At 72.8% G+C, this 57,671-nt stretch carries 47 protein-coding genes and 2 pseudogenes (2 of these 49 running past the window's edge); 20 read left to right on the top strand and 29 right to left on the bottom strand.

Features of this window, described 5'->3' with window-relative positions; genetic code table 11:
* A protein-coding gene (locus IR158_RS10370; RefSeq protein WP_291812656.1) for an HD domain-containing protein crosses the window boundary here: on the bottom strand, positions 1-192 show its start. It extends 399 nt beyond the left edge of the window; 192 of the gene's 591 nt are visible here — the first part of the coding sequence; it begins with the start codon at positions 190-192; its stop codon lies off the left edge, out of view.
* A gap of 50 nt (positions 193-242) precedes the next feature.
* On the opposite strand from IR158_RS10370, the gene IR158_RS10365 reads away from it, so the two are divergent.
* Positions 243-608 carry a GNAT family N-acetyltransferase gene (locus IR158_RS10365; protein WP_291812654.1) on the top strand — a complete coding sequence of 122 codons (366 nt, stop codon included), beginning with the start codon at positions 243-245 and terminating at the stop codon, positions 606-608.
* Between the two features lie 34 nt (positions 609-642).
* Here IR158_RS10365 and IR158_RS10360 read toward each other — a convergent pair whose 3' ends face one another.
* A complete protein-coding gene (locus IR158_RS10360) occupies positions 643-1,308 on the bottom strand; it encodes a TetR family transcriptional regulator (RefSeq protein WP_291812652.1) in 666 nt (221 codons plus the stop codon).
* A gap of 98 nt (positions 1,309-1,406) precedes the next feature.
* On the opposite strand from IR158_RS10360, the gene IR158_RS10355 reads away from it, so the two are divergent.
* Positions 1,407-2,306 (top strand): SDR family NAD(P)-dependent oxidoreductase, encoded by a 900-nt coding sequence (locus tag IR158_RS10355; protein WP_291812650.1) that lies wholly within the window; start codon positions 1,407-1,409, stop codon positions 2,304-2,306.
* A gap of 249 nt (positions 2,307-2,555) precedes the next feature.
* Here the strand turns inward: IR158_RS10355 and IR158_RS10350 are convergent, their stop codons facing one another.
* Positions 2,556-3,101, bottom strand: a complete 546-nt coding sequence (locus IR158_RS10350; RefSeq protein ID WP_291812648.1) for a hypothetical protein — start codon at positions 3,099-3,101, stop codon at positions 2,556-2,558.
* Between the two features lie 311 nt (positions 3,102-3,412).
* Between IR158_RS10350 and IR158_RS10345 the strand changes: the two genes are divergently transcribed.
* Positions 3,413-3,616, top strand: a complete 204-nt coding sequence (locus IR158_RS10345; RefSeq protein WP_291812646.1) for a hypothetical protein — start codon at positions 3,413-3,415, stop codon at positions 3,614-3,616.
* A 341-nt stretch (positions 3,617-3,957) separates the two neighbouring features.
* Complete coding sequence (locus IR158_RS10340) at positions 3,958-4,344, top strand: hypothetical protein (RefSeq protein WP_291812644.1); 387 nt, start codon at positions 3,958-3,960, stop codon at positions 4,342-4,344.
* Positions 4,345-4,982: 638 nt separating this feature from the next.
* On the opposite strand, the gene IR158_RS10335 is transcribed toward IR158_RS10340, so the two are convergent.
* The 4 genes from IR158_RS10335 to IR158_RS10320 are packed head-to-tail and all read right to left on the bottom strand — an operon-like array spanning position 4,983 to position 9,821.
* The gene (locus tag IR158_RS10335; protein WP_291812642.1) at positions 4,983-6,188 is read right to left on the bottom strand and encodes a lanthionine synthetase LanC family protein; all 1,206 of its coding nucleotides are present in this window, start codon (positions 6,186-6,188) and stop codon (positions 4,983-4,985) included.
* Positions 6,185-7,126, bottom strand: coding sequence for a T3SS effector HopA1 family protein (locus tag IR158_RS10330; protein WP_291812640.1), 942 nt, complete (start codon positions 7,124-7,126; stop codon positions 6,185-6,187). The genes IR158_RS10335 and IR158_RS10330 overlap by 4 nt, the downstream gene beginning before the upstream one ends.
* On the bottom strand, positions 7,111-8,076 hold the full coding sequence (locus IR158_RS10325; protein ID WP_291812638.1) for a phosphotransferase: 966 nt from the start codon (positions 8,074-8,076) through the stop codon (positions 7,111-7,113). Before IR158_RS10325 ends, IR158_RS10330 begins: the two co-directional genes overlap by 16 nt.
* Complete coding sequence (locus tag IR158_RS10320; RefSeq protein ID WP_291812636.1) at positions 8,073-9,821, bottom strand: S8 family serine peptidase; 1,749 nt, start codon at positions 9,819-9,821, stop codon at positions 8,073-8,075. The genes IR158_RS10325 and IR158_RS10320 overlap by 4 nt, the downstream gene beginning before the upstream one ends.
* Before the next feature lie 211 nt (positions 9,822-10,032).
* Between IR158_RS10320 and IR158_RS10315 the strand changes: the two genes are divergently transcribed.
* Entirely contained in the window at positions 10,033-12,957 is a 2,925-nt protein-coding gene (locus IR158_RS10315; RefSeq protein WP_291812634.1) for a LuxR family transcriptional regulator, read from the top strand.
* Positions 12,958-13,006: 49 nt separating this feature from the next.
* Here the strand turns inward: IR158_RS10315 and IR158_RS10310 are convergent.
* A pseudogene (locus IR158_RS10310) lies at positions 13,007-13,099 on the bottom strand (oxidoreductase); the annotation flags it as partial.
* 1,535 nt (positions 13,100-14,634) lie between these two features.
* Entirely contained in the window at positions 14,635-20,238 is a 5,604-nt protein-coding gene (locus tag IR158_RS10305) for an RHS repeat-associated core domain-containing protein (RefSeq protein ID WP_291812632.1), read from the bottom strand.
* Positions 20,239-20,692: 454 nt separating this feature from the next.
* Here IR158_RS10305 and IR158_RS10300 point away from each other — a divergent pair, with 454 nt between their 5' ends.
* From IR158_RS10300 to IR158_RS10290, 3 genes are read left to right on the top strand one after another with little or no spacing between them, the layout of a single operon-like run.
* A complete protein-coding gene (locus IR158_RS10300) occupies positions 20,693-20,836 on the top strand; it encodes a hypothetical protein (protein ID WP_291812630.1) in 144 nt (47 codons plus the stop codon).
* Positions 20,833-21,111, top strand: coding sequence for a hypothetical protein (locus IR158_RS10295; RefSeq protein ID WP_291812628.1), 279 nt, complete (start codon positions 20,833-20,835; stop codon positions 21,109-21,111). The genes IR158_RS10300 and IR158_RS10295 overlap by 4 nt, the downstream gene beginning before the upstream one ends.
* Positions 21,090-21,515: a hypothetical protein gene (locus tag IR158_RS10290; protein WP_291812627.1), complete on the top strand. Its 426-nt coding sequence runs from the start codon at positions 21,090-21,092 to the stop codon at positions 21,513-21,515. The genes IR158_RS10295 and IR158_RS10290 overlap by 22 nt, the downstream gene beginning before the upstream one ends.
* Positions 21,516-21,690: 175 nt before the next feature.
* Here the strand turns inward: IR158_RS10290 and IR158_RS10285 are convergent, their stop codons facing one another.
* A complete protein-coding gene (locus tag IR158_RS10285) occupies positions 21,691-25,308 on the bottom strand; it encodes a replicative DNA helicase (RefSeq protein ID WP_291812625.1) in 3,618 nt (1,205 codons plus the stop codon).
* A 377-nt stretch (positions 25,309-25,685) separates the two neighbouring features.
* On the opposite strand from IR158_RS10285, the gene IR158_RS10280 reads away from it, so the two are divergent.
* A complete protein-coding gene (locus IR158_RS10280) occupies positions 25,686-27,047 on the top strand; it encodes an MATE family efflux transporter (RefSeq protein WP_291812624.1) in 1,362 nt (453 codons plus the stop codon).
* 21 nt (positions 27,048-27,068) lie between these two features.
* Here IR158_RS10280 and IR158_RS10275 read toward each other — a convergent pair whose 3' ends face one another.
* The 8 genes from IR158_RS10275 to IR158_RS10240 form a co-directional block, all read right to left on the bottom strand.
* Positions 27,069-27,356: a hypothetical protein gene (locus tag IR158_RS10275; RefSeq protein WP_291812622.1), complete on the bottom strand. Its 288-nt coding sequence runs from the start codon at positions 27,354-27,356 to the stop codon at positions 27,069-27,071.
* A gap of 83 nt (positions 27,357-27,439) precedes the next feature.
* Positions 27,440-27,766 (bottom strand): hypothetical protein, encoded by a 327-nt coding sequence (locus IR158_RS10270; protein WP_291812620.1) that lies wholly within the window; start codon positions 27,764-27,766, stop codon positions 27,440-27,442.
* A gap of 78 nt (positions 27,767-27,844) precedes the next feature.
* Positions 27,845-28,099: a hypothetical protein gene (locus tag IR158_RS10265; protein ID WP_291812618.1), complete on the bottom strand. Its 255-nt coding sequence runs from the start codon at positions 28,097-28,099 to the stop codon at positions 27,845-27,847.
* 197 nt (positions 28,100-28,296) lie between these two features.
* Positions 28,297-28,746, bottom strand: a complete 450-nt coding sequence (gene rplI, locus IR158_RS10260) for a 50S ribosomal protein L9 (RefSeq protein ID WP_291812616.1) — start codon at positions 28,744-28,746, stop codon at positions 28,297-28,299.
* Between the two features lie 14 nt (positions 28,747-28,760).
* The gene (rpsR, locus tag IR158_RS10255; RefSeq protein WP_227576906.1) at positions 28,761-28,997 is read right to left on the bottom strand and encodes a 30S ribosomal protein S18; all 237 of its coding nucleotides are present in this window, start codon (positions 28,995-28,997) and stop codon (positions 28,761-28,763) included.
* A 77-nt stretch (positions 28,998-29,074) separates the two neighbouring features.
* Entirely contained in the window at positions 29,075-29,605 is a 531-nt protein-coding gene (locus IR158_RS10250; RefSeq protein WP_291812615.1) for a single-stranded DNA-binding protein, read from the bottom strand.
* A 94-nt stretch (positions 29,606-29,699) separates the two neighbouring features.
* The gene (rpsF, locus tag IR158_RS10245) at positions 29,700-29,993 is read right to left on the bottom strand and encodes a 30S ribosomal protein S6 (protein WP_227576908.1); all 294 of its coding nucleotides are present in this window, start codon (positions 29,991-29,993) and stop codon (positions 29,700-29,702) included.
* A 171-nt stretch (positions 29,994-30,164) separates the two neighbouring features.
* Positions 30,165-32,585 (bottom strand): penicillin-binding protein, encoded by a 2,421-nt coding sequence (locus IR158_RS10240; RefSeq protein ID WP_291812612.1) that lies wholly within the window; start codon positions 32,583-32,585, stop codon positions 30,165-30,167.
* A gap of 350 nt (positions 32,586-32,935) precedes the next feature.
* On the opposite strand from IR158_RS10240, the gene IR158_RS10235 reads away from it, so the two are divergent.
* The 3 genes from IR158_RS10235 (at position 32,936) to IR158_RS10225 (ending at position 35,897) form a co-directional block, all read left to right on the top strand.
* Positions 32,936-33,574 carry a PadR family transcriptional regulator gene (locus IR158_RS10235; RefSeq protein WP_291812611.1) on the top strand — a complete coding sequence of 213 codons (639 nt, stop codon included), beginning with the start codon at positions 32,936-32,938 and terminating at the stop codon, positions 33,572-33,574.
* A complete protein-coding gene (locus tag IR158_RS10230) occupies positions 33,571-34,665 on the top strand; it encodes an inositol-3-phosphate synthase (protein ID WP_291812610.1) in 1,095 nt (364 codons plus the stop codon). The genes IR158_RS10235 and IR158_RS10230 overlap by 4 nt, the downstream gene beginning before the upstream one ends.
* A gap of 314 nt (positions 34,666-34,979) precedes the next feature.
* Positions 34,980-35,897 carry a type IV toxin-antitoxin system AbiEi family antitoxin domain-containing protein gene (locus IR158_RS10225; RefSeq protein WP_291812608.1) on the top strand — a complete coding sequence of 306 codons (918 nt, stop codon included), beginning with the start codon at positions 34,980-34,982 and terminating at the stop codon, positions 35,895-35,897.
* Between the two features lie 66 nt (positions 35,898-35,963).
* Here the strand turns inward: IR158_RS10225 and IR158_RS10220 are convergent, their stop codons facing one another.
* The 6 genes and pseudogenes from IR158_RS10220 to IR158_RS10195 form a co-directional block, all read right to left on the bottom strand.
* Positions 35,964-37,361: a hypothetical protein gene (locus tag IR158_RS10220; protein WP_291812606.1), complete on the bottom strand. Its 1,398-nt coding sequence runs from the start codon at positions 37,359-37,361 to the stop codon at positions 35,964-35,966.
* Positions 37,358-37,927 (bottom strand): sigma-70 family RNA polymerase sigma factor, encoded by a 570-nt coding sequence (locus tag IR158_RS10215; RefSeq protein WP_291812604.1) that lies wholly within the window; start codon positions 37,925-37,927, stop codon positions 37,358-37,360. The genes IR158_RS10220 and IR158_RS10215 overlap by 4 nt, the downstream gene beginning before the upstream one ends.
* 75 nt (positions 37,928-38,002) lie before the next feature.
* On the bottom strand, positions 38,003-39,445 hold the full coding sequence (locus tag IR158_RS10210; protein WP_291812603.1) for a hypothetical protein: 1,443 nt from the start codon (positions 39,443-39,445) through the stop codon (positions 38,003-38,005).
* The gene (locus IR158_RS10205) at positions 39,435-39,992 is read right to left on the bottom strand and encodes a sigma-70 family RNA polymerase sigma factor (protein ID WP_291812601.1); all 558 of its coding nucleotides are present in this window, start codon (positions 39,990-39,992) and stop codon (positions 39,435-39,437) included. The genes IR158_RS10210 and IR158_RS10205 overlap by 11 nt, the downstream gene beginning before the upstream one ends.
* Positions 39,993-40,097: 105 nt before the next feature.
* Positions 40,098-40,289, bottom strand: coding sequence for a hypothetical protein (locus IR158_RS10200; protein ID WP_291813359.1), 192 nt, complete (start codon positions 40,287-40,289; stop codon positions 40,098-40,100).
* Between the two features lie 215 nt (positions 40,290-40,504).
* Positions 40,505-40,594: pseudogene (locus tag IR158_RS10195) on the bottom strand (RNA polymerase subunit sigma-24); the annotation flags it as partial.
* Positions 40,595-40,779: 185 nt separating this feature from the next.
* Here IR158_RS10195 and IR158_RS10190 point away from each other — a divergent pair.
* Both IR158_RS10190 and IR158_RS10185 read left to right on the top strand, forming a co-directional pair.
* Positions 40,780-42,090 carry an MFS transporter gene (locus IR158_RS10190; RefSeq protein ID WP_291812598.1) on the top strand — a complete coding sequence of 437 codons (1,311 nt, stop codon included), beginning with the start codon at positions 40,780-40,782 and terminating at the stop codon, positions 42,088-42,090.
* On the top strand, positions 42,087-43,823 hold the full coding sequence (locus tag IR158_RS10185) for a SpoIIE family protein phosphatase (protein WP_291812596.1): 1,737 nt from the start codon (positions 42,087-42,089) through the stop codon (positions 43,821-43,823). The genes IR158_RS10190 and IR158_RS10185 overlap by 4 nt, the downstream gene beginning before the upstream one ends.
* Positions 43,824-43,826: 3 nt before the next feature.
* Here IR158_RS10185 and IR158_RS10180 read toward each other — a convergent pair whose 3' ends face one another.
* The 3 genes from IR158_RS10180 to IR158_RS10170 all read right to left on the bottom strand — a co-directional run bounded on the left by IR158_RS10180 (position 43,827) and on the right by IR158_RS10170 (position 47,124).
* A complete protein-coding gene (locus tag IR158_RS10180; RefSeq protein ID WP_291812595.1) occupies positions 43,827-45,023 on the bottom strand; it encodes a hypothetical protein in 1,197 nt (398 codons plus the stop codon).
* Positions 45,016-45,570, bottom strand: coding sequence for a sigma-70 family RNA polymerase sigma factor (locus IR158_RS10175; RefSeq protein ID WP_291812594.1), 555 nt, complete (start codon positions 45,568-45,570; stop codon positions 45,016-45,018). Before IR158_RS10175 ends, IR158_RS10180 begins: the two co-directional genes overlap by 8 nt.
* 96 nt (positions 45,571-45,666) lie before the next feature.
* A complete protein-coding gene (locus tag IR158_RS10170) occupies positions 45,667-47,124 on the bottom strand; it encodes a CCA tRNA nucleotidyltransferase (protein WP_291813349.1) in 1,458 nt (485 codons plus the stop codon).
* A gap of 211 nt (positions 47,125-47,335) precedes the next feature.
* Here IR158_RS10170 and IR158_RS10165 point away from each other — a divergent pair, with 211 nt between their 5' ends.
* The 6 genes from IR158_RS10165 (at position 47,336) to trxA (ending at position 55,188) form a co-directional block, all read left to right on the top strand.
* Positions 47,336-47,884 (top strand): NUDIX hydrolase, encoded by a 549-nt coding sequence (locus IR158_RS10165; RefSeq protein WP_291812593.1) that lies wholly within the window; start codon positions 47,336-47,338, stop codon positions 47,882-47,884.
* Positions 47,884-50,088 (top strand): DUF6049 family protein, encoded by a 2,205-nt coding sequence (locus IR158_RS10160; protein ID WP_291812592.1) that lies wholly within the window; start codon positions 47,884-47,886, stop codon positions 50,086-50,088. The genes IR158_RS10165 and IR158_RS10160 overlap by 1 nt, the downstream gene beginning before the upstream one ends.
* Complete coding sequence (gene murJ, locus IR158_RS10155) at positions 50,085-51,818, top strand: murein biosynthesis integral membrane protein MurJ (protein WP_291812591.1); 1,734 nt, start codon at positions 50,085-50,087, stop codon at positions 51,816-51,818. The genes IR158_RS10160 and murJ overlap by 4 nt, the downstream gene beginning before the upstream one ends.
* Positions 51,819-51,894: 76 nt before the next feature.
* Positions 51,895-53,694 carry a hypothetical protein gene (locus IR158_RS10150; protein ID WP_291812590.1) on the top strand — a complete coding sequence of 600 codons (1,800 nt, stop codon included), beginning with the start codon at positions 51,895-51,897 and terminating at the stop codon, positions 53,692-53,694.
* Between the two features lie 136 nt (positions 53,695-53,830).
* The gene (gene trxB / locus IR158_RS10145; protein ID WP_291812589.1) at positions 53,831-54,856 is read left to right on the top strand and encodes a thioredoxin-disulfide reductase; all 1,026 of its coding nucleotides are present in this window, start codon (positions 53,831-53,833) and stop codon (positions 54,854-54,856) included.
* On the top strand, positions 54,853-55,188 hold the full coding sequence (trxA, locus tag IR158_RS10140; RefSeq protein ID WP_291812588.1) for a thioredoxin: 336 nt from the start codon (positions 54,853-54,855) through the stop codon (positions 55,186-55,188). The genes trxB and trxA overlap by 4 nt, the downstream gene beginning before the upstream one ends.
* A gap of 338 nt (positions 55,189-55,526) precedes the next feature.
* Here the strand turns inward: trxA and IR158_RS10135 are convergent, their stop codons facing one another.
* The gene (locus IR158_RS10135; RefSeq protein WP_291812587.1) at positions 55,527-56,765 is read right to left on the bottom strand and encodes a ParB/RepB/Spo0J family partition protein; all 1,239 of its coding nucleotides are present in this window, start codon (positions 56,763-56,765) and stop codon (positions 55,527-55,529) included.
* Positions 56,762-57,671: the 3' portion of a ParA family protein gene (locus tag IR158_RS10130; protein ID WP_291812586.1), read on the bottom strand. The gene runs 107 nt beyond the window's last position; only the last 910 of its 1,017 coding nucleotides appear in the window; its start codon lies beyond the right edge, outside the window; it ends in the stop codon at positions 56,762-56,764. The genes IR158_RS10135 and IR158_RS10130 overlap by 4 nt, the downstream gene beginning before the upstream one ends.

Genomic DNA, 57,671 nt, shown 5'->3' with positions numbered 1-57,671 from the left:
GAAGGTGACGGCGGGGTGCTGCCCGGCGAGCCACGCGCTGAGCTGAGCAGCGACATCGTGGACCAGCCGCAGGTGCGCTGCCAGGCGTGGTGGCGCCGCAAGTTCGACGAGCAGGTCGGCGCACGCCTGAGGCAGGGGTGCCACGGGCGGGTCGCCCGGATCCTCAAGAGCCCGCTGCAGCCTCGTGCTCACGCGACACTCCTTCCACGTCACCCTCAACTGTGCCCGATACCGTCGTGCGCATGCCCGGGTTCGCCGATTTCCGTCCCGGTGAGAAGCATCGCCCGGTGCAGGTCGCCGTGCGGCCGGCAGTACGGGGTGATGTCGACGCCATGCAGGAGATCCAGCGACGGGCGGGCAGGCCGGCCCATCCGGATGCGTACCGCCGTGCGGTGGAGAACCCGGACTGCTGCGTCCTCGTCGCAGAGTGCTCGTCACACGCGGGCGACCCGATCATCGTCGGCTGGGCCCAGACGTACCTCCACGCCGCGGCAGTGGATGCAGCCCCCACAGGTCACTACCTCGGCGGCGTCACGGTCGACCCCTCGTGGCGGCGAAGAGCGCGGGGGTGGGCGCTGTGGAAGGCCCTCATCACGATGGACCGGTAGCACGACGACCCCGGCGGGTCTGCGCACGGCGAGCTCAGTCGCGCGGCACCAGGCCCAGGAGCGTCGACGTGAGGGCGAGCCGCAGGGCGTCCTGCAGGTCGAGGTGGAGCACCGCGAGCGCGGGCTCGTCCGCGTAGGCGGTGAGGACGCTGGCCGGCGGCGGGATGTACGCCGACAGGGCGCCCGCCGACACGAGGCTCATCAGGCAGAACGTCCGCGCGCCGTCGCCGAGCTCCGGCACGTGGCGACGGACGAGCTGGGACATCTCGTCGAGCAGCGCGAGCGAGGACCGCTTGTGGCGCTTGACCACCTCGGTGGAGACGTTGTGCTCCAGGACGCCGCCCTGCGCGCCGAAGAGGTCGCACAGCACGGGCCGGCGCGCCAGCGACCGACTGACGACCTCGGCGAGCAGGCCCGCCCGGAGCTCGGGTGAGACATCCGGCTCGATGCCCGCCGCCAGCTCGTCGGCCAGCTCGGTCAGCCAGGTCGCGAGGAAGTCGTCGAGCAGCTCGAGCAGGACAGCCTCGCGGGACTCGAAGTACCGCAGGACGTTCGACTTGGCCAGGCCCACGCGACGGCTGAGCTCGTTGAGGCTGACGTCGGCCACGGGCATCTCGTCGAGCATCGCGGCGGCCGTGTCCAGGATCGCGCGACGGCGGATCGCCCGCTGCTCCTCGCTTCGCGCCCGTTGGAACGTCACGCGCCCAGGCTAACTTAGAGACCGCCGGTCCGTTGACAGCAGACCACCGGTCCCTTACGTTCGGACCACAACAGACCGGCGGTTTCTTAGGAGTGTTCATGAGCGAGGCCTGGACCGAGCAGCACATCCCCGACCAGCACGGGCGGGTGGCCGTCGTGACCGGCGCCAACTCCGGGCTGGGCTTCGAGACGGCTCGGATGCTCGCCGAGCACGGTGCGAGCGTGGTCCTCGCCGTCCGCGACGTCGAGAAGGGCAAGCAGGCGGCCGCGCGCATCCAGGGCGACGTGTCCGTCCAGGCCCTCGACCTGGCGTCCCTCGCGTCGATCCGCTCCGCGGCCGCCGACCTGCGCGCCACCCACCCGCGAATCGACCTCCTGGTCAACAACGCGGGCGTGATGCACACGCCGAAGCAGACCACCGCCGACGGCTTCGAGCTGCAGCTCGGCACCAACCACCTCGGTCACTTCGCCCTCACCGGCCTGCTGCTGGACCGGCTCCTGCCCGTCCCCGGGTCACGCGTCGTGACCGTCAGCAGCACCGGCCACCGCCTCCGCGCCGCCATCCACTTCGACGACCTGCAGTGGGAGCGGTCGTACAGCCGCGTCGCCGCCTACGGCCAGGCCAAGCTCGCCAACCTGATGTTCACCTACGAGCTGCAGCGCCGGCTCGCGCCCCACGGCACCACCGTCGCGGTGGCATCCCACCCCGGCGTGTCCCGCACCGAGCTCACCCGCCAGGCGCACGTCGCGGCCCGGGTGGTCCTCGGCTGGCTCGCTCCCCTGTTCCAGCCGGCCGAGATGGGCGCCCTCCCCACCCTGCGCGCGGCCACCGACCTGGGCGTGGTCGGCGGGCAGTACTACGGGCCCGGCGGACGCAGGGAGATCCGCGGGTACCCGAAGGTCGTGACCTCGAGCCCCGAGTCCCACGACCGGGCCACGCAGCAGCGGCTGTGGAGCGTCTCCGAGGAGCTCACGGGCGTGACGTTCCCCGTGGGGTGAGGTGCACTCACCTCCGGCCCTCGTGGGACCGTCGCGCGATGGAGACCATGCCGGGCCTGGGCGTCGACCAGGTGAGACGCAGGGCCGCTACGGCCGAACCCTCGGCACTCTTGTCGAGGCGCGGGACGGATTCACTGTTCCTGGGCGGGCCACCGTGAACGGCAGCGCGCCAAGGGTGCCGTCGGTCAGAGAACGGTGCAGCGGCAAGAGGCTTCGGCGCCTGCTTCGAGCCACGAACCGAGGTCGCTACTACTGCTTCTCCGTGGCAGTGAACTCATCTGCCGGGAACCCCAGTCGCAGCATCGTCTCCGAGGTGAAGACGACCATGATCTCGTCGCCGCCGACGAAGGTCTTGCCATCCTCGACGGGCATACCAGCGACGAACCACACCGGGCCCGACGCGAACTCGAGACGAATCGCCACCGGCACCTCGACAGTCCTGGCCGGCTCCGCGATGCGCCCATCGGAGTACCTCGCGGGGCCGTACTCCCACCGATCCCAGAAGGTGTCGACCGCTGAGACCGGCTGCCCGGCGCGCGTCGTCCACTCGGGGTGGGGCGTGACTGCCCACCTCTCCGGGCCGGCATCGTCATCGCCCGACACGAGGAACCTCGTCATCGGCTCGGGGAAGACCTCGACCCCGTAGGTGTCGAACGTGTTGGTCCACGTCACCGCGACGGGCCCGGAGCTGGTCGTCAGGTCCACGCCCAGGACGGCGTGGTGCCAGTCGCCGTAGTCCCACTCCCGAGGCTCATCGCTGAAGTTGTGAATGTCCCAGTACTCGACACCCTCCACGACGACCCCGACCAGGGCAGCGGTCTTCCGGTCCTACTCCTCCCTCAGGCTCACCGAGCAAACGATGGGCCATACGCGCACGTCGCACAGGAGACACGCCCGAAGGCAGTGCGCGGCGCGGCCATCGACGGCGCCTAGGGTCCTTCGGGGGCGCTAGCGAGCGGACCAGCGACGAGGTGGCGTGTATGAGCCCTCGGAGCCCTTCTCCGCTCGCGGTCGTCGTGACTGTGGGCCATGATCCGGGTGCTTTCGAATCACCGGAAGCATCAGCCCCTCCGGCAGGCTCGCCGGACCCCTCCCTTGGAGTGCCCATGCTCGCGCTCGTCGCTGCCATCATCTTCGCTCTCGCCCTGCTCCTCGACCTCGTCGAGGCGAACGTCGGGGACGCCCTGACCCCACAGACGCTGATGTTTGCCGGTCTGTTCTGCATCGCGCTGCACCTGGGCGGGGTCGGCGGCTCGTCGCCGGTGAACGGCGGCTGGCGAGGGCGTGGGGGGAGCTCCCGCCGGCGGTAGGGGCTCGTACCACCCGCTCGGCCTCATCACGCCGGAATGCCCCAAGAGGTCACGACGCGCTCCACGCGTTCGTGGCCTCTTGGTGCCTGGCTCCTGGTGGCTGTGTAGATGTGAACGAACACCGCCTCGAGCGCGTCGCGGCAAGCAGAATCGACGAGCGTCTCCTGGTGATGGCAGAGGCTGCCGAACAGTTCGGGGGGAATGGTGTGTTCGAGTGGGTCACGAACACCCCGGCAGCGGCGCGCTTCTTCGAGAGTCGTATGAGCACTCTCGGGCTGCGTGGTTACGTTCGGATCGTCCCGTGAAAGGGTTGAAGGGTGCCTAACTCCATCATCGCCGTCGTGGACGGTGCGTTCCGCTTCGAGTCGTCCGTCGTTTTCGACACCCTGCGGTCACGGTGGCCCGACAGCACGTTCGTCAAGGCGACCGGCAGGGTCGCTGAGGTGTCCTCCGGTCAGATCACCGTGTTCGAGCGCGAGGACCCGATCGCACTGGTCGGGTTGGACATCGAGGGGGAAGGGATCGACGTCGACTGGCGGGCGCCGGAGGTTCTCGCCGAGGTCGTCTCTGTGATCGCCTCGATCCCCGGATTCGCCGCCGGCTCCACGGTGATCCTGGCTGACTGGGCGTGGGTACTGCCGATACTGCACGAGGGGATGTCAGCAGACGACCTGCTGACGATCCGGCGCGACGGTGCGGACACCCAGGTGCCGAGCTACGAGCCCTGACCCGGTGGGGTCAGTACGGGTCGGCGTCCGCAGCCAGCGCGTGCCGTCGTGGACGCCGTGTCCAACGCCCCGACGACGCTCGAGCGCCTGATCAGCAGACGACTACCGGGTCCACGGTGACGACAACGGGCGTGGACAGCAGAGGTCGAGGTCCACGATCGTCCTCCTGGTGCCACCGCCTGTTTCGCGTGTCGAGATGCAAGACAGACTGACCAGGGCTGGGCGTCGAACTTTGACCGGCTACCGGTCTCGACTGGTCACCAATCAATGTGTGCGGTCCGCCCAGTGGGTGCCCGGCTCGGCGACGGTCGCGCGGGTGGGCCGGCGGCGGCAGCGCGAGGGCAGGCGCAGTGGCTGTGGGCCATGGTGTGCGGGTCGAAGGCATGTCGTCCTCCTGGAGACGAGGCGCTCGGACACCTCCGGTCACCGCCCCCGAGACGATCTGTGACAGCCGGCGGCGAGGCTCCGACGTCCACGAGTGCCGCCACGAGGTCCTCGGACTGGCCGACTGGGCCCGTCGGCGACCCATCTACGCCGCGCCACCAGCCCCCGTACTGATGGGACTGGTCCTCCGCACGTTCAAGCACGGTCGTGGTCGTCCACGCGGGCGGCTCGTCCACACGGCCGACGGTCCCGGCTCAGCCGTCCACCCGAAGCCCCGGGTGCGTCGTCTCCGGGACGCGCAGCGGATCGACGCACCGTACGAGCGACACGACGACGCCGGCCGTCCCCGTGAGCAGGTCGGGCGTGCGCCCCCCGCGCAGACCATGGAGCCACGTCGTCCCGTCGGGGTGCGTGCCGTCGGCCAGCGGTCGCGCGGCGGCCCGGGCTGCACGCAGGTGCGTACCGTCCCGGGGCCACGTGCGCGCCGCCGTGAGGTGCAGCTCGACGACACCCGTGCGACCGTGGCACAGCGTCCCGTCGACGCCGTCGACCACCGCGGGCAGCGCGGACGCGCCCCGCGCGGCGCGCCGGAACGTGACCTCGCCGTCATCGCCGAGGCGGCTGCGGACCGCCGCGGCGATGCCGATGCCCAGCGCTCCGTGGCACCACGCGACCGCCGGGCCGTCACCTGTGCCGTCGCGCAGGTCCGGCCAGCCGCCGCGCGCGGCGTCGTACCAGCCGTCCTCCCAGACGGCGGCGTCGTCCGCCAGGCCGTCGTCGTCGAACCCGCAGGCGCGGGCCGCCCGCAGCGCGAGGGCGACGCCCGCGGCGCCGTGCGCGAGCCCTGCGACCGGCGGCCAGTGCACCTCCATGGGCCACCTCGTTCCCCACGCGTCGCGCTCGGCGTCCGTGCGCAGCGCACGGACGAGCAACTCGGCCGCAGCACGCCGGTCACGCTCCGCGCTGTCGGGCAGCGACGCGGCCAACACCGCCATGAGGGCGCCTGCTCTGCCGTCGATCAGGTCCGCCTGCGGAGGCACGTCGACGCCCCGCGCCAGCGCGCTCACGCAGCGCGCCGCGGTGCGCGCCGCCGACGCCCGCAGGTCGTCGGCGCCGGTGAGCCCGGCGACGGCCCAGGCGGCCCGCGCGACGCCCAGGTCGCCGGACATCCAGTCCGCACCGCGCACCGGCGCTCGGTCGTCGGTGAGGTGCCGCATGGTCGTGACCGCGAGCGAGGTCAACCGCGGGTCCGCACCCGGGAGCGACCCGGCGGCCGCCAGAGCGAGCGCGACACCGGCGCGTCCCGTGAGCAGGCCGTCGTCCACCGGTCCCCGGACCAGCTGGTCCCCTGTCTGCAAGTCGAACCGGTCGCCCGACCAGGCCGGTCCGCGGGGCCCTGGGACGGCGTCGTCCGCGAGCCGTCCGGCCAGCATGAGCGCGGCCTGCTCGAGAGCGCTCATCGGGTCACCCCCGGGTGGTCGACGTCGACCCCGACCTCGCCCAGCGCGGCCGCGAGCGCCGCGTCGTCCCACGCGCGCTGCGGGTCCCGTGCGACGGCGACGCGAGCGACCTGCTCGCACCGGACCTGACCGAAGCTGCGGCCGCCGCCGGGGTCCTGGGCGGTGGCAACCCCGGGCAGGACCCGATCCGTCGTCGGCGGGGTCACGGGACGCAGGTGTGCCGCGACCAGGGGCGCCGCCCGGCGGAGCACGTCGCGCAGGGCGCCGGTCTCGGCACGCGGCGCGTAGACGACCACGGCGTCGGCGCGGTCGTAGCGGTCCTCGGCGGGGCCCGCCTTGAGCGAGAACGGCACCTGCGCGGCGGTGAGCTCCGGCAGCAGCACGCGCAGCAGTGCGGCGGCGTGCTCGAGCCCCGCGGCGTGCAGGTACCAGCGGTCGACGGGTGCGGCCGGCGGCTCGCCCCGGCACGACGAGTGCACCCACCACCAGCCGTCGGGCTCGTAGTGCGAGGCGCCGTCCAGGACGTGCGCCAGGTCGCCCGGTGCGGGCGTGCTGCCGGGCCGGGACGTGCGCACCACCTCGTCGACGTCGACGAGGACGGGTGCACCGCCCCGGAGCGGGACGGTCACCACGTGCGCGTCGGTCACGGCGAGCACGAGCCGCTCGCTCGTGCCGACGACGCTGCGCCGCGCCGCCTCGAGGACGCCCGGGCGCGAGGCCGGCGAGCCCGGGCCCGTCGCACGGGGCGTGGGGCGAGCGACCCACCACGCGGCGTAGAGGACGTCCGCCAGCTCGGTGACGAGGCCGACGTCGGCCAGCGCGCGGTGCTCCGGGACCAGGTCGACGACGTCGAGGGCCGTCCGCACCTCGCGCAGCACCCGCGCCGCGGTCGGCGACGTCGTGGTGCGCCGGACCTGTGTGCTCACGCTGCGAGCCATGACCACACCTCCCGTTCCAGGGCCGCCCGGTCAAGGACCAGCCCGACCGCGCGGTCGACGACGTCCCGGACGAGCGCGTCGACGTCCGCGAGCTCCTGCGACGCGATCTCGAGCGCGAGCTGCGCGACGCGCAGCCCTGCCGCGAGCGCGACGCGACGGCTGAACGCCGGGAGCACCCGGGACGCCGGGCGTGCCCCCGCCGCGTACCCGGTGAGCAGCGGGCCGAGCCCGGCCCGCGCGCCGGGCCGCACGAGGTGCTCGGCGGCGAGGCTGCCGACGTCCCACGCCGGGTCGCCACCCCCGGCGAGCTCCCAGTCCAGGACGACCGGACCGTCCGCGCCGACGGCGAGGTTCGACCATTTCAGGTCGCCGTGCACGAGGCACCCCCCGGCGGGTCGGCGCAGCTCGTCGGCCGCCGCCAGCACCTCCGGGTGCCCGGCGAGGTCGGCGGCGACGCCCGTCGCCGTACCCTCGTGCACGACCGCAAGCACGTGCGGGTGCGGGGCCGGCGGTACCGGAAGCCCTGCCGTGGCTCGGTGAACCCGACCCGTCCGCTCACCGAGCCGGTGCGCGAGGTCGGAATCGGCGAGGAACGCCGCGTTCGGCTCGGGGCCGACGACCTCGTGCGTGACCAGCACCATCGCTGCTTCGTCGACGACGACCGGCGTGGGCAGCACGCGCCGCAGCGGCTCGCACCACAGCGCCAGGCGGTGGACGAACAGCTCGGCCCCCAGCGTCCCGGGCCCGTCGTCGTCCTGCGTGTACGGCGCGGTCTTCACGACGACGTCGCCGACGTCCTCCAGCGTGACGGCCCACACCCCGTGCGCCCGGGACAGGTCGCGCGGCGCACCGGCCGGGGCTTTCCCGGAACCGATCAGCCCGACGGCCCGCAACGCCGCGACGGAGGGGTGGACCTCCGTCGCGGCGCGCTCCCGGGTGGCGGTGCTCACTGCTCCTCGAACAGGTCGGTGCCGTACGCCTCGACGGCGTCGCGCACCTCCTGCATCGCCGCAGCGTGCCCCGCGACGTACGCCACCTCGTGGCTGCGGACGAGACCGAACGGGTCGTCGCCCGAGCGCACGCGCAGACCGTCGGGACGGCCGATGGTCCGGATCAGCGGGGTGGTGAGGCTGGGGATCTCGCGCTCGCTCTCGCAGATCACCGGGGAGGTCCGCAGGTCGCACCGCGGGGGCAGCACCGTGATCAGGAACGTCAGGTCCGGGCAGTCCTTGATCAGCAGGGTGGGCGCAGGGCACCAGACGAGAAGCTTCGAGCGGAGCTTGGTGATGATGATCTCGTCGAGGACCGGCCGCCGGACCGCGCGCACCGCGGCGCCTGCGTCGAGGATGCCGTGGCCGTAGCGGTCGTTCGGGACCGGGTCCGCAGGGTCGTCCCGCAGTGGGCGCGCGGTCCGCCGCAGGACGTCGGCGACCCTCGCGGCCGTCAGACCGGGACTGACGGCTCGCAGGAGCGCCGCCACGCCGGAGACGTGCGGCGCCGCCATGGACGTCCCGCTCCTCCACGCCGCACGTTGACCCGGCCACGTCGAGAGCACGTCCTCCCCGGGTGCGACCAGGTCGATGTGCGGCCCGGTCTGGGAGAACGATGAACGGCGCTCGGTGCGGCCGACGGACCCGACCGCGACGACACCGGGGAACGCTGCGGGGAAGAACGGGACGGCCGTCCCGTCGTTGCCCATCGCAGCGACCACGACGAGGTCGTTGGCCAGCGCGTGGTCCACCGCGGCCTGCTCGACCGCGGTGGCGACGGCCCCGCCGAGGCTGAGGTTGATGACGTGGGCGCCGTGGTCCGTGGCCCAGGTGATGCCGGCCGCGATGTCCGCGGCCGTCCCCACACCCGTCGTGTAGCCGATCGGTGCGCTCGTGTCGCTGACGTTGACCATGGTGCCCAGCACGCGGACGGGCATGATCCGCGTCTGCCACCCGACACCAGCGACACCGATGCCGTTGTTCGACAGGGCGGAGATCGTGCCGGCGACGTGCGTGCCGTGGCCGATCTCGTCGGCGGGGACGCTGTCGCGCTGGGTGACGTCGCCGTCGAAGCGCCAGCCCGGCTTGGGCAGGAGCCGCGAGAAGTCGACCTGGTCGGAGCCCTGCACCAGCAGCGGTGCGAGCTCGGGGTGGGCGAGGTCGACGCCGGTGTCCACGACGGCGACGACCACCGACGAGGATCCCGTGGAGACGTCCCAGGCGGACGGGGCGTCGATCGCCGCCAGCCCCCACTGGTCCGGCAGCAGCGGATCGTTGGGCAGCTGGGTCGCCTCCCGCCAGCGGTTCGGCTCGGCGGACTCGACCTCGTCGAGCGCGACCAGCTGCTCGACGGCCTCGTCGACGTCCGACTCGGTCGGCACCCGGTAGGTCCGGGCCAGCGGGGAGGCCGTGCGTGCCCGCCCGCCGTCGAGGGCGCGCGTCGCCGTGACGCCGGCATCGGGCGCCAGCTGCACGATGTCGTGCGCGCCGAGTGCCGTCAGCACCTCGTCGAGCGGGGCGATGCCCAGCGCCCGCACGGCGGAGCCGCCTGCGGGGCCGGGGTGCACGGGGACGGACGCGGTCCGTGCCTGTGCGGCGGAGGGGGTGAGCGTGACGAGCACCTCGCCGCGGACGACGTCGTGCTCGTCGAAGACGGAGCCGTGCGGCGTCGTGCCGCCGTCGCTCCTCGGGTCGTTCTCGGTCATCGGACGTTCCTCTCGACATGTGGTGGGGTGTTCCCCCACCGGAGAGGTTCGACCGTGGGCGGCCGACGCGGATCGGCAGGATGACGTACCGCGACGACGTGTTCGTCCCGGTACGTCACCACCGGGCGTCCTAACCCGCTGTGCGCTGCACCCGGGGCAGGACGCCGCGAAGATCGGCCACGAGCCGTCGGACCGCTCCTACAGTGGCGGTATGGCGCGTACGACGTCTGCGCCGGTGATGGTCGGCCGGGAGTCCGAGCTCGGCGTGCTCGTGGGCGCGCTGACGGACGGGCGCGCCGGGCGGCCCCGGGTGGTCGTCGTGCGCGGCGACGCGGGCCTCGGCAAGTCGCGGCTCGTCCAGGAGGCGCTGCGGGCCGTCAGCACGGCGCCAGGCGACGGCCCACCCCTCGTGGTCGCGACCGCGCAGTGCGTCGACCTGGGCTCCGCGGGGACGCCGTTCGGCCCGCTGCGGTGGCAGCTGCGCGACCTGCTCGTGGGCGTGGGACGGGAGGCGTTCGTCGCGGCCGCACCGGCGGCCGTGCTGGCCGCCGTCGCGCCCCTGCTCCCGGACCTGGGGCACGGGCCTGCTGACGACGCGCCCCGCCCGGCACTCGTCAACGACGCGGTCGAGGTGCTGGTGGCTGCCCTGAGCGTGCGCCACCACGTCGTGCTCGTCGTCGAGGACGTGCACTGGGCGGACGCCGCGACGCTCGCGCTGCTCCGCTCCCTCGCGAAGTCGCTGCGCGGCGAGCACCTGACGATGCTGGTCACCCTGCGCTCGGACGAGGTGGTGCGGCCACCGCTACGGCCGGCGATCGCCGAGCTCGAGCGTGGCCGCGCGACGACGCTGGTGGAGCTGGCACCGCTGGACGACGACCTCGTGCGGGCGCAGGCGGCCGCGATACTGCTGCCAGCAGGGCTTCTGCGGTCCGTCGACTCCGTCGTCCAGCGCAGCGGCGGCAACCCGTTCTTCGTCGAGGAGCTCCTGCACGTCGGGGACGGCCCGCTGCCGGAGACCATGCGCGAGGTGATCCTCGCGCGGTGCCTGCCCCTGGACCCGCGGGCCCGGCAGGTGCTGCGGGTCCTGGCGGTCGGCGGTGGTGCCGTCGAGCACGACGTGCTCCGCGAGGTGGTCGACCTGACGGAGGCGGCGCTCGACGCGTCCCTGCGCCAGGCCGCGGACGTCAAGCTCGTGGTCGTCGAGGGCACGCGCTACCGGTTCCGGCACGCGCTCATCCAGGAGGCGCTGTACGACGACGTGCTGCCGGGCGAGCGCGTTCGCCTGCACGCCGCCTTCGCGCGGGCCATGGACGCGCGGGCCGGCGCGGACGCGTCACCCGACGTGGCGGAGACGGCGCTGCACTGGCGCCGGGCGCGCGAGCCGCGGCGCGCCCTTGCGGCGTACGCGGCGGCGCTGCGCGAGGCCGCGGCGACGGGCGCGTACGCGAGCGTCGCGGACCTGACTGAGGCGTGCGCGCAGGTGTGGCCGTCGGTCGAGGACGCGCCGGCCGCCGCGGATTCGCCGCTGTGGCGACTGCTGCTGGAGGCCGCACTGGTCCACGTGGAGTTCGTGTCCGACGCGGCGCGTGGGCTCGACCTGGCTCGGCGCGCCCTGGAGCTGTGCCCGCCCGCCGAGCCGTCGTCACGCGCGCGGCTGATGTGGCTGCAGCGGATGTTCGGGTTCAACAGCGGAGCGCCGGCGGACCCAGGGCTGCTCACGGAGGCGGAACGCCTGCTGCGAGACCGGACGGCGCCGGAGGACCAGGTCCTGCTCGCACGCGTCCTCGGGCTGTCGGTGATCGTGGGGGACACCACGGGGCAGGAGGCGTGGTCGCGGGTCGAGCAGGCGCTCGCGCTCGCGCAGGCCGCGGGCGACGGTGACACCGTCGCCTACTGCCAGACCGTGCGCGGCAGGTTGCTCGCCGATCGGCTCGACGTGCCCGCCGCGGTCGACTCCTTCCTGATGGCGGAGCGGTCGACCGAGGCGACCCACCACCTCGCTCACACCCGGCAGTACCTCATCTGCTACCAGACCCATCTCGGCCGCTACGACGAGGCGGTCGCGACGGGCGAGCGCGCCCTGGCGGGCATCCGGGCCGCGGGCGCCGGCGGCGGGTGGGTCGGAGCCGTCGCAAGCCGGCTGGTCTGGGCGTGCATGTGCGCCGGGCAGGCCGAGCGGGCGGTCCGGCTCGCCGTCACGACGCCGGTCACCGATCTGCCGATGCGCGTGTTCGTCTGGTGGATGCAGGCCACCCACCACGTGTGGAACGGTCCGGCGGACCACGCGGCGCAGTTCCTTGAGCACGTGCGCGAGGACCCTTCCCTCGAGGAGCACGAGGCGTACCGGTGGCCGCAGCTCGCGGCGGACCTCCACCTGCGCCGGGCGGTGGAGGCGCCGGCGCGGTGGGAGGCGGAGGTCGACGCAGCGCTCACGGAGGTCGCGCGGCTGCTCACGGTGCGTGCGGAGTTCGAGCCGATGCGCTTCGAGGCGGTGCCGACGGTGGCGCGCGCCGTCGGCGCCTGGCGTCGGCTCGGCCGGTACTCACCGCGCGCCGAGGAGGTCCTCGAGCTGCTTCGCGCCGACCTGCCGGGGTACGGGGTGGCGGAAGTCTGGCGGTCACTGGTCGACGCGGAGCTCGCGACCTCCCGGCTCGCGCCGGAGGCGTGGGCCCACGCCGTGGCCGTGCTCGACCGGGTCCCGGCGCCCGCGTGGTACCCGCCCTACGCCCTGTACCGGTGGGGTGAGGTGGCGCTCGCGGCCGGTGACCGGGCCACGGCTGCCGACGCCCTGTCGCGCTGCACGGACCTGGGTCCGCGCGTCGGCGCGTCGGTCGTGGCGGGGTGGGCGCAGCGACTGGCAGCGCGGGGCGGGCTGCGGGGTGCGGTCGTGCGTCGAGGGACGCCAGCGGTCACGGGGATCGCGTCGCTGAGCGCCCGGGAGGTCCAGGTGCTCGAGCTCGTCGCGGCGGGGCTGACCAACCCGCAGATCGCGCAGCGGCTCTTCATCAGTCCCCGGACCGCCGGCGTCCACGTCGCGGCGATCCTCCGCAAGACGGGCACCGCGACCCGGGCGGAGGCCGCCGTTGTCTGGGCCGAGCGTCGGGACGACGGTCCGGGGACCCACCGGGGGGAGTGACGCCGGAGCCGCGGGCCGGCCTCCCGCCGGCGGTGACGTCACGGGATCCTCACCAGTGCGAGCGTGCGTAGTCCTTGAGGAAGTAGCCGGACAGGTCCTCACCGGCCTCGCCGCGCACGATCGGGTCGTAGGCGCGGGCGGCGCTCGCCGGACCCCTTCCCTTGGAGTGCTCATGCTTGCGCTCGTCGCTGCCGCGATCTTGAGGTCTTGAGCACGTGGGAGCGGCGACAGCGCGAGGCGTCAGGACGATGCCCGCAGGTGGCTGGACCGAGCGCCACCACGACTCGTCGACCCGCACGTCGTCCGCGAGTTCGTCGCGAGCCTCCACATGGGCGACGAACTCGCGGGGAAGCCGCACCCTGTGGTCCAGCACGTAGTGAGCAAGACCTTCCGGCCAGACGTAGACGCCGTCCGTCGAATGCGTAGCCAGAGCATCCAGGCCGATTGGTCACACCATCTCGACATCTGAGTGGCACGCCATCGACAGGTACCTGTCTGCGGCAGAGTGTCGAGATGCGGCACAGCTTGACTGCTCGCGTGCGGGCTAGTTTGAACCACAGGGCGTTCGGAGCCGCCGTCGGTCAAAGTACGGAGGCCCCGCCGCCCGGTCGCTCGTTGCGAGGGAGCCGATGTCACGACGGTTGGTGCGCCGACCGGGCTCACCCCCTCTCCCGGACCGTCAGCCTCCACATCTCGATGCCCTCGCCCACGAACGGCAGCTGCGAGAGCAGCAGGATCGTCAGGTCCTGTCAGCCGTCCCGCTCCGAATCATCGGGACGGCTGATCGGCTCGACGATCACCGCTCGGCCGCCGCAGAGCCCTATCGCCGTGCTGCCGACGACGAAACCCTGCCCGGAGGCGATCCGCCTCGATCGGCTCGACAGTACGGAACGACTCGATGACCCGCAGGCCGTCTTCGGTCCCGCCCGACACCCCTGGCAGTCCCGACGGCACCGATGCTGCGAGCCCAGTTGCGTGCTGAGTTGTCTCGCCCCGGAGAAACGCGATGGCACAAGCGCAGCACCCGACGCACGGTGCGCTTGGGCCGGGTGCTGCGCCGGTGGCGGCTGGTGGTCGGGGCCAGCGCTCTAGTTCGTGCGCGGCGAGGTTGCTGGTCGCGCGCAGCATGGCCGGTGGTACACGCGCGGGACGAACCTCACGACCAGGCCTCAACCGCGGCACGCACCGCTTCTCGGACAACTCGGCCCGCGGACATCGCTCCGAGTGCAACCGCGAGAAGTTCCGCTGCCAGCTCGAAGGACAGCGGCGAGGACTCGACCGGATCAAACGCCGCACGATCGACGACGACGACTCCCGGTGGCAGCGCGCTTCGCAGCAGGCCGTCCTCAGCCGCGGACGCGAACTCCGAGGGCAGACCAGGGACGAGTGGGCGTGACAACGCGCTCCTGCAGGTCGGCATCCCATCAACACACGACCCAGAGGTGCCCACCTCGATGACCAGTCCGTCGGTCCTACCCGGCGCGTAGGAGCCGCCCAGCAGGGCACGCGGCATGAGCCCACCCCCGTGTCGGAGGATCTCAACGACACACCGAACCGCTTGCAACGAGGTCTCGTCGGGCACTCTAGGAACCGAAGCACCCACCATTCGCACGGCGTCGAACCTCGCCGTCTCCTCGTCGCTAACGACCGCGGCGCGGCGAGACCCAACCGAAATAATCACTCGATTCCCCAATAGTTGCGCCAGTTCTGGTTGAACAGCTCTGGGAACTGCTTGATGACCTCAGGGTCATAGTTGCCGAAGGTCGGGTGCGTCTGGCCCGCCAGTCCATGCGCTTCCTCGTAGCCCATCCCGCGGTCCATGAGACCCGCCTCCGTCAGTTCGTGCCTCATGAAGCTCTGGTCGGCAGCGCTGAGCGGCCGGCCGGCCGCTGCGGCGGCGCGGATCCGCGCAAGCATCGCGTCGTTCGCGGGCGAGTGATCCAACCGGGCGAGATGGGTCTCGATGCGCGCCGCGTCATCCAACAGCCTCGCTCCGGGTCCTATGGCCACTGGCGCGAGTACTGACTCCGCTCTCTGGGTAGTCGCGCCTGAACCGCCACCACCGGCTCGGCTGCCCGAGGGCGCTCTTGATGTGCCCTTGGCGAAGGGTGCGACGGTGAGTGCGGTGCCGATCACTGGGGCGGCGAACTGTCGTCCGAAGTCTTCGTAGCATCCGCGTTCTGCGGAGCTCCAGGCGGCGGTGAAGCCGTCGCGGATGCCGGCGATGGGGTTCATGCCGTCGAGGCAGAGCAGGTCGGCTTCGGCTTGCTGGCCGTTGTACATACCCGCTGTGCAGACGCGCAGGTGCTCGTTGATCGCGTCCCAGGGGTAGAAGATCGTCTTGACGGTATCGAGGACACCGAGCCCTAGGCCCTTGAGGGCGGAACCTGCGACGCAGGCGTCGCTGTAGACCTCGCAGTCGATGGTTCCGGTGGGGTCGATGTAGCGCAGGGGGTTGTTGCGTGCGTAGGCGTAGGGCTGGGCGGTGGTTTCCACGAGGGGGTCGAGCGCGGTGAACTGGCCGCGGGTGGGGTCGTAGAGGCGTGCGCGCAGGTTGTACAGCCCGGTGCCGTCGAGGGACTCACCGGTGAACCGCAGCGGGTTGACCGGTGCTCCGCTGGCGCTGGTGGCGGTGCGCTGGGCTCCGAAGGGCTCGTAGGTGTAGGTGTGCTGGGTGGCACCGGTGCCACTGGTGACGTTCGCGACGCCGCCGAGCTGGTCGTGGTGGTAGTACGAGGTGGCCTGCGGTGTGGTGAGCGTGAGCGGGTCACCGTCAGGGGTGTGGGTGTAGCTGCGCAGGGGAGCGCCGGCGTTGTCGGTCTCCTGGGCGAGCTGCGGGACGCCCGCGAGCAGGTCCCAGGCGAAGTGGGTGGTGGTGGTGCCGACGGTCTGTGAGGCGCGGTTGCCGCTGGGGTCGTACCGGTAGGTCGTGGTCGTGCCGGACAGGGTCGTGGTGATGACGCGGTTGGCGAGGTCGTAGGTGAAGGTCCGCGCGCCGGCGGCGGTGCGGTTGCCGTTGAGGTCGTGGGTGTAGCTCGTCGTCGTGGTGCCGACCTTGGTGGTCAGCAGCCGGTCGGCGGCGTCGTAGGCGTAGGTGGTGGTGGCCGGGTTGGTGACTCCGACGCGCTTGTCGCTCAGGCGGTTGCCGACCGGGTCGTAGGCGTACTCGAGGTAGGCGGTGGCGTTGGTGCACGACGCGGCGTAGCAGGTCTTGGTGAGCCGGCCCGCGGCGTCGTAGGTGTTGGCGGTTCTGGTGGTCGTGCCGCCGCTGACCATGGTGAGCGTGGCGGGGTTGGACGCGCGGTCGAAGGTCTGGGTGAACGAGGACAGCACCGCGGTGCCGCGCTTGCTCGTCACCGCGGACAGGCGCCCGTCGGGGTCCCAGGTGCGGGTCTCGACGTACCCGTTGCCGGTCGGTGGCGTGAGGGTGGTGGTGTTCCCGGCAGCGTCGTAGCCCAGCTTGACCACCGCCGTGCCCGCTCCGGCGCTGGCGAGTCGGCCCGCTCGGTCGTAGGTGTACGCCGTCGAGTGCTGCTTGGCGTCTCGCCCGATCAGGAACCCGGCAGCGTCGTACCGGTACCCGATGGTGTTGCTGTCCGCGGTGCCCGCTGCCTGGCCGTCGCTGTACACCGAGGACAGCTGACCCCCAGGGGTGCGCCCGAAGGTCTGCTTGGCTCCGGCGGTGGTGGCGGCTGCCGTGACGAAGCCGTCGAGGGCGCGGGTGTACGTGACGTCAGGTGTGGCGTCGGAGTAATCGATCGTGGTCAGGCGACCGGCCGGGTCGTTGGCGTAAGTGATGGTTCCGTCCCCCACCGCGGCGGTAGCGGTGCCGATCGGGGTGGTGAGGCTGGCGACATTGCCGTCGGCGTCGTAGGTGGTCTCCCAGACCTGGCCCACGGGTGAGCTCTTCGTCAGCAGCCGCCCTGCCTTGTCATAGGTGTAGGAGGTGACGCGGTTGTTCGCGTTCTTGCGGCTCGCGATATTGCCTGCGGCGTCGTACTCCAGGTGCGTGGCGGCACCACCCGGCTCGACGACGTCCGTGACTCGCCCGAGGCGGTCGACGGTGTAGGTGGTGGTGAACTGCTGAGGGGAGACCCCGGTGACGTTGCCGCGGGGATCGGTCGTGCTGACCAAGTGCCCGGACAGGTCGAACGCCTGGGTGGTGATAGCTCCCGACGGTGTGGTGATGCGGTTCTGGCGGCCGGCGGCGTCGTAGCCGAAGCTCGTGGCGTAGGTCGCCGGGTTGGCCCCGGTGACGTTGCCGCGCGGTTCGACCACCTTCACGAGCTGTCCGGCTCGGTCGTAGGTGTACGTCCTGGCACCACCGAGCGGGTCGGTCTCCTTGAGCAGGTGCCCGGCGGCGTCGTAGGCGTAGGTCGTGGCGTACTGCTCCGGGTCCGCACCCGACAGCGCGCCCCGGGGGTCGATCGTGGCCGAGAGCTGCCCGGCGGCGTCGTACTGGTGGGTCGTGGTCACCCCCGGTGCGGTGAACTCGCCGTCGACCGTGGGCAGGTTGGTGGTCTGGGTCAGGGTGTTGCCGGTGCCGTCGTACGTCCAGGCCGTCGAGATGCCCGTCGGTCCCGTCCGGACGGTGGTGCGGCCGTAAGTGTCGTAGGTCGACGTCGTGCGGCCTGTTGTCGGGTTCTCCTCGGTGAGGAGCTGACCGGCGCCGTCGTAGGTGTACTTCCAGGTGTAGGGGGTGCGGTCCGAGCCTGCGGGCAGGGCGTTGCCGCGCGGGGTCGTCATGGACGTCCGACGTCCGGCGACGTCATAGGTGTAGGTGGTGCGGGCACCCTCGGGATCGGTGACGCCAGTGACGTTCCCGTCGAGGTCGTGCTCGTACGTCGTGACCCGGTTCCCGGGTGCCGTGGCGGAGGTCAGGCGGCCCTGGGCGTCGTACCGGTAGCGCACGACGTTGCCCGCCGGATCGGTCACGGACGTGAGCTGACCCAGGTCGTCGTAGGTGTTCGTGGACGTGTAGAGCGCCGGGTCTGCACCGGTCACGTTCCCGCGTGGTTCGGTGACGGTCAGCCTTCGCCCGGACTCGTCGTAGGTGAAGGTCGTCGTGGCTCCGGCGGCGTCGGTCGCCGAGACGAGGTTCCCGGCGTCGTCGTGCACGGTCGTGACAGTGCGGCCGAGGGGGTCGGTGGCGGAGTGCGGGTGACCGCGGGTGTCGTAGGTGTACGTCGTGGTGAAGTCGCTGCGGACGGCGCCCGAGAGGTTGCCGCGGGGCTCGGTGACGCTCGCGACCCGCCCGTTGACGTAGGTGTAGGACGTGACCCGTCCCAGGGGATCAGTGACCTTCTCGACCAGCCCGTCGGGGTTGTAGGTGTAGGTCGTGACCTCGTTGTTCCGGTCGGTCTCAGTCAGCACTCGCCCGGCGTCGTCATAGGTCCATGCCTCGCGGTAGGCCTGCGGTGCAGGACCGATGCGCTCCAGCAGCAGCCCGCGCGCATCGTGGCGGAGCGTCGTGTAGCGCCCCAGTGGGTCGATCACTGCCGAGATCTGCCCGTCGGAGTCGTACTCGTACTGCGTGAGGTTCCCGGTGGCGTCACTCGTACGGGCCAGGAGGTTCCCGGCATAGACGTCCGTCGCGATCCCGCCACCGGGGAACGTCGTCGTGGCGGTCTGGGTCGCCTCGTCCCACGCGAAGGTGGTCGTGGCGCCCACGCCGTCGGTCTGGCTGACCACCCGCCCGGTCGCCGGGTCGTACGCAGTGGTGATGGTCCGGTCCCCCGCGGACTTCGCGGTCAGGTGCCCCTGCGAGTCGTAGGCGTAGGTCACGACCGAGCCGTCGAGTGTGGTCACAGAAGTCAGCCGGCCGCCGGTGTAGGCGTAGTCGACGTGCCGACCGTCGGCGAGGCGGACCTGCGTCAACAGGTCTGCGGAGTGGGTGAAGGTCAACGTCTGGCCGTCGGTGTTCGTCAGGGTTGCCAAACGCCCAGCAGCATCCCTGGTCAGTGACAGCTCATACCCGCTGTCGTCACCGACGATCCCCGTCAAGCCGCCACTGGCGTCGAAGGTCATGCTCACCCCGGAGCAGTCCATTCGCAGCCGGTAGCCGTCGGCAGTCTCGCTGAGCTCGGAGGTGACGGCAGGATCGGACAGGTAGGAGCCGTCGGGCTGCTTGGTGAACCCGACGAGGTTGCCCGCGCCGGTGTCGACGACGGCTCGGCCGGTGGCGGCATCCCGTGTCAGGAAGGCGCCGAACTCATACGTCCAGCTCGGCCCGAAGGCACTCGTGGCGGTGCGTCCCGAGTCGTACGAGCGCCGCAGCCGCAGCGGCATCGAGGCACTACCGACCTGAACGTCGGTGGCGGACTCGACCAGGTGCCCGGTCGCGGTGTTGACCGGGTCCTCGCGGAGCATCGAGGCGCTGTTGGACATGCACGCGGACGGCTCACCAGCGATCTGCGCGTCAGGCAGTACCACCGCAGCGCTCGGGGTCGGGATCGTTCCGTTCTTGCGCCAAACGATCTCTCCCGAGAAGGTGAACGACTGCCCGGGCGAGAGCAACTCCTCGCTCCCCTCACCCCACATGTTCCCGGTGCCGTCGCGGAACATCTCGCTGCTACGCCGGACGAAGGTGACGGTGTTCAGCCCGTTCTTGCACGCCGCCACGCCCTTGACGGCGTCGAAGTACCGCTCGACCAGGTTCACACCGGACCAGGGGTTGCACCTCGTGGCGCTACGTCGCACGGACACCTGCTGCTCTGTGGCTCCGAGGTTGTCGACCCGTACGTCGCTGATCCAGCCGTCACGTGCAGGGTTGTACCTGTCGGTCTGGGTGATCCGAATACCGCTGATGCCGACATCAACGACCGTCCGGATCTCGTTTCCGGTCGCGGTCTGAGAGACCGGCGTGTACGTCGGCAGGGCTGGGTACGCGTTCCCCGCCTGCCCGTATGTGACACCACCGACCGTGGCGAAGGTTCCGCAGTACCCCCCGTACTGCGAGCCCCAGGCGTTGAGCCGAAGCGAGTAGGACACCGTGGAGCACGCCAGGGTCGACTCGCCGATGCTGAATCCCCACTCATCCCCCTCTGGTCCGACGACGTGACCCGGATAGGCAGCCATGCGGACGGGGCCAGCGGCCCTGACGCCCGCACTCTGGAGTGCTGCGCCGGAGCCGGCTAGTGACGCGGCAAGCTGGCCGCTCGAGATGGGGCCGACAGCGCCAACGGCCGCTTGTGGCGCACCGGTCGCAGCAGGCATGTCCACCAGCAACACGATCGTCACCAGGACGACTGTCGCGAGGCGACGGGCAAGACCGACCAGCATGAAGCACTCCAAGCGTTGTTGCGGCAGACGTCAGCCCAAGAACGATCCACCCCGAACGCAGCGAAAGGTCTCTTCCACCGACGAGCGCCCGGATCTCTTGTCGACAGTTGCACTCAGCGCGCAACGCTGCGAAGCATCCCAGAACGACACTCCGATGTAGGCGGAACGTCGGATTCTCCTCCATTTGGCCCAACACCGCGGCCCGGCCCGCGTCGCGCATCAGACTTGGGGGTCGGGCCGGTTGTCTGCTGGCTGACCTGCGAAGGAGTCTGATCGATCATGGCGAGACCGCCGGTGCTGCCGGCCGAGGAGAAGGTCTGGATCGTGTTGTCGGCCCTGGCCGGTGAGGCCAGTGTGGCTGAGGCCGCGCGCAAGGCGAAGGTCTCCGGGCAGCCGGTCGGGAACTGGGAAGCGCCAGGTCTTGGAGTCCGTCCGCGCGGGACTGGTCGCACGGATGGCCGGTCCCTCGAGCCGTGAGCAGCAGCTCGAGGCCGAGGTCGCCGACCTGACCCAGGCGCTGGGGGGGTCTGCTGTCGAGCTGCGGGTGTGGAAGGAGTCCGCCGAGGGCCGCCTGGGCCCTTCGAGGACCCCGAGGTGATCCGCACCGAGGCGGGCATGCCGACGTCGAGGTTCTGCGCGCTGATCGGCCTGCCCGAGCGGACCGGGTGCCGCCACCAGGCCCGCGCCCGCCGCGGTGCCGCGGTCAAAGGGCCCTGGCCGCGCCCGGCCCGCGAGGGCGTCAAGGACGCCGCCCGCCGGCACGCGCTCGCGCATCCGGCCTGGGGTCATCGCAAGGTCTGGGCGATGTGCCGCCACGACGGCCACCAGGTGTCTCAGGCACCGTCCTGCGGTTGCTGCGCGACGAAGGACTGATGCTGCCCGCGGCCTACCAGCGCGAACGCCGCCAGCTCGCCGCGCGCAGGAAGGCCGCGTTCGCGACCGAGCCGACCGGGGCGAACCAGGTCTGGCAGCTGGACTTCAGCGAGTTCGAGACCACCACCGGCGGGGCCTGGCGCATCGCCGGGTGCCAGGACTACTGGTCGAAGTACGAGCACCCCTGGCACGTCTCACCGACGGCGAACCAGCACGACGCGATCACCGCGATCGAGCTCGCCCTGACCGGCTCGGATGGCCGAACCTCAAGGTCCCGGTCGCCAAGGAACCGACGCCAGTCCTCCTGTCCGATCTCAGTGTCGACCCAGGGCGACCGATCTTGGACGTCGCCCGGGACATCGCTGCGACGGCCAACCGCATGGCACGGGGAACCATCTACTTGACGGGGCCAGGTCCCGACGCAGCGGGGGACCTGGCCCGCCAGCAGCGGACGTGACCGCCGGGGTGGTCCGCCGCGAGCGAGGTTTGGTCGAGCGTGTCGTGCTGGACGGTCGTTTAGTCAGACTATCGACGGCGGTTAGTCAAGCTATCTTACATCTCGACAACTCGACGACGGACCTACATCTGCATATCCACGAACCGCGAGTAGTGACCCTGGAACGCCACGGTGATCGTGTCGGTGGGCCCGTTACGGTGCTTGGCGACGATCAGATCCGCCTCTCCCGCACGCGGGGACTCCTTCTCGTACGCGTCTTCGCGGTGCAGCAGGATGACCATGTCCGCGTCCTGCTCGATGCTGTTGTGGACCGCGATCCCGTTGGCGATGAAGTTGTGGGTGCCCACGACGGTCGCATCGAATACCGGGCGCTCACCGATCGGATCGATCTCCACGACCTCGTCCCACAGCAGGTCGTTCACTGCCATGATCTCGAGCTCCTGGGCGTCGAGGACCTCCGCGATGCGTCCCAGCCGCTGGCGCGAGGGCGCGTGCTCCCACATCGTCGAGCCGCAGAACTGCGTACCGAGCGCCGAAGCGAACTCCCGGTGCGTCATCCCTCGTTCCACGAGGAGATCGCGGACGTCGTCCCAGACCTGACGTGGGATCGTGTCGACGTTCGTGTTCGCCTGGGTGTCACGGACGATCTCGAGCAGACGCTCGGCGTTCACGCCGCGTGCGCCGTGGACACCGATCTCCTGGAGAAAGCGGCGCTGGTCGTCGACACCGGAGATGTCGAGCGTCCAGCCGTCGCGGTACCCGGTCTTCTGCGTCCTTCGGATCCGGGTGGAGATGCCGAATCTCAGCAGCAGCCGCGACAGGTCGTCGACGAGACGGCGGGAGGTGGACGCGTAGTAGACCCGACCGGATCGGCCGTTCGCGTTGACCGTGACCGATCCGTCCGTCGCCCAGATGTGACGGATGAAGAGAGAGATCTGTGCCTTCGGCAGGTGGAAGACCGCGGTCGGGACGAACTTCTCGTGACTCCGGGCGCCGAAGAGCCCGAACTCGTCGAGCCACTCCGCGACGGGGTTCCGCTTACCCCTGGCGAGGCGGTAAGGGGCCGGCAACCGCAACGTCGTGACGCGAGCTGCGGCGTAGTCGTCACGGATCGGCGTGATGCCGAAGGCCGTCGCTGCCTCGCTCACGGCAGCGAGGTTCGCCTCGTCGACGGACGCGTACCGCAGCGGCTGACGCTTCACGAAGGAGCCGTCGCCGATGAGGTGCGCCAGCATCACGACCTTGCGGTCGTCCCACTCCTGGCTGCGCTCGGGCCCCGGCACGTGCCGCGGCACCCCGACCCGGGACCCCGCCGCCAGCTCCCCGAGCGGCGTCCACCCCTCGTACGTGAGGAACGGGTGGTTGGCGGTCGCGGTGACCTCCTTGCCCGACGCGAGCCGCAGCCGGTACACCGGCTTGACTCCCGTGGGGAAGACGTGGGTCAGGTGCCGTCGCACGTACTGCAGCCGGTCGTCGAGCGCCCAGATCGGGACATCGGTGTGCCCGAGCGCGTACATCTCCCCCAGCGTGACTTCTGCGCCCGTGTCGGCGCGCAGCACGCGGGTGTCCTCGGTGAGGCAGCCCGACTCGCGAAGGTCGCTCATCTGCGGCTTCTTGTCCGTTCGCTGCTCAGGACCACGGTTCAGCTGCGAGATCGCGATCACGGGGACCTCGATCTCCTTGGCGAGCAGCTTGAGGGCACGGGAGAACTCGGAGACCTCCTGCTGGCGGGACTCGACGCGCTTGCCGGACGTCATGAGCTGCAGGTAGTCGATGACGACCAGCTTGAGGTCATGGCGCTGCTTGAGGCGCCGGCACTTGGCGCGGATCTCCATGAGCGACATGTTCGGGGAGTCGTCGATGAACAGCGGGGCCTCGCTGATGCGGCCCATGGTCGCGGCGATCTTCGCCCAGTCGTCCTCGCCCATCGCACCGGTGCGCAGCTTCTGCAGGTGCACGCGCGCCTCGGCGGAGAGCAGACGCATGGTGATCTCGTTGCGGCTCATCTCGAGCGAGAACACGACGGCCGCCATGTTGTGCTTGATGGCGGACGAGCGGACGATGTCGATGCCGAGCGTCGAGTTGTGCGTCGGGATCATCGACTCGCCCGCGAGGTACAGGTGCGTCGGGTGCGAGATCTCGACGCAGCGCACGGGCACCGACGCGACCGGCTCGACGGACACGACGAAGCGCTGGTGCAGTCGCGGCGTCGAGCGGCGGCGCCGCTCCTTGTGGACGAGCTTCTTGCGCTCGAGCGCGAACACGTCGTCGTCCGTCGTGAACGTGATCGTGAAGCAGGTCGACGACGCCAGCGAGCGACCGCGCACAGGCTTCACCGACCACCCCGTCCGGTAGCCGAGCGAGTGCACGAGCTCCCGGACGTCGCGCGCGAGGCGCTCATCTGTCACGGCGAACTGCACCGACCCCGTCGGGTTCACCGTGCCGTCGGTATCGAGCAGACCTGCCAGCAGGTCGCGTCGCTGCGCCTCGCTCGCTCGCAGGTACTTGGCGGGGATGTGCTTGTTGTCGAACAGCCCGAGAGAAGCGAGTACCGCCGACACCGCACGCACCTCGTACCCGCGCCCCTCGATCCGCATCGCGATCTCCGGGTCAGCACTCGTGAACCGCGCCGACGCCGAGTGGCCGTCGCCCAGCCACGCACCGAGCAGGTACGGGTCGACGAGCAGGTCCCGCTCCGGCAGGGACAACGGTGCGGCCGTCGCCACCGAGTGGTTCGCGCGTGCGTCCGCGGTCGCGCACCGCACGGTCGCCGCGAGCGCCTCCGTCGTCCGCACGGCGCCGTCCGCGTCGATGCGACGCTCCGCGCGGGTGCGCGTGACCCACTGGTGCTGCGCGTCGGCGACGATCGTGGACCCGTCGTCGAACGTGACGCGGTAGCAGGGACGGTCGACCATCACGTCGGTCGCGGCGACGACGCGCGTGACGGTGCCGTCCGCTGCGAGCAGCAGGTCACCGACCTGCACCTCGCCCATCGTCGTCCACCCCGTGGGCGTGGGCAACGGCGTGTCGAGCGCGAGCGCCTTACCAATTGCCGGACGCGCCGCCAGCACGATCATCTGCCCGGGGTGCAATCCGTTCGTCAGCCGGTCGAGGTCGGAGAACCCGGTGGGCACGCCCACCATGCCCTCGCCGCGGTGGCCGGCGGCCTCGATCTCGTCGACGGTGCCGCCGATGACCTCGGACAGCGGCAGGTAGTCCTCGGACGCACGGCGCTCGGTGACGGCGTAGACCTCGGCCTGCGCGTTGTTGACGAGCTCGTCGACGTCGCCGCCGTCGGTCGCGTAGCCGAGCTGCACGATGCGGGTGCCCGCCTCGACGAGCTTGCGCAGGATGGCGCGCTCCCGCACGATCCGCGCGTAGAAGCCGGCGTTGGCGGCGGTCGGGACGCCCGCGATGAGCGTGTGCAGGTAGGCCGCGCCGCCGATGCGGCCCATCTCGCCGCGCTTGGTCAGCTCGTCCGCGACGGTGATGGCGTCGGCGGGCTCGCCGCGGCCGTACAGGTCGAGGATCGAGTCGTAGATCGCCTCGTGCGCGGGGCGGTAGAAGTCGGTGCCCTTGATCTGCTCGATGACGTCGGCGATGGCGTCCTTGCTGATCATCATGCCGCCGAGCACGGACCGCTCGGCCTCGAGGTCCTGCGGGGGGGTCCGGTCGAAACCGCCGCCGCTGCTGCGCCCGCTGTCCGGCGGCGCGCCGTACTCGAGGTCCTCGATGGTCACCTGTCACCTACTCCTGCTCGTTCACACCCGTAGAACACGTGTTCTACCGGGACCCACCGACAGCCACCCTCGAGCGCGTCCGCTGCGGGACGACGACTCCCACCGGGACCTGCCTTCGCGAGGCTAGGCCCGGGTGGGCCGGGACCCAAACGGGTGTGTGCACAGGCCGGTGGACGACGTGTGGACAACCCGTTCACGCCTGTGTGCACAGGTTGGGGACGAGCCTGTGGACAGAGCGGGTGAGGAGCCCCGCGCAGGCGTCCCACCGGCGCATACGCTGTGCACGTGCTGTGGAGCGAAGAAGATTCGTCCGGCGTTCACCTGGTGGACTTCTGAACCGCCCTTCGGACGCCCGCGAACCGGAGTCGTCCGGCTCTGTGACCCCCGCTGCGCCGCCCGGGGGACGCCGGCGCGACCGCTCCGGCGTGGACCGCCAGATCCTCGCCCTCGCCGTCCCCGCCCTCGGCGCCCTCGTCGCCGAGCCGCTGTTCGTCCTCGTCGACTCCGCCATGGTCGGTCACCTCGGCACCGACTCCCTCGCCGGCCTGGCCCTCGCGTCCACGGTCCTGGTCACCGTCGTCGGCCTGTGCGTCTTCCTCGCGTACGCCACGACCGCCGCCGTCGCACGCCGCGTCGGCGCCGGCGACCTACGCGGCGCGCTGCAGACCGGCGTCGACGGCATGTGGCTCGGGCTGGGACTCGGGATCGTGCTCGCGGCAGGCACGTGGGCGGCCGCCCCCTGGCTCGTCACCCTGCTCGGCGCCGACGGCGCGGTCGCGACGCAGGCCGTCGCGTACCTGCGCTGGTCGGTGCCCGGGCTGCCCGGCATGCTCCTCGTCCTGGCAGCGACCGGTGCGCTGCGCGGCCTGCAGGACACCCGCACACCCCTGGTGGTGGCCGCGTCGGGCGCGGTCGCGAACGCCGCCCTCAACGCCGTCCTCATCTACGGCGCCGGGCTCGGCATCGCCGGCTCCGGGCTCGGGACCGCGCTCGCGCAGCTCGGCATGGCCGCGTGGCTCGTCGTCGTGGTCGTGCGCGGCGCCCGGGCGGCCGGCGCGCGCCTCACCCCGGCCGCCGGTGGGATCTGGGCCAACGCGCGCGCCGGACTCCCGCTGCTGGTCCGCACCGCGACGCTGCGGCTCGCGATCCTCCTGACGGTGTGGACGGCGACCGGGCTCGGTCCCACGGCGCTGGCCGGGCACCAGGTCGTCAACGCGGTCTGGGGCCTGACGGCCTTCGCGCTCGACGCCCTCGCCATCGCCGCCCAGGCGCTCGTCGGTCAGGCGCTCGGCGCCCGCGACCTCGCCCGCACGCGGGCCGTCCTGCGCCGCACGCTGCAGTGGGGCCTCGGGGCGGGCGTCGTGCTGGGCGTTCTCGTCGGGGCGCTCGCCCCCCTGTACGTGCAGGTGTTCTCCCCCGACGCCGACGTGCAGCACGCGGCCGTCCTCGGCCTCGTCGTCGCGGCCGTCGCGCTGCCGATGGCCGGCTGGGTGTTCGTCCTCGACGGCGTGCTCATCGGCGCCGGCGACGGCCCGTTCCTCGCGTGGGCGGGCGTCGCGACGCTCGTCGCCTACGTCCCCGCCGCCCTCGCCGTGCACGCCTGGGCACCGCCCGGCCCGGCCGGGCTGGCCTGGCTGTGGGTCGCGTTCGCCGTGGTGTTCATGGCCGCCCGCGCCCTGACGACGGGGCTCCGTGCCCGCGGTACGGCGTGGATGGTCGTCGGGGACGTCCGCGTGTAACGCGCGGACGTGGGAGTCCACTCAGCCGCGGTCGGTCGGCCCGTCGGTGCCGGCGCCGTCGGACGACGCGTCAGGGCCGGCGGTCCCCCCGGGCCCGGACCTCTTGGCAGATGCCACCCCGGACGCGCCCCCGAGCGCGATGAACGTGAGGCCGACACCCAGGAAGGCCACCCCGCCCCCGTCGTCGTTGGACATCTGCGTGATCCCCAGGATCAGGAACACGAAGCCGATCCCGAGGAACGCACCGTTGAACGCCGGCGACTTGGCGGGCTCCTGCTGCGCGCCGTCGGCGGCCTTGTCGTCGCTCATCTCTCTCTCCTTCTGCTCGCTCCGCCGGAGCCACCTCGTCACTCATGCGGACCTCCGTTCGCCGAGCACGCCCCGGGCGTCGATCAGTCGCCGCCGCCAACGCCTGCGTCACCACGAGCGCCACCGTCCGAGGACCCGCCGTGGGCGTCGTCGCCGTGGGCGGCCGGTCCCCCGTCGGACCCGCTACCGGTCTCGCGGGCCTGGCGGGCCTCCCGGGACCGCGCCACGGACACCGCGAAGAACACGACCCCGACCGGGAGGAAGGCGATCCGCGACGTCTCGCCGCTCGCGATCCCGCTGATGCCGAGGACGAAGAACACCAGGCCCAGGACGACGAACGCGCCGTTCGTCCCGTCCACCGGTGGCTTCCCGTCGGGTCCGGCCTCGGGGTCGGGCTGCCGCCCGGTCATCTCGATGTCCCGTATGTCGTCATACGCGCCAGCCTAGGGACGGGTGCCGGCGCCCGACACCGTCGCGAGGACGATCCGTCACTCCGTCCGCAGACCGACGAGACGCCCGGGCGCCCCGTCGTCCGCGACTCGCTCTGCGCGGCTGCCCGGCTGCGTGAGCGCGTGCGCCAGCAGCGCGACGCCCATGGTCGCGAGCGCGATCGCCATCGGGACGTCGTGCGCGGCCCGCAACGCACCGCTCACCATCAGCACGACGCCCAGCGCGACGCTCGCGGCCACCTGCACGGCCAGGGGCAACGGCTCGCCCCGCGTCCAGCTGCTCGCCCTGCTCACGTCGACCTCCTGGGTAACCGCCGCGGGACCTCCGCGCCATGTCACCGACGCTACGCAGCGGCGGCCCTGCTGCCGACCGTCCCAGGGAGGACCCGCTGTCCACCTTGCGGAGGACGAGCTCACCCCGGACTCCGCCGACGCGACGAGGCCCCGCACCGGATCACCGGTGCGGGGCCTCGTGGCTCACGTGGAGCAGATCAGGCGGCGACGACCTTGACGGTCACCTTGGCCGAGACCTCGGGGTGCAGGCGGACCTGCACCGTGTACTCGCCGGTCGACTTGATCGCCTGGGCGACCTCGATCTTGCGCTTGTCGACGGCCGGGGCGCCGGCGGCCTTGATCGCGGCAGCGATCTCGGCCGTGGTGACGGCACCGAACAGCCGGCCCGACTCGCCGGACTTGGCCGAGACGGTCACCGGGTTGGCCTGCAGGGAGTCCCGCACGGCCTTCGCGTCGTCGAGACCCGCGATCTCGCGCGCCTTGCGGGCACGGCGGATCGCAGAGACGTCCTTCTCGGCACCCTTGGTCCACGGCGTGGCCAGGCTGCGCGGGATGAGGTAGTTACGGGCGTACCCGTCCTTCACCTCGACGATGTCGCCAGGGGCACCGAGACCGGTGACCTCGTGGGTCAGGATGATCTTCGCCATGGGTCAGTCCTTTCTCAGCGAGCCGACGACGAGTACGCCAGGAGGGCCATCTCGCGCGCGTTCTTGACGGCACGGGCGATCTGGCGCTGCTCCTGCACGGAGACACCGGTCACGCGACGCGCACGGATCTTCCCGCGGTCGGAGATGAACTTGCGGAGCAGAGCCGTGTCCTTGTAGTCGACCGTGTCGATCTTGGCGGCCTTGAGGGGGTTCTGCTTCTTCTTGGGCTTGCGGACGACGGGCTTGGCCATCGCGGTGCTCCTTTGTCTGTGGAGCCCCGAGCGTTGCCGTGCTCGGGGATGGAGTGTTCAGGTGTGCGAGGCGCCGATCAGAACGGGGGCTCGTCGGAGTAGCCGCCGCCGGACCCACCACCCGCGGGCGTCGCCCACGGGTCGTCGGTCTGGCCGCCGCCACCGGACGACGAACCGCCGCCACCGAAGCCGCCACCGCCGGAATTGCCACCGCCACCGCCACCGAAGTTGCCACCGCCGGAGCGCTGGGTCCGGGTGACCTTGGCGGTCGCGTACCGCAGCGACGGGCCGACCTCGTCGACCTGCAGCTCGTACACGGTGCGCTTCTCGCCCTCGCGGGTCTCGTACGACCGCTGCGAGAGCCGGCCCTGCACGATGACGCGGGTGCCCTTGGTGAGGGACTCGGCGACGGACTCGGCCGCCTCCCGCCAGATCGAGCAGCGCAGGAACAGGGTCTCCCCGTCCTTCCACTCGTTGGACTGGCGGTCGAACGTGCGGGGCGTGGACGCGACGGTGAAGTTCGCGACCGCGGCGCCCGACGGGGTGAAGCGCAGCTCCGGGTCCCCGGTCAGGTTCCCGATCACCGTGATGGTGGTCTCGCCGGCCATGACGGCCTCCTCGCTCGTTCGTAAGGTTCGGCTGCGGCGTGATGCCGCGGATGCTGGGGCCCGACGCTAGCGGCGGGCACCGACACACAGAAGATCAGGCCTCGCGGCGCATGACCTTCGTGCGCAGGACGACCTCGTTGAGGCCGAGCTGACGGTCCAGCTCCTTGGCCGTGGCGGGCGACGCGGTGAAGTCGACGACGGCGTAGATGCCCTCGCTCTTCTTCTGGATGTCGTACGCGAGGCGACGACGGCCCCACACGTCCACCTTGTCGACAGTGCCACCGTCGGTCTTGACGACCGTCAGGTACTTGTCGAGCGACGGGGCGACGGTGCGCTCCTCGATCTCGGGGTCGAGGATGATCATGATCTCGTACTGACGCAGGCTCATACCCACCTCCTCTGGTCTTCGCGGTCACGGTCGGTCCGTGACAGGAGGGTCTCAAGCGTCTCGACGCGCCCGTTCCCGACGAGTGTCGGGGTGGGCGGGCACGACGAACCGTCCCGTGAGGGACGGCGGTGGCACAGCCTACCGGTTCGCGGCCGGTCGACCGAATCGTTGCTAGTCGCCCTGCCCCTGCTCCGGTGGCGGCGCGGCGTCGCCGCCGCCGGGTGCGGTCGGCGCGGGCGTCGGGGCCGGGGTCGGCTCGACCGTCGGCGGCGGGGGCGGAGGCGTCGGGCTGGGTTGCGGCGCACCGCTGGACACGACGATCGTGACGGTCGCTCCCGTCGCGACGGTCGACCCCTCCCCCGGTTCGACGCGGATCACGCGCCCGACCGGAACCGTCGCGGACCGCTCGGTCACGACCCGCGGGGTCAGACCTGCGGCCTGCAGCGCCCCGACGGCGTCCGCCTCCGTGCGCTCGACCAGCCCGTCCGGGACCTGCACCTCGGCGGGCGCCTGGGTCTCCTGCGGCGTGGGCTCCTCCGAGGGCAGCTCGGTCGGCGTCGGCGGCGCGGTGCGGCCGACGTTCGCGCGCGGCGGGAAGTCCACCACGGGCGCGTACTTCGGCTGCTCGAAGACCTGCTTCATGTAGTGCGCCCACAGCGCCGCCGGGTGCGAACCACCGGTGACCTGCTTCAGGCCACCCCAGGCGGTGATCGAGTTGAGGTCCTTGCCGTTCTCGCCGTTCTCGAAGAGCGCGACCGCCGTCGCCAGCTGTGGCGCGTAGCCGATGAACCACGCCGACTTGTTCTCCTGCGACGTTCCCGTCTTGCCGGCGAGGGGCCGTCCGACGGGCTTGACGTTCGCCCGCGCCGACCCACGCTCGACGACCTGCGTGAGCGCGTACGTCGTGTCGGCCATGACGTCGGGGGCGAAGACCTGCTCGCCGCTCGTGTCGGGGCTCCAGATCACGGCGCCGTCGGCGTCGAGCACCGACTGGACGATGTGCCGGTCTCGCTGCACACCCTGGGCGGCGAACGTCGCGTAGGCGCTCGCCATGTCGGCCGGGTGGACCATGTCGGACCCGAGCACGTTCGAGGGCACCACCGTCGGCTCGGTCGTCGCCCCTGCGGCAGACGCGACCCGCGCGGTCTCCTCCGGGCCGACCTCGAGGTTGAGCTGGGCGTAGACCGTGTTGACCGAGTCGGCCGTCGCCGCGGCGAGGTCGATGGTCCCGTAGCGGCTGGAGTTGGCGAAGTTCTGGACGCGCCACGGCTTCGCCTCGCCGATGTCGAACTCCTGCGGCGACGCCGCGTCGTACGTCGTCCCCAGCCCGATGCCCTGCTCGAGCGCCGCGACGAGCGTGAACGGCTTGTACGTCGAACCGGCCTGGATCTTCTCGTACGTCGCGTTGTTGCGGGTGTCGGCGAGGTAGTCCGGACCCCCGTAGAGGGCGACGATGCCGCCCGTCGCCGGGTCGATCGTGACGATCGACATGCGCAGGAGCGGGGCCGGCGTGGCACCGTCGGTGAGCTCTCCGGCACGCAGTGCGTCGGCGGACTGGATCGCGAGGTCCTGGACGGCCTTGTCGATCGTGGTGACGATCGTCAGCCCCTTGGTGCGCAGCTCGCCCTCGGTCCACAGCTTGGTGGCGAGCATCTCCTTCTCGACCATCTTCAGCAGGTGGCCGTTGGGACCGCGGTACGTCTCGGACTCCTGGTAGACCACCGGGTCCGGGAAGACCTGCGCGGCTCGCTCCTCGCTCGTGAGCCAGCCCATCTCGACCATGTTGTCGAGGATGATCCCCCAGCGCTGCTCCGCCTTGGCGCGGTTGTTCGCCGGGTCCCAGTTGTTGGGGGACGGGATGACGGCCGCGAGCACGGCGGACTGCGCGACGGTCAGGTCCGCGGCGTCCACGCCGTAGTACGACTGCGCGGCAGCCTGGATCCCGTACGAGTCACGACCGAAGTAGATGGTGTTGAGGTAGCGCCCCATGATCATCTCTTTGGACTCGTTCTGAGAGATCTTGATCGCGAGGATCGCTTCCTTCGCCTTCCCCCAGTAGTCCGTCGTCGTGTCCTGGTAGTACCGCTCGACGTACTGCTGGGTCAGCGTCGACGCGCCCTGCGTCGGCTTGCCCTGGACGTTGTTGAGGAACGCGCGCCCGATCGCCCGCAGCGAGACCCCGCGGTTGGTGAAGAAGGTCTTGTCCTCGCCGGCCGCGACCGCGTGGCCGATGTGCGGGGGCAGGGACTCGTAGTCGACGAGGTCCCGCCGCTGGTCCGCGAACCTCCCCATCACCTCACCCGGCGTGCCGGGCTCGGCACCGGCGTAGTACACCGTGGTCGTCTGGTACTCGACCTCGGCCAGCGGGTCGGGCGGCTGGATGAACGCGAACGCGGCCGCGCCGGCGCCCAGCGCGAGGAAGATCCCGCTGATGAACGCGCCGAGGACCACGCGCCACGACGGCAGCCACCGGTGCAGACCGGTGTGCTCGCGGCGGGGGTAGTTCCAGAACCCGCGGCGCTCGGAGGTGGCGGGTCGACGCGTCGCGCGTCGAGCGCGGGAAGGCGCTGCGCGACGGTTGCTGGCTGCCAAGGGGGGACCTCTCGTGCGACGACGTTGCTGCGGCAGCCCCCCGGCGACCCGTCCGGCGAGCACGCCGGGCGGACGCTGCCGGGGCTCAGTATGGAGGAAGTGCCTGGGGCCGACAGCCGGGGTGGGGCTCGACTTGTCCGGATCCGATCGAGCGTTCACACGATCGGCACGGCGCCACGACAGGACGTCGACCGTTGCGGGGCCGGTGTGAGGCGCGCCACAGGCCGTCTCCCACCCGGCGTGTTGTGCACGACCGCCGACCCGACATACTCTCCGGATGTATCGAGTCGATACATCGGAACCGGCAACCGTCGGATCCGAGAGACGGGCGGCGACGACGGGAGGGCCGGATGCGCGGGCGTCACGACGTGCTCGAGCCGGCGATCCTGGGCCTGCTCGCCGAGTCCCCCATGCACGGGTACGAGCTGCGCAAGCGGCTCAACCTCGTGCTCGGCTCGTTCCGCGCACTGTCCTACGGGTCGCTGTACCCCTGCCTCAAGGGGCTCGCCGACCGTGGGTGGATCGTCGGCGTCGAGGCGCCGGACGACCGCACGGTCGCCAGCAAACGAGCCCGCATCGTCTACCAGCTCACCGCCGAGGGCAAGGAGCACCTCCAGCAGGTGCTCTCCTCCTCCGGTCCGGCAGCCTGGGAGGACGAGAACTTCGACGTCCGCTTCGCGTTCTTCGCGCAGACGGACGCCGAGACCCGGATGCGGATCCTCGAGGGGCGCCGCATCAGGCTCACCGAACGGCTGGAGACCTTCCGCCAGTCGGTGGCCCGGACCCGCGAGCGCATGGACGAGTACACGCTCGAGCTGCAGCGTCACGGGCTCGAGCAGGTCGAGCGCGAGGTCCGTTGGCTGGACGACCTCATCGACAACGAGCGGGGCGTGCGTCGTGCCCGTCCCGAGGGCGGTGGCCGACCGGCCATCGCTGCAGACGACGCCGAGGGCAACACCGAGGCGCGAAACGAGAAGGAGCGAGGATGACCTCCATCCGCGTCGCCATCGTCGGCGTCGGCAACTGCGCCGCGTCGCTTGTCCAGGGCGTGCAGTACTACCGGGACGCCGACCCCGCGGGCAAGGTCCCGGGCCTGATGCACGTGCAGTTCGGTGACTACCACGTGCGGGACATCGAGTTCGTGGCCGCGTTCGACGTGGACGCCAAGAAGGTCGGCTTCGACCTCTCCGAGGCGATCTTCAACTCGGAGAACAACACCATCAAGATCGCCGACGTGCCGCCGCTGGGTGTCACGGTGCAGCGCGGTCACACGCTCGACGGCATCGGCAAGTACTACGCCGAGACCATCGAGGAGTCGGACGCCGAGCCCGTCGACGTCGTGCAGACGCTCAAGGACCTGCAGGTCGACGTCCTGATCTGCTACCTGCCCGTCGGCTCCGAGGCCGCCGCCAAGTTCTACGCGCAGTGCGCGATCGACGCGGGCGTCGCGTTCGTCAACGCCCTGCCGGTCTTCATCGCGTCGGACCCGGTGTGGGCCGCGAAGTTCGAGGCCGCCGGTGTGCCGATCGTCGGCGACGACATCAAGTCGCAGGTCGGCGCAACCATCACGCACCGCGTCCTCGCGCGTCTGTTCGAGGACCGCGGCGTCATCCTGGACCGCACGTACCAGCTGAACGTCGGCGGCAACATGGACTTCAAGAACATGCTCGAGCGCGAGCGCCTGGAGTCCAAGAAGGTCTCGAAGACGCAGGCCGTCACCTCGAACCTCACCGACGGCCCGCTGGCCGGCAAGAAGGACGACCGCAACGTCCACATCGGCCCGTCGGACTACGTCGCGTGGCTCGACGACCGCAAGTGGGCGTACGTGCGCCTCGAGGGCCGCGCGTTCGGCGAGGTGCCCCTGAGCCTGGAGTACAAGCTCGAGGTCTGGGACTCCCCGAACTCGGCCGGCATCATCATCGACGCCCTGCGCGCCGCGAAGATCGCCAAGGACCGTGGCATCGGTGGCCCCCTGCTGTCGGCGTCGACGTACTTCATGAAGTCCCCGCCGGTGCAGACCGAGGACACCGAGGGTCGCGCCAAGGTCGAGGCCTTCATCCGCGGCGAGCTGGAGCGCTGAGCCGCAGCTGAGCCAAGAAGTGTGAAGCGTTGTTGCCGGATTCCGGCAACAACGCTTCACGCTTTTCTGGGTCGTCCACAGATCGTCGCCGACGGCGCCCGTCGGTGGGTCCGGTGCGGGAGCGTGCTCTCGTGCGGTGGGACGGCGGTGGTGTGAGGGCGGGCGACGGGTCGAGGCGTGCGCCGGGGGGTGAGGGCGCGTCCCGGCCTGCTGCGGCCGGCGCGCGCAGCTCGAACGGAGCGTCGACGCGTCCCACGTGGACGGCGGGTGCGGGCGTCGGCGCCCTGCCCGGGCTCACGCGCCTGTCCCCCTCCGTGACGGCGCTCGTCGTGCGCCAGGACGGTGTGGCGACGACGGCGCAGCTCGCGCTCGGTGGCGTCGGCCCGTCGGTGGTCGCGCGCCGGGTGCGCGCCGGCCACTGGCAGCGAGTGTTCCGCGGGGTCGTGGTGCTGCAGTCGGGTCCGGTCGCGTGGCGGCAGCTCGCGCGTGCGGCGCTCCTGGCGGCGGGGCCGGGTGCGGCCCTGTCGCACCGGTCGGCCGGCGTCGTCCACGGGTTCGTGGCGACGCCCGGGCCCCGCGTCGTGGTGAGCGTGCCCGCGCACCGGGCGGTGCGTCCGCAGCCAGGGCTCGATGTCCGGCGCCGTCGCGTCATGCCGCGTTCGGGTGGTCGGCTGCGCAGCGTGTGCCGGGAGGCCTCGGTGCTGGACCTGGTGCAGGAGGACGCGGACGAGGACGCGGCGGTGGGCGTGGTGTGCGACGCCGTGCGGACCGGGGTGCTGCCGTCCCGCGTCGTCGCCGAGCTGGACGCCCGGCCGTGGCAGCGGCACCGCGACCTGGTCGTGGCCGTGCTGGGTGACCCGGACGCGCGCGTCGAGTCGCCGCTCGAGCACCGGTACGACCGCGTCGAGCGCACGCACGGGTTGCCGCGCTCGCGCGGGCAGGTCCGGCAGGTCGTCGACGGCCGGTGGGTGCGCGCCGACCGTGTGTTCGAGGGGTGGGGGGTCCGGGTGGAGCTCGACGGGCAGCTGGCACACCCGCACGGGCGGACGGACCGGGACGTCTGGCGGGACAACGCCGTGCTGGTGGAGCGGGCGGAGCTGACGCTGCGCTACCGGTGGCGCCACGTCGTCTCGACGCCGTGCGCGACGGCGCGTCAGGTCGCGACGGCCCTGCGCTCGCGTGGCTGGCGCGGCACCGTCGCGCCGTGCGGCCCCGGCTGCACGGCGACGTGACGCAGGAGTGTGAAGCGTTGCTGCCGGATTCCGGCAACAACGCTTCACACTTCCCGGAGCCCCTCCTCAGCGGGCCGGCGCCGCCACGACCGCCGACGTCGTCGCCCCGAACCACGCGCTGCCGTCGGGCAGGCCGGACCCGTCCGGTGCGGGTGCCAGCGTGACCACCTCACCGGTGGCGAGGTCGATCCGGTGCAGCTCGCCCGGTCCCGGGGTGCCCGAGCAATGGATGACGGAGTGCACGTACGCGGCCGACCCGTCCGTCCCCACGATCCGGCCGACGACCCGGTCCTCGAGGAACGTGCCGCGGGTGAAGGTCCCCGCGTCGACGTCCAGGACGCCCCACGCGGCACCGCACTCCAGGAGGCGCTCGCCCGGGACCACGAGACGGCCGTCGGGCAGCCCGACCCCGGTGGCGGTGGCGGCACCGAGGTCCGTGTCGGTCACCAGCGGGCGCGGAGCGACGTCCGGTGTCGCGGCGTCGTACCGCCACGACCCCGTGGCGACCATCCCCTCGGCCGTGAGGTCCCAGCACGACAGCAGCACCTCGGTGCCGCTCCACCCGAACGGCTCGCACGTCCCGTCGACCGGCGCGGGGACCACGGTGACCGCGCCGCTCGCCACGTCGACGACGACCGGGGAGCCCGGGTCCCCGTCGCCCGCGTCGGCACCGGGCACACCGCCGAGGCCCGCCACGCGGGAGCCCGCCGCGTCGAGCACCGGCAGGGTGAGCGGGGGCAGCTCCCGCACCGCACGCGTCCCGTCGTGGACCAGCAGCGGTGAGCTCGTGGACGACGCCCACAGGTCCTCGTCGGCGGCCGTGCGTCCGACGTGGGTGTCGACACCGGCCAGCCCGGCGACGAGCGTGATCCCGCCGGTCAGCAGGTCGAGCGTCGCCCCGTGCCGGACGCGCTCCTCGTCGGTGGTGACGACCAGGGCCTGCGTGCTGCCCGCCTCCCAGCGCACGACGGACACCGGCCGGTCGGTCGGCAGGTCCAGCACCCGGTACCGCTCCCCCGCGGGCGACACGAGGTCGACGACGTTCGCCGTCGGGCCCGACACGCCGGTGCGGTCGGCCAGCCAGTACGTGGGCGCCTGGGTCGTCAGGACCCACCCGGGCGTAGCCGCCTGAAGCGTCCCGGCCGGCAGGACGAGCGCGGGCAGCAGCCCCGTGGCGGTGGGGGCGGACGCCGCGTCCGGCGTCGCGCCACCGGTCGGCTCGGACGTCGCCGTCGGCGTCGGGTCGGCGGGCTGGACCGTCCGGTCCCGCTGCAGGCCCAGCCAGCCGGTGGCGCCGAGCACCACGACGGCGGCACCGACACCGAGCACCTCGCCGGCGTGACGGCGACGGCGGCGGCGACGGATCCCGGACAGCAGGTCGTCGTGACGCGCAGCGTCCAGTGGGGCCTCGGCCCTCCCCAGGGCGTCGTGGGTCCGCGCGAGCAGGTCGTGGACGTCGGTCATCGCTCCGTCACCTCCGTCGCCGCGCCGGCCCCGCGCAGGGGCTGGACGGTCATGGGCTCGTGGTTGTCGGCCGTGACGCCACCCAGGACGACGTCGAGCCGGGCGACGCCGTCGGACGTGTACCGCTTGACGGCGCCCTCGCTGATGCCCAGGAGGCCCGCGGTCTCACGGACGCTCAGGTCCTCGAGGTGGCGCAGCACGACGCAGGCCCGCTCACGCTGCGTCAGGTCCGCGAGCGCGCGGACCACGTCGGCGGGCAGGTGGTGGCCCTCGACGCCCGGCGTCGGTACGGGCGCGTGCCCCGCGACCGTCCGGATCGCGGTGCGCTCACGGCCGCGACGACGGGCAGCGTCGATGCTGCGCGTCGCGACGGCCCGGCGGACGTACTGCTCGGCCTCCGGCAGGGTCGTGAAGCGCGCGCGGCTGGAGAACGTCGCCACGAGCGCGTCCTGCAGCAGGTCCTGCGCGTCCTCGCGCGACCCGCACACCAGGGTCGCCCACCCGACGAGCGTCCCGTACCTCTCGTGCACGAGCTGCTCGAGCAGCCTCTCCCACGGTCTGACCACGTGTGTGCCTCCTCGTCCGACGTCGGGGATGAGAACGCACGAGGGCCCGGACCGGTTGGGTTCCGGAGCGGGACGTCAGGGGTGCTCGACCAGGGCGAACGCGCCGATGCCCAGCTCCGATTCCACGGCGGGCGCGACGAGCCGCGCGGCACCCGTGGCCTCGTCGACGTGCCACCACTGGTTGCGGCCCGTCTCCTCGTAGCACAGGGACCCCGTGCGCAGCAGCAGGCCGTCGCTTCCGGCACGCACCTCGCAGACGTCGTCACCGAGGTCCACCGCGGTCACGGGACGCACGTCACCACCCGACCACAGGTACGCCCCGCCGTAGCAGAAGTCGTAGCAGTCGTCGGTGGCGCCGGACAGCAGAGGCGCGGCGGTCGCGACGACCACGCCGTCACGGACACGCTCCCCCGCCCAGGGCACGACGCCGTCGGCGCGCAGCGTCGTGAGCACCTGCACCTGCCCGCCCGTGGTGTCCACCCGCACCAGCTGCCCGCCGTGCTCGTCCATGTTCCAGCGCCCCTGGTGGTCGTCCGGGTGCCGGTCCACGCACGACGCCATGACGCCCGTGCTGTCGAGCCAGGCGACGACGGTGCACACCTGCCCCGGCGGCGTCAGCAGCGACGTGAGCCGGCCCGTCGCGAGGTCGACGGCCTCGGCACGCTGACCGGCGCCGTAGCCACCGACGCCCGCGACGGTCCGACCGTCCGGTGAGACGGACGCCGAAAGCAGTGAGGTCGCGAGGTCGCGGGTCGGCCCGTCCGGGGGCACGACGTGCAGGGTCCCGCCCGTCGACCCGTCCCACGCGGCCGCGGACAACCAGATCTCGTCGGTGCCGGCCATGCCCACCCACTCCGTGTTCACCGGCACCCGGTCGTCGATGACGACCTCCCCCGTGAGCAGATCGACCGTCGCCGCGTGCGACCCCGGGCGGCCGTCCTCGGTGGTGACGACGCGCGCGGCACCCGGGGCGGACCACCGGACGAGCGAGGCGAAGGGCGGGGCGAGGTCGACCAGGTGGTACAGCTCACCGGTGGGAGCCGCCAGGACGAACGACTGCCGTTCGCCGTCGCCCGGCACCGGCTCGTACAGGGGCGAGCCGTAGCGCACGAGGTACCACCCCGGGCCCGCCTGCTCCAGGATCCCCTCCGGTGCCCGGTACATCGGCGGCATGCCGGGCAGGGACACCGGCTCGAGCGCGGGGGCGGACGCCTGGGCGTCGGGCGTCGACGTGGGGGTGGGAGTCGGCGACGGCGTCGGCGTGACCGTCGGCGACGGCGTCGGGGTGTGGGCCGGCAGCGGCGCGGTGCGCTCCTGCAGGCCGAACCACCCGGCGACGCCGACGACGGCTGCGACCGCTGCCGCGACGGCCGCGTGCTGCGTGGTGCGGCCACGGCGTCCACGGGCGACGGCCGCCCGGATCCCGGCGAGCGCCGCCGCGTCGGGCTGCAGGTCGCCCTCGTGCTGCTCCTGCGTGCTCAGGGCGCGCTCGAGGCGCACCGTCAGGTCATCGGTCACGGCGGGCCTCCTCACGGTCCACGAGCGTCACGGGCAGCGTCTCGCCTGCCGGTGCGGTGCTGGTGCCGAGCAGCGCGTTCAACGTGGCCACGCCGTCGGAGACGTAGCGCTTGACGGCGCCCTCGCTGATGCCGAGGAGCCGGGCGGTGTCCCGCACGGAGAGGTCGTCGAGGTGGCGCAGCACGACGCACGCGCGCTGCTGGGCGGACAGGCGGCCCAGTGCCTCGGCGACGTCGGTGTCGAGCAGGTCCGAGCGGAGCTCGGTGGCCTCCGGCGTGGCGTGCGCCAACCGCACCACGGCGGTGCGCTCGCGCCCGCCGCGACGTGCGCGGTCGACGAACCGCGAGGCGATCGCGCGCCGCACGTACCCCTCGGCCTGCGGGACGGAGGCGAACGACGCCCGCGCGGTGAACGTGCTGACGAGGGCGTCGTGCACGAGGTCCTGCGCGACCGACCGGTCGCCGGCCAGCACGGTCGCGTACGCGACGAGCCCGCCGTACCGCTCGTGCACGAGCCGGTCGAGCGCGGGCGCCCACCCCCGGCTCACGTCGTCCTCGCCATCGTCATCACCTTCCGCGCCCGACCCTGTCACGCCTACAACGCCGCAGCCCTGCCCGGGGTTGTGGGCGCGCCCGAACGGGGGACGGCCGGGTCAGCGCCCGTGCGTGAGGCGCACCTGCGTCACCAGCCACACGTCCTCGTCGACGACGACGTGGGCGGCGTCGCGGCGGTCGTCGAGCCACGCGAGGGTCGTCGTCTCCCCCGTCGCCAGGTCGACGCGGACGTCGCGCTGCGGGTCGGCGCGCCCGCTGCCGGGGTAGCACCCGTTGACGTGGGTCCACACCGCGCCGCCGGCGAAGCCCAGCGACGTGCCGTGGTCGGAGGGCGACCAGCCGTCCGTGAGCGACCGGACCGTGCCGTCGGCCGGGAGCGCGGGGTCCGACGTGCCGGCGCACGGCGCGGGCAGCGCGACGCGTCCCAGTCCGACACGCCCGCCGCCGCCGTGCGCGCCCGGTCCACCGACCGCGTGGCAATCGCGCGACGCACGTACTGCTCGGCCTCGGCCGCGGTCCTGAACCGGGCGCGGCCGGTGAAGGTCGCCACGAGCGCGTCCTGCACGAGGTCCTCGGCGTCGGACCCCGTCGGCACGAGGAGCGCGGCACGCCCCAGCAGCCGCGCGTACCGCTCCCGCGCGACCTCCTCGAGCAGCCGTTCCCAGCTCCTGCTCACCTGCTCCTCCTCGTGTCGCCCGCCCCACGGGAGAACGGAGCAGCACGTCCGGAAGGTTGGGGGGTCCCCCCTCGCCCGCGAGGGCGGGGACGTAACCTTGCCAGGTGCAGGTGATCTCCGACCTCAGGGCCCTGTGGCCCCTCACCGGCTTCCGCCGGCTCTTCGCCGTACGCCTGGTCAGCCAGGCGTCGGACGGGATGTTCCAGATCGGGCTCGCCACCCTCTTCTTCTTCTCGCCCGAGAACGCGTCCACGGCGACGGGGGTCGCGGCCGCGTTCGCGGTCCTGCTGCTGCCGTTCACGATCGTCGGGCCGTGGGCCGGCGTGCTGCTGGACCGTTGGCGGCGCCGTCAGGTGCTGCTGTTCGGCAACCTCGTGCGCGTCGCCCTCACGCTCGTCATCGCGGCGATCATGCTGACCAGCGGCGTGGGGCCGGCGGTGTACGTGCTCGCCCTGGTGACGCTGTCGGTCAACCGGTTCCTGCTCGCGGCGCTGTCCGCGTCGCTGCCGAAGGTCGTCGACGGGCCGCTGCTGCTGACCGCGAACTCGCTGACGCCGACGCTCGGCGCGGCCGCGGCGGGCGTGGGGGGCGCCCTCGGCTTCGTCCTCGGGCTGCTGCTGCCCACGGGACGCGTGCGGGACGCGATCTCGCTGGTCGTCGCGGCCGCCGTCATGGCGTGCGCGTCCGGCCTGGCCACGCGCCTGGCACCGGACCAGCTCGGTCCGGACGAGCGCACCCCCACCTCGCGCGTCCGCCAGGCCCTCGGGAACCTCGCGCGCGGTCTCGTCGCCGGCGGTCGCTACCTCGTCGCGCGTCGCACGCCCGCGTACGCGCTCGGCATCATGGCGCTGCACCGGTTCTGCTACGGCGCGGTGTTCATCGCCAGCATCCTCATCTCCCGCAACCTGCTGTCCGACCCCACGGACGTGGCCGCGGGCCTGGCGACGTTCGGCACGGTGCTCGCCGCGAGCGCCGTCGGGTTCGCGCTCGCCGTCGTCCTGACGCCCGTGCTGAGCCCGCGGGTCGGGCCGCACGTGTGGATCGTGCTGTGCCTGCTGCTCGCCGTGGTGAGCCAGCTGGTCCTCGTCGTGACGGTGTCGCTGGCCGCGGTGCTCGCCGCGGGCGGCGCGCTGGGCCTGGCCGCGCAGGGCGCGAAGATCGCGGTCGACACGATCGTCCAGCGCGACACCGCCGACGCCTACCGCGGCCGCGCGTTCTCGCTGTACGACGTGCTGTACAACGCCGCGTTCGTCGGCGCGGCCGCACTGGCCGCCGTGGCGCTGCCCGACACCGGCTGGTCGCCCCCGCTGTTCGCGGGGCTGGCCGCCGTCTACCTCGCCGGGGCCGTGGCGTTCGCGCGCAGCCCACGCACGCCGACGCCCGTCGGCACGCCGCCGGTCGAGGTGCCTGCATGACCGCGAGGGTCACGCCCGACGACGCACCGCGCGCCGTCGACGGCGAGAACCCCCTCCCCCAGGACGTGCTCGCCGAGCCCCTGGCCCGCGCGATCCTCGAGGCCGGCCCCCTGGCCATGGCCGTGTCGGACCCGCGTCAGCCGGACGACCCCCTGGTCTGGGTCAACACCGCCTTCACGGTGCTGACGGGGTACACGGCCGAGGAGGTCCGCGGCCGCAACTGCCGGTTCCTGCAGTGCGACGAGACCGATCCCGAGGCCGTGCACCGGCTGCGGACCGCGCTCGCGCGGGGGGACGACGTGCAGGAGGTGCTGCTCAACGTCCGCAAGGACGGCTCACCGTTCTGGAACCAGCTCGCGATCACGCAGCTGCGCGACGCCGACGGCCAGGTCACGCACCGCGTCGGCGTGCAGGTCGACGTCACGGCCGAGGCGGACGGCGAGGCCGCGCGCACGCTCGAGCTGTCCCTCATGCACCGCACCGCGGACCGGCTCGAGCTGCTCGCGCGCATGGGTGAGGAGCTGTCCCGGCACCTGGAGTACGGCGACGCCGTCGACGCGCTCGCCGACCTGGTGGTGCCGCGGCTGGCCACGTGGGGCTTCGTCGCGATGGCCTCGGAGACGGGGCACATGGAGCGCGTGCACGTCGTGACCGCCGACCCCGCGCACGCCGCCGTGGCGCACGCGCTGGGGACGCAGGGCACGACGTGGCTGACACGGTCCCCGCGGGTCGCGCAGACCCTGGCCGCGGGCGTGAACCACGTGCCCATGCCGATGCCGGTGGACGTCGCGAGCCTGCCGGGCCGCACCACGCCGACCGAGCTCCGCCTGCTCGAGACCCTGGGCCTGGGCAGCGCACTGCTCGTGCCGCTCACGGGCCGCGACCGGGTCCTGGGCGTGCTGTGCCTGGTGCACCGCGAGCACGACGGGTTCGACCGGGAGGTCGTCGTCACCGCCGCCCACCTGGGGCGGCGCGCGGGCGTGCTGCTGGAGAACGTGCGCCTGTACCTGGCCGAGCGCGACGCCGCCCTGACGCTGCAGCACAGCCTGCTGCCGGTGCTCGGGGACGTCGGCGGCCTCGACGTGGCCGCGTCGTACCTGCCGTCGGGCCGCCGCTCCGAGGTCGGCGGCGACTGGTTCGACGCGTTCGTGCTGCCCGACGGCGCGGTCAGCCTCGCGGTCGGCGACGTCGTCGGCCACGACCTGCAGGCCGCGGCGTCGATGGGCCAGCTCCGCTCGCTGCTGCGCGCGTCGGTGTGGCGCGGCGACCGCCCGGGCGAGGCGCTCGAACGCCTCGACGGCCTGGTGCGGGCGCTCGACGTCGCCGACGTCGCGACGTGCGTGCTGGTCCGCTGGGAGCGCACGACGACGGGCGCGCACCTGACGTGGGCGAGCGCGGGCCACCCGCCGGCCCTCGTGCGGCTGCCCGGCGGGGAGGTCCACGGGCTCGACGGCGGCCGCTCCACACCCGTCGGCCTGCCGCCCGTGCGCCCGGGCACCGTCCCGGAGGAGTCCGCCGACGTGCCGCACGGCGCGTTCCTCGTCCTGTACTCCGACGGCCTCGTCGAGCGGCGCGACCGCGGCCTGCGCGAGGGCATCGCCGCGCTGTCCGCCGCACTCGCGTCCGTCCCCGACGACGCGAGCGCGACCCAGGTGTGCGACGCGCTGACGTCCGCGCTCGTCGACGAGCACCAGGAGGACGACGTGTGCCTGCTGGTGGTGCGGGTCGATTGAACCTCAGCCGACCCAGTGGATCATCCCGAGCGGACCGTCGGGGGACGCGCGGGGTGGCAGGACCTCGGTGACGTCGCCGGTCGCCGTGTCCAGCGACCACACGCCGATGCTCGTGGACCCCCAGCAGGTCGGCGCCCCGGCCGCCAGGAGCCGGTCGGCGGTGCCCGCCAGCAGCCTGGTCAGCTTCCCCACGGGCACCTCGCCGAGCGGGACGCGCTCCAGGCCGTCGAGCCGCTCGACGCGCGTCCGGCACACGTCACCGTCACGGACGGTGGTCGGCAGGACCACGGTGCCGTCCGCGAGCCGCTGGGGCCCGGTGAGCACGTTCGCGGCGTCCGGCGGGAGAGCCGCCCGTTCGAGCTCCGCGCCGGTGACCGCGTCGACGAGCACCAGCTCGCTGCCCCGGCCGACCTCGTCCGCCGGGCCCTCCCAGTCGCACGACAGCACCAGACGCGTGTCGTCGAGCCACACGACCGAGGAGCAGTGGGACGCGGGCAGCGGGAGACGGACGTCGGCGCCGCCCACCGGCCCCACGACCAGGCGCATCCCCTCCTCCCAGTCGTGCAGCACGTGCGCCTCACGGGTGCCGTCCGGCGACCTCGCCGCCTCGCCGGCCCACTCGTCCGACGCCCCGACGACGCGGCCGGTGAGCACGTCGACGACGGAGGAGCCGGTGCCCCCGTCGGCGGCCATGACCGCCGTCGCCGTCGGGCGGTCCCACGACAGCAGGACGTCGTACCCGACCGGTGCGGGCGCCACCTGCAGGACCGTGCCGTCGGGGTCCACGAGCAGGAACCACAGGTCGCCGACGGCGGGTGTCCTGCCGATCCGCTCGGTCTCGCGGTACGAGGCCTGCTGCCACAGCACGAGCGCACTGCCCGGCGGCGCACCGCGCACCTCGTCCTCCGTCGCGCGGCGCAGCGGGCCGACGCCCGGCACCTCGACCGTCGACGTCGTCGGGTCGGGGTCCGCCGGCTGCACGTCGGCCCGCGGCTGCCACGTCAGCACTGCGGCGGCGAGCAGCGCGAGGCACGCCGCCGCCCCGGTCACCGCGAGCGCGGTCCGTCGCCGGCGCGCGGCCGCCAGCGCGGCGTGCGTGCGGACGAGCACCTCGTCGGTCGGCGCGCCCGCCAGGAAGCGCGTGCGCTGGTCCTCGGCGGCGTGCAGCACGTCGGCCAGGTCGGGCGGTCGCTCAGCCACGGCGGTCCTCCGGGGTGGGCACGAGGTGCACGGGCACCTCCGGGTCGACGGGCGGACGGGCTCCCAGCAGCGCGCCCAGGGCGCGTACCGCGTCGGACGTGTACCGCTTCACGGCACCGTCGGACAGGTGCAGGAGCCGGGCGGTCTCGTGCACGGACAGGTCCTCGACGTGCCGGAGCACGACGCACGCGCGCTGCTGCGGCGTGAGCGTGCCCAGCGCTGCCTCGACGTCGTCGGCCAGGCGGGTGGGGGTGTCGGCGGGGTCCGGGGCGACGTCCGCGGGCAGTGCCGCCAGGCGCTCGACGCCGGCGCGCTCCCGGCTGCGGCGGCGTAGACCGTCGACGTACCGCGTGGCCAGCGCGCGGCGCACGTACTGCTCGGCTGCCTGCACGGCCGTGAACCGCGCGCGCCCCGCGAAGGTCGCGACGAGCGCGTCCTGCACGAGGTCCTGCGCCGCGACCGGGTCCTGCGTGAGCATCCGGGCGCGCGCCAGCAGCGCCGGGTACCGGTCGCGCACGAGCTCGTCGAGCACGTCGTGCCGTCCCACGGCTCACGTCCTCCCGCTGGTCGTCGTCACACCCTCAACAACGACGAGGGGCCCCGCGAGGTTGGTCGTGAGCCGTCGGCACCGCGGGCACCCCTGTCAGGCCTCGCGCGCCGCCCACCACTCGAGCAGCAGCGCACGTGCCCGCTCCTCGCCCAGCGGCCCGTGCTCCATCCGCAGCTCCAGCAGGTGGCGGTACGCCTCACCGACGTCGCGCCCCGGACCGATGCCGAGGATCTCCATGATCTGCGTGCCGTCGAGGTCCGGGCGGATCGACGCGAGCTCCTCCGCCTCCCGCAGCGTCGCGATGCGCTTCTCCAGGTCGTCGTACGCGGCCTTCAGGCGCGCGGCCTTGCGCTGGTTGCGCGTCGTGGAGTCCGAGCGGGTCAGGCGGTGCAGACGCTCGAGCAGCGGCCCGGCGTCGGTGACGTAGCGGCGCACCGCGGAGTCCGTCCACTCACCCTCGCCGTAGCCGTGGAACCGCAGGTGCAGCTCGGTGAGGCGCGCGACGTCCTGCACGGTCTGCTTGTCGAAGCGCAGGGCCTTGAGCCGCTTCGACGCGAGCTTGGCGCCGACGATCTCGTGATGGTGGAAGCTGACGCCGCCGCCCTCCTCCAACCGCTTCGTGCGGGGCTTGCCGATGTCGTGCAGCAGGGCGGCCAGGCGCAGCACCAGGTCCGGGCCGGGCACCTCGCCGTCGGGGCCCGTCTCCAGGGCGATCGCCTTCTCCAGCACCATGAGCGTGTGCTGGTAGACGTCCTTGTGGCGGTGGTGCTCGTCGATCTCAAGACGCAGGGCGGGCAGCTCGGGCAGGACGTGGTCGGCCAGACCCGTCTCGACGAGCACCTCGAGCCCGGCGCGCGGGTGCGGCGCGAGCAGCAGCTTCGTCAGCTCGTCGCGCACGCGCTCGGCCGACACGATCTCGATGCGCGAGGCCATGTCGACGATCGCGGCGCGGGCGTCGTCGTCGAGGCGGAAGCCCAGCTGGGCGACGAACCGCGCGGCGCGCATCATGCGCAACGGGTCGTCGTCGAACGACCGCCGCGGGTCGATCGGGGTCCGCAGCACACCGGCCGCCAGGTCGGCCAGGCCGTCGAACGGGTCGACGAACACGAGGTCGGGCACGCGCACCGCCATCGCGTTGACCGTGAAGTCGCGGCGCGACAGGTCCCCCTCGAGGGTGTCCCCGAACTCCACGAGCGGCTTGCGCGACGTCGGGTCGTACGCGTCCGTGCGGTAGGTCGTCACCTCGACGACCACGTCCTGCGAGCCGGGCCCGCGGCGTCCGGCGAAGCGGCGTGCGCCGACCGTGCCGAACTCCCGCCCGATGTCCCAGTGCGCGTCACCCCACGCCGCGATCAGCGGTTCCGCCTGGTCGGGCGTCGCCGGCGTCGTCAGGTCCAGGTCGTTGCTGGCCCGTCCCAGGAAGGCGTCCCGGACCGGGCCCCCGACCAGCGCGAGGTCGTACCCCGCGGCCCGGAAGCGCTTGCCGAGGTCGATCGCGTCCGGTGCCATGACGGCGAGGGACTCCAGCGCGCGGCGGCGCAGCTGCTGCACGGCCGCCGGGTCCGGCCGGTCCGCGGGCGGGTCGGTGGGGGCGTCGGTCGGTTCGGCAGGGAGCTCGGGCACCCGCCAAGCCTGCCAGAGGTCCCGGCGGCGTCGGCGTCACGTCGCGCCGGCAGCCGGTCCGGGCACCGACCGCGGTCGGTGCGTGGCCTTCCGGGACGTCCGAACGGAACGGTCCGGGAGGAGTCGTTACAGTGTCGGCATGTCCCCCGCTGCGCATCCGTCCGGTCACGGGCGCGTGCCGGCACCGCCTGGTGGGCACCCCCTGCGGATCGACCCGGCGCGCATGCCCGCCCGCACGCACGCCGTCGCCCTGCCCGTGGTCGACGAGACGTCGGCCGGAGGGCTGGTCGTCGCCCGGCAGGACGGTCACTACGCGGCCGCCGTCATCGCGCGCCGCAACCGCGCGGGACGCCTCGAGTGGTGCCTGCCCAAGGGCCACCTCGAGGGGGACGAGACGCCCGAGGAGGCCGCCGTCCGGGAGATCGCGGAGGAGACCGGCATCACCGGTCAGGTCCTGCGGCGCCTCGGGGTGATCGACTACTGGTTCTCGGGTGACGAGCACCGCGTGCACAAGGTCGTGCACCACTTCCTCCTCGGCGCCCTGCACGGCGACCTCACGGTCGAGAACGACCCCGACGGGGAGGCGGAGGACGTCGAGTGGGTACGGGTCGCCGACCTGTCGGGCCGCCTCGCCTACCCCAACGAGCGTCGGCTCGCCGGGATGGCGCTCACGGTCCTCGACGACTGATGGGCGCACGCGTCCGCGTGCCGGACCTGCCACGACACCCCGCGACCCCGCGGCGGCGGCCGCTGAGCGCGCCCCGGCACCGCGCGGGCCGCGTCCTGCTTGTCGCCCTGGTCGCCCTGCTCGGGCTCGCCGGTGTGGCGGCCCCCGGCGCGACGGCCGCACCGGGTCTCGCGACGACGGCGACACCGGCACCCGTCGACGGTGACGCCCTGCCGGTGCGTGTCCAGATCACCGAGATCAACCCGACCGTGCTGCGGCCCGGGCAGGACCTCGTCGTCCGCGCCCGGCTCACCAACACGTCGGGCGAGGAGGTCGGCGACCCGCGCGCGCTCGTCCACCTCGAACGGATCCGGCCGGGCACCCGTGACGACCTGCAGCGCTGGCTCGACGAGCCGCTCACCGGCCGGCGGGTGGGCAGCCGCGTCGCGCAGGTCACAGCCGAGGGCCCGCTCGCGCCCGGCGCGAGCGTCGACCTGGCGGTCACCGTCCCCGCCGACGTCGTCGGCCTGCTCGACCGCCCCGACACGTGGGGCGCCCGCGGACTGAGCGTCCAGGCCGTCTCTGCAGGTCAGCGCGTCGGGCTGCAGCGGTCCTTCGTGCTGTGGGCCACCGAGAACGACGACGTCCCGCAGACCCGGGTGTCGTTGCTGGCGCCCTTCGTCGGGCAGGCGCCGGTGCCGCAGGACATCGACATCGCGGCGCCCGGACCGGCGCTCGCCGAGCTCGTGCAGCCCGGCGGGCGTCTCGACTCGATGCTGGACGTCGCACGCACCAGCCCTGACGTGGCGATCGTCGTCGACCCCGCGCTGCTGGCGCGCGCCCGCTCCGGGACGGACGACGAGGTTGCCTGGGCCGACACGCTCACCGCCGTGTCCGTCGGCCGGGACCTCGTCGCCCTGCCCTGGGCGGACCCCGACCTGACGGCGCTCGCCCACGGCGGCGCGGCCGACCTGCTCGACGCCGCCGTCGCGGTCTCGGCCACGGCCGCGAGCGAGGCGATCGACGGTGGCCGGCCGCTGTCCGCCCGGACCGACGTCCTGTGGGCGCCCGGCCCGGCGACGGACCAGGCGACCGTCGACCTCGCCGCGCAGGCCGGGGCGTCGGTGCTCGTCCTGGCGCCCGGGGACCTGCCCGTCGACCCCGACCGGGCCGGAGGACGCACCGAGCTCACGTCGACCGCCGGCAACCTCGTCGGGCTCGTGCCCGACACGACCCTCACGACGCTCCTCAGCCACCCCGAGCAGCTCGTCCCGGACCCCACGGACGCCACCGTGGTCCAGCGCGTGCTCGCCGAGCTGTCCGTCCTGGCCCGCGGGTCCGACGAGGGCCTGCAGCACGTCCTCATCGCGCTGCCGCGGGACGCGGACCCGGACCCGGAGCTGGTGGAGGCGGTCCTCGGCGCCGTCCAGGGCGCGCCCTGGTCGCGCACCGCCCCGCTGACGGCCCTGCTCGGCGCGCGGGGTGCCGGCGAGCGGACCGAGGCGCTGCCCGCCGTGGTCGACGACCCGGAGGCGCTCGCCCCCGAGCAGGTGCGGCGCCTCGCCGACGCCCGCAACGCGACGATCGCGTTCGCCGCCGCCACCGGCGAGGGCGCCGCGACCCTGCTCGCGGGCGTCGACACGGCCGTGCTCGCGCCGGTCGCGACGGCCTGGCGCACCGACCCCGCGGGGCGCCAGGAGCTCGTCGACGCCGTCGTCGACGCGGTCGACGCGCGACGCGTCGGGCTCACGCTCGCCCGCACCAGCAACCAGAACCGCATCAGCGCCTACAGCGAGGTCCGCTTCTCCGTCCGCAACGACCTGCCGGCGGCGGCGTCCGTCCGGGTGGAGACCCGGCCCCGCAAGGGGTGCCTGCGCACCGAGCCGAGCGAGACGGTCGTCGTCCCCGCCGGCGGCGTGGAGGTCGTGCCCGTGCAGGTCCACGCGATCGCCAACTGCGACGTCGTCGTGGAGGCGGTGCTGACGAGTGCCGACGGTGCGCCGCTGGCCGAGCCCGTGACGTTCGAGTTCCGCGCGTCCCCCACGATCGAGTCCGTCGGGACGGCCGTCGTGGGCGCGCTGCTCGCCGTCGGGCTCGTGCTGGGCGTCGCACGCACCGTGCGGCGCGGCCAGAGCGCGCGTCGCGGTGCACGTCGCGTGGACGACGACGCCGGCACCCGGCCGCTGCCCGTGCTCGGCGGCACACCGGAAGGGGACGACGCGTGAGCGGCACCACCCCGCCGCCGGGCGACCCGCAGGACGTTCCCGGCGACCCGGCGAACCCGGTGGAGCCCCTCGGTGGCGACGGGCGCGCGACGGGCGCACCCAGCGGCGGGGTACGCCGCGGTGCCGCCCTCATGGCGAGCGGCACGGCCGCCTCCCGGCTCCTCGGCCTGCTGCGCACCATCGTGCTGGTCGCCGCGATCGGTGCGACCGGCCAGGCCGCGGACGCCTTCTCCGTGGCCAACAAGATGCCCAGCGTGCTCTACATGCTGCTCGCGGGCGGCGTGCTCAACGCGGTGCTGGTGCCGCAGGTCGTGCGCGCCTACCGCGGCAGCTCGGGCCAGGAGTACGTCGACCGGTTGCTGAGCTTCGGCTTCGCGCTCCTGGCCGTCGCCACCGTGGCGCTGACGCTCGCCGCACCCGCGCTGGTCCGCCTGTACGGCGAGTCGCCCAGCGAGGCCCAGCTCGCGCTCGCGACGACGTTCGCGTACTGGTGCATCCCTCAGCTCTTCTTCTACGGCGTGTACGCCCTGCTCGGGCAGGTGCTCAACGCCCGCGGCTCCTTCGGCCCGTACATGTGGGCGCCCGTCGTCAACAACGTCGTGTCCATCGCGGGGTTCGGGCTGTTCTGGGCGCTGTTCGTCCGGCCGTTCGACGAGCTGCCGACCGCTGCGGGCTGGAGCCTCGGTCAGGTGGCGCTCCTGTGCGGCTCCGCGACCCTCGGGATCGTGTGCCAGGCCCTCGTCCTCGTCCCGTTCCTGCGGCGCGCGGGCGTGAGCTACCGCTGGCGGTGGGGCCTGCGGGGGTCGGGCCTGGGCCGGGCCGGGGACGTCGCGAAGTGGACGTTCGTCGGCCTGGCGATCGGCCAGCTCGGGTACGTCATCGTCTCGCGCGTCTCGATGGCCGCACCGGGTCAGGACCTCGCGGCGGGCAGCGACATCGCCGGGAACGCCGCGTACGACCTGGCGTTCACCGTGTTCATGGTCCCCCACTCCCTGGTCACGGTGTCGCTCGCGACGGCCCTGTTCACGCGGCTGTCCGCGCAGGCCCACGACGGCGACGTCGCCGGGGTCCGCGCGAGCCTGTCGTCGGGCATGCGCGTCGTCGCCGTGTTCACGCTGCTCGCCGCCGCGGGTCTCGTCGTGCTCGCGCAGCCCGTCGTCCAGCTGTTCGCGCTCTCCCAGCCTCCCGGCGTGGTCGACGCCATCGCCCCCGTCGTGGTCGCGATGGCCGTGGGGCTGCCCGCCTTCGGTGCCTGGTCGATGTGCCAGCGGGTCTACTACGCCTACGAGGACGCCAAGGGCATGGTGCCCGTCCAGGTCGTCATGGCGGTCGTCGTGGCCGGGGGCACGCTGCTGGGCAGGGCACTGCTCCCCAACAGCTCGTGGGTCGTCGGTGCGGGCGTGTCCATGAGCGTGTCGTACCTCGTCGGCACGGCCCTCGCGATGCGCGCCCTACGCGGGCGCCTCGGCGGGAGCGTCGACGCCGGGCACGTCCTGCGCACCCATGCCCGGGCGGGCGTGGCGGCCCTCGTAGCGGCCGCGATCGGGTACGGCACGCTCCTCGCCGTCAGGACGTACGGCCCCGGCGACGTGAGCGGAGCCCTCCTGCAGTGCGTGGTCGTCGGTACGGTGATGGGCCTGACGTACCTGGGGGCGCTGCGGCTGCTGCACGTGCGGGAGCTGGACCAGCTGCTGGGACCCGTCCTGCGACGCGTGCGGGGGCGGCGCTGACCCCGGGCCGTCTAGCATGCACACACGGGCCTGTGACCGCAGGTCCGCCGGTCGGGGCGGGTACGGAGGTGGCGCGGTGACGGAAGAGGTCGGCCGGGGCACGGTGCTCGCCGGGCGCTACCGGGTCGTCGACCCGTTGCCGTCGGACCTCGACGGCGTGTCCGTGTGGCGCGCCACCGACCAGATCCTCGACCGTCCCGTACGGGTCCGGGTGCTGCAGTCCGGCGCCGTCGCGCCTGCGCTGGACGCCGCCCGCCGTGCCGCCCTCGTCACGGACTCCCGGCTCGTGCGCGTGCTCGACGTGGGCATGCACGAGGGCGTCGGGTACGTCGTCTCCGAGCAGATCACCGGTGCGTCCCTCGCCCAGCTGGTCGAGCGGGGCGCGCTGACGCCGGACCAGGCGCGAGCGGTGGTCGGCGAGGCCGCCGCGGCACTCGAGGTGGCGCGACGTCGCGGGGTCCACCACCTGGCTCTGAGGCCGTCGGTCGTGCACGTGTCGGCCGACGGTCGGGTGCTCGTGTCGGGCCTTGCGATCGACGCCGCGCTGATGGGCGCCGGCCAGGGTGACGCCCGGGCGACCAGCCGCACCGACGCGGTCGACCTCGTGCGGCTGCTCTACACGGGTCTGACGGGCCGCTGGCCCGCGGGTCGTGACGACGTCCGGACGACGAGCGTGCAGCCCGCGCCGGTGCTCGACGGTGTCACCGTGCCGCCGGGAGAGATCGCACCGGGCATCCCGAACGACCTCGACACGCTGTGCGCCGTGACCCTCGGCCCGCACGACGACGGCCCGCACTCCCCCGGTGACGTCGTGCACGAGCTCGAGCCGTGGGGCGAGATCCGGATCGGCCGGGCTGCGGACGACGCCGACGGTCGCGGCGGCGCCGCGGGTGCGGTCGCCGCAGGCGCCGCGGCCGCCGTGACGGACCAGCCCGAGCGACCCACCGCACCCGTGCGCGTCGCACGGCAGTCGGTGCGCTCCGCGTTCGACGAGCTGCCGGCCGGTACGCCGCGCCCCGGCACACCGCCACCGGCCATCCCGGCGCGCAGCGGCATCCCCGCGGGCCGGGTCGAGCGCACGGGCGTGCTGCCGGCCGGTGCGGCTGGCGTCGGCATGCCGACCCCGGTCGTCCCGGCGACCCTGCCGCCGGTCGCCCCGGCCCCCGAGCCGTGGGACGACGAGGGCGTCAGCTTCGCCGACGACCCGTTCTCGTTCGTCGAGGACGACGAGCCGCGCCGGCGGTTCGACCCGACGGCGCTGGTCCTCGTGATCGTCGGCGTGGTCGTGCTCATCGGCCTGGTGTTCGCCGCACGCTCCCTGTTCGACACGCCTGGTGGCGGCAGTGCGCCGCTCGCCGACGAGACCACGCAGCAGGAGCCGTCCGCTACCGGCGACGCGGTGCCGCCCGTCGCGGAAGAGCCCGCCGAGGACGAGGCGCCGGACGGCGCGCCGCCGGTGATCGCGTCCGTCCGGACGTTCGACCCCACGGACCCGGCAGGCGAGCGCGTCGAGAACGTCGAGCTCGCGATCGACGGCGACCCGAGCACCTTCTGGTTCTCCTACACGTACAACCGACCGGACTTCGGTGGGCTCAAGGAGGGCATGGGTCTCGAGGTGACGCTCGCGCAGGAGGCCACGGTCTCCGGCGTCACGGTCAACGTCAACGGCACCGGTGGCAACGTCGAGGTCCGCGCGACGACGGCCGCGACACCCACCGAGGGCGACCTGCTGGCGTCGAGCACGCTGAGCCAGTCGACGGTGCTGTCGTTCACGGAACCCGTCCAGGCGTCCACGCTCGTCCTGTACTTCACCGAGCTGCCCACCAACGCCGCAGGTCAGTTCCGCATCGAGGTCACGGAGATCACCGTCTCCTGAGTGTGGGAGGGAGGCGGTGGACGCCGCCTTCGTCGGGGAACAGAAGCACCCTACGATCGGTTGCACGATCCAGAATCCCGGGCCGTCCTCCGGCCCCGTCGCCGCGGCGACGTCGAGCGACCCAGCGAGGCACCCTGTGACCGAATCCGCCGTCCAGCCCACCCCCACCGACGTGCGCGACCTCGTCGTCGTCGGCTCGGGACCGGCCGGCTACACGGCCGCCATCTACGCCGCGCGGGCCGGTCTCGCGCCCGTCGTGATCGCCGGGTCGGTCACGGCCGGCGGTGCGCTGATGAACACGACCGAGGTCGAGAACTTCCCCGGCTTCCCTGACGGGATCCAGGGCCCCGAGCTCATGGACTCGATGCAGAAGCAGGCCGAGAAGTTCGGTGCCGAGGTGCTGTGGGACGACGCGGCGTCCGTGGACCTGACCGGTGAGGTCAAGGTGGTCACGACGGCCGGCGGCGAGGTCTTCCGCGCCCGTGCCGTGATCCTGGCGACCGGCTCGGCCTACCGCGAGCTGGGCCTGCCCGACGAGAAGCGCCTGTCCGGACGCGGCGTCTCGTGGTGCGCGACCTGCGACGGGTTCTTCTTCCGCGACCAGGACATCCTGGTGGTCGGCGGCGGTGACTCCGCGGTCGAGGAGGCGACGTTCCTCTCGCGGTTCGGCAAGACGGTGACGATGGTCCACCGCCGCGACCAGCTGCGGGCCTCGAAGATCATGGCCGACCGCGCGGCCGCGGACCCGAAGATCTCGTTCGCGTGGAACTCGCAGGTCGTCGCGATCCACGGCGAGGAGAAGGTCACCGGTGTGACACTCCAGGACACCGTCACGGGCGAGACGCGCGAGGTGGCGGCCGGGGGGCTGTTCGTGGCGATCGGCCACGTCCCGCGCACGGACCTCCTCATCGGTCAGGTCGATCTCGACGAGAACGGCTACGTGCAGGTGGAGGGCCGCTCGACGCGCACCAACCTTCCCGGCGTCTTCGCCTGCGGCGACGTCGTCGACCACACCTACCGGCAGGCGATCACCGCCGCCGGTTCCGGCTGTTCGGCCGCGCTCGACGCGCAGCACTACCTGGCAGGGCTCACCGATGTCGTCGACCCGGTCTCGCCGGGGTCGGCGCTCGTTGTCGAGGAGAGCACGGAGGAGCAGCGATGAGCACGATCGACGTCACGGACCTGACTTTCGAGGCCGAGGTGCTGCGCAGCGACCTCCCGGTCGTCGTGGACTTCTGGGCGAGCTGGTGCGGGCCCTGCCGGCTGGTGGCCCCTGTGATCGAGGAGCTCTCGGCGGAGTACGCCGGACGCGTGAAGTTCGTCAAGGTCGACACGGAGGCCAACCCCGGCCTCTTCGAGGACTTCAAGGTCCAGTCGATCCCGTACATCGCGTTCTTCACCGGCGGCGAGATGGAGAACAGCCTCGTGGGCGCCCGGCCGAAGGCCGTGCTGAAGGAAGCCGTCGAAGAGCTGCTGGCGGCCGAGCAGGCCTGATCGATCGGGGCCCGCGCCGAGCTGACCCGGTCAGGACGCGTGACGACGCCCCCGCTCGTGGTCCGCTGAGCGGAGGCTCGTGGGGTCGCGGGCGAGCGGTCCGACCCGGCCCTCGAGGGTCCGGGCGGGCCGGCCCCGGCCGGGTCGACCGCCGATCACGCCACACGCGGGCCTCCGGGCCGCCCGCACGGGCCTGATCGGGCTCCACCAGGCTCGCCCAGATGGCGAGTCGGCGGGCCCGACCCGGTGCCGCGGCCGGTCATCAAGGCGCTCGGGGCGTTCTGACGAATTAGTGAGCCATACTCAGTTCGTCGAAGACCCCGCTCAGCGCTGGGACCTCAGTGCTTGAGGACCCCCGGGTCCTCCGGTGCGAGGGCTCCGAGGATTCGGTTGAGGTCCTGGACCGACGCGAACTCGACCGTCAGCTTCCCGCGGGTCTTGCCGAGGTCCACCTTCACGCGCGTCTCGAACCGGTCCGACAGCCGCGACGCGAGCTCGTCGAGCGCCTCGTTGCGGATGCCCGCCCGGGTGCGCTGGCGACGCTTCGGCTGCGTCTCGTCCCCGCCCAGCGAGACGATCTCCTCGACGGCGCGAACGGACAGCCCTTCGGAGACGATGCGCTGCGCCAGCCGCTCGATCGCGGCACCGTCGCCGAGGCCGAGCAGGGCGCGGGCGTGCCCCGCCGAGAGGACCCCGGCCGCGACCCGCCGCTGCACCAGTGGCGGGAGCCGCAGCAACCGCAGGGTGTTCGAGATCTGCGGCCGCGAGCGGTGGATACGGGACGCCAGCTCCTCGTGCGTGCACCCGAAGTCGTCAAGGAGCTGCTGGTAGGCCGCGGCCTCCTCGAGAGGGTTCAGCTGCGAGCGGTGGAGGTTCTCGAGGAGCGCGTCGCGCAGCAGGTCCGAGTCCTCGGTGTCGCGGATGATCGCGGGAACGGTGTCGAGACCGGCCTCCTGCGTCGCGCGCCACCTCCGCTCCCCCATGATGAGCTCGTAGCCGTCGTCGACGGCCCGCACCACGATCGGCTGAAGGACACCGACCTCACGGATGGAACCGACGAGCTCGCTGAGTGCGTCCTCGTCGAACACGGTGCGCGGCTGACGCGGGTTCGGCCGGATGGAGCCCACCGGCAGCTCCGCGAACCGCGCGCCCGGAACGGGCAGGAGGCCGTCGATCTCTGCGGGCTCCGGCATGCGGTCCAGGTCCACCGACGACGTCGCCGGTGCGGACGTGGTCGGCGCGGACGTGCCCGACTCCGACGTGCCCGGCTCCGAGGTGGCCGGCTCCGACGTGCCCGGCTGCGACGCGCTGGCCGAACCGTCAGTCGGTGCCGTGCTCGCGGCGTCACCGCTCTCCACGGGCACCTTCGTGGCCACGGACACGGTCGCATCGGACGCCGCCGCCGACGTCACCGCTGCCGCCTCCGCTGCCGCTGCGGCGGCCTGCTCGGCCGCCGCCCCGACTGCGTCAGGGAAGAAGACGTCCACCGGCCGGTCCTTGGTGCTGCGCGGGGTGTCGAGGCCGGTCGGGATGAGTGCTCCCAGACCACGGCCGAGACCGCGACGCTTCTCGCTCACTGGTCCTCCTGTGCAGAGCCGCCCGGCACGCCGGCGGTGGTGGGGGTGGTGGTGCTGGGAACGGCCCGCTCCGCGAGCTCGCGGGCGGCCTCCAGGTAGGCGAGGGCGCCCGACGAGCTGCCGTCGTAGGTCATGACCGTCTGCCCGTAGCTCGGGGCCTCCGAGATCCGGACCGAGCGCGGGACGGTCGTGCGCAACGTCCGCTCGGGGAAGTGCGTGCGCACCTCCTGCGCCACCTGCTGCGCCAGGTTGGTGCGTGCGTCGTACATCGTGAGCAGGATCGTGGACACCGCGAGCCCGGGGTTGAGGTGGGCCTGGATCAGCTCGATCGTCTTGAGCAGCTGCGACAAGCCCTCGAGCGCGTAGTACTCGCACTGGATCGGGATGAGGACCTCCCGCGCCACCACGAACGCGTTGACGGTGAGCAGCCCGAGGCTCGGCGGGCAGTCGACGAACACGTAGTCGATCTGCTCGAGACCCTGACGTTGACGCCACTCGAAGTACCCGTCGAGCGCCGTCCGCAGCCGCGTCTCACGTGCGACCATCGAGACCAGCTCGATCTCGGCACCCGACAGGTCGATCGTCGCGGGCAGGCACCAGAGACCCGGGACGTCAGGGCTCTCCTGCACCGCCTCGTGCATCGGCGCGGTGTCCACGAGCACCTCGTAGATGGACGGCGTCCCAGCGCGGTGGTCGATGCCCAGGGCCGTCGACGCGTTGCCCTGGGGGTCGTTGTCGAGGACGAGGACCTGGAGGCCGGCCTGGGCGAGAGCCGCCGCCAGGTTGACCGTGGTGGTCGTCTTGCCGACCCCACCCTTCTGGTTCGCCACGGTGATCACGCGGGTGCGCTCGGGGCGCGGGAACTTCCGGCCGCGCAGCTCGATGCGACGCCGCGCGTCGAGCTGC

The organism is Cellulomonas sp., assembly GCF_015234515.1.
Taxonomy (GTDB): Bacteria; Actinomycetota; Actinomycetes; order Actinomycetales; family Cellulomonadaceae; genus Cellulomonas.
The sequence above is the reverse complement of the archived record's forward strand: the minus strand, read 5'-3'. Positions and strand labels throughout refer to the sequence as shown.

Excerpts from the sequence above, each read along its gene's own strand:
- rplI (WP_291812616.1), bottom strand. The coding sequence starts at position 28,746 with ATGGCGAAGATCATCCTGACCCACGAGGTCACCGGTCTCGGTGCCCCT.
- IR158_RS10315 (WP_291812634.1), top strand. The coding sequence starts at position 10,033 with ATGGCGCGTACGACGTCTGCGCCGGTGATGGTCGGCCGGGAGTCCGAG.
- IR158_RS10165 (WP_291812593.1), top strand. The coding sequence starts at position 47,336 with ATGTCCCCCGCTGCGCATCCGTCCGGTCACGGGCGCGTGCCGGCACCG.
- IR158_RS10160 (WP_291812592.1), top strand. The coding sequence starts at position 47,884 with ATGGGCGCACGCGTCCGCGTGCCGGACCTGCCACGACACCCCGCGACC.
- IR158_RS10220 (WP_291812606.1), bottom strand. The coding sequence starts at position 37,361 with ATGACCGACGTCCACGACCTGCTCGCGCGGACCCACGACGCCCTGGGG.
- rpsR (WP_227576906.1), bottom strand. The coding sequence starts at position 28,997 with ATGGCCAAGCCCGTCGTCCGCAAGCCCAAGAAGAAGCAGAACCCCCTC.
- trxA (WP_291812588.1), top strand. The coding sequence starts at position 54,853 with ATGAGCACGATCGACGTCACGGACCTGACTTTCGAGGCCGAGGTGCTG.
- IR158_RS10355 (WP_291812650.1), top strand. The coding sequence starts at position 1,407 with ATGAGCGAGGCCTGGACCGAGCAGCACATCCCCGACCAGCACGGGCGG.
- IR158_RS10335 (WP_291812642.1), bottom strand. The coding sequence starts at position 6,188 with ATGAGCGCTCTCGAGCAGGCCGCGCTCATGCTGGCCGGACGGCTCGCG.
- IR158_RS10300 (WP_291812630.1), top strand. The coding sequence starts at position 20,693 with ATGGCCGGTCCCTCGAGCCGTGAGCAGCAGCTCGAGGCCGAGGTCGCC.
- IR158_RS10185 (WP_291812596.1), top strand. The coding sequence starts at position 42,087 with ATGACCGCGAGGGTCACGCCCGACGACGCACCGCGCGCCGTCGACGGC.
- IR158_RS10305 (WP_291812632.1), bottom strand. The coding sequence starts at position 20,238 with ATGCTGGTCGGTCTTGCCCGTCGCCTCGCGACAGTCGTCCTGGTGACG.
- IR158_RS10230 (WP_291812610.1), top strand. The coding sequence starts at position 33,571 with ATGACCTCCATCCGCGTCGCCATCGTCGGCGTCGGCAACTGCGCCGCG.
- IR158_RS10320 (WP_291812636.1), bottom strand. The coding sequence starts at position 9,821 with ATGACCGAGAACGACCCGAGGAGCGACGGCGGCACGACGCCGCACGGC.
- IR158_RS10270 (WP_291812620.1), bottom strand. The coding sequence starts at position 27,766 with ATGACCGGGCGGCAGCCCGACCCCGAGGCCGGACCCGACGGGAAGCCA.
- IR158_RS10365 (WP_291812654.1), top strand. The coding sequence starts at position 243 with ATGCCCGGGTTCGCCGATTTCCGTCCCGGTGAGAAGCATCGCCCGGTG.
- IR158_RS10235 (WP_291812611.1), top strand. The coding sequence starts at position 32,936 with ATGCGCGGGCGTCACGACGTGCTCGAGCCGGCGATCCTGGGCCTGCTC.
- IR158_RS10275 (WP_291812622.1), bottom strand. The coding sequence starts at position 27,356 with ATGAGCGACGACAAGGCCGCCGACGGCGCGCAGCAGGAGCCCGCCAAG.
- IR158_RS10250 (WP_291812615.1), bottom strand. The coding sequence starts at position 29,605 with ATGGCCGGCGAGACCACCATCACGGTGATCGGGAACCTGACCGGGGAC.
- rpsF (WP_227576908.1), bottom strand. The coding sequence starts at position 29,993 with ATGAGCCTGCGTCAGTACGAGATCATGATCATCCTCGACCCCGAGATC.
- IR158_RS10345 (WP_291812646.1), top strand. The coding sequence starts at position 3,413 with ATGCTCGCGCTCGTCGCTGCCATCATCTTCGCTCTCGCCCTGCTCCTC.
- IR158_RS10330 (WP_291812640.1), bottom strand. The coding sequence starts at position 7,126 with ATGGCTCGCAGCGTGAGCACACAGGTCCGGCGCACCACGACGTCGCCG.